Raw genomic sequence first — 56,959 nt, forward strand, 5'->3', positions numbered from 1 at the left:
TGCGGGGCACGCCGTCGACCAGGGACAGCATGTTGGCGCCGAAGGTGGTCTGCAGCTGGGTGTGCTTGTAGAGGTTGTTCAGCACGACCTTCGGGATCGCGTCCCGCTTGAGCGTGACCACGATCCGCATGCCGCGCCGGCTGTTGGACTCGTCGGCGATGTCGGAGATGCCGGTGAGCTTGCCCTCCCGGTGCATCGAGGCGATGTTCTCGATGAGGTTGTCCGGGTTGACCTGGTAGGGCAGCTCGGTGACGACCAGCGTGGTGCGCCCCTTGTTGTCCTCTTCGACGTCGACGACGGCCCGCATCTTGATGGAGCCGCGACCGGTGCGGTACGCGTCGGCGATCGCGTTGGTGCCGAGGATGAGCGCGCGGGTCGGGAAGTCCGGGCCCTTGATCCGCTCGATCAGCGCTTCGAGCAGCTGCTCGTCTTCGGCTTCCGGGTTCTCCAGCGCCCAGACGACGCCGTCGGCGACCTCGCGCAGGTTGTGCGGCGGGATGTTGGTGGCCATGCCGACCGCGATCCCGCCACCGCCGTTGACCAGGAGGTTCGGGAATCGCGACGGCAGCACGGTGGGCTCTTGGGTGCGGCCGTCGTAGTTGTCGGCGAAGTCGACGGTGTCCTCTTCGATGTCGGCGAGCATGTGCATCGCCAACGGGGCCAGCCGCGACTCGGTGTACCGCATCGCCGCGGCCGGGTCGTTGCCGGGCGAACCGAAGTTGCCCTGGCCGTCGATCAGGGGGTGGCGCATCGACCACGGCTGGGCCAGGCGGACCAGGGTGTCGTAGATCGCCGAGTCGCCGTGCGGGTGGTAGTTGCCCATCACGTCGCCGACGACGCGGGAGCACTTCACGTAACCGCGGTCCGGGCGGAAGCCCGAGTCGTACATCGCGTACAGCACGCGCCGGTGCACCGGCTTGAGGCCGTCGCGCACGTCTGGCAGCGCACGGGCCACGATGACGCTCATCGCGTAGTCGATGTATGAGCGCTGCATCTCCTGCTGGATGTCGACCGGCTCGATCCGGCCGTGTTCCGGCGGCAGGATTTCCGTCATGCTCGTCCTTCGCTTTCCGGGAAGTTCGGGGGCTTAGCGGCGCGTGGCGTCACACGTCGAGGAAGCGGACGTCCTTGGCGTTGCGGGTGATGAACGAGCGCCGGGCCTCGACGTCCTCACCCATCAGCACGCTGAACAGCTCGTCCGCGGTCGCCGCGTCGTCCAGCGAGACCTGCAGCAGCAGCCGGGTCTCCGGGTTCATGGTGGTTTCCCACAGCTCGTCGGCGTTCATCTCGCCGAGACCCTTGTAGCGCTGGATGCCGTCGTCCTTGGGCAGCTTGCGGCCCGCGGCGGCGCCCTGCTCCAGCAGCGCGTTGCGCTCCTTGTCGCTGTAGGCGTACTCCGGCTCCGAGCGCGGCCACTTGATCTTGTACAGCGGCGGCTGCGCGAGGAACACGTGGCCGTTCTCGATCAGCGGGCGCATGAAGCGGAAGAGCAGCGTCAGCAGCAGGGTGCGGATGTGCTGGCCGTCGACGTCGGCGTCGGCCATCAGCACGATCTTGTGGTACCGCAGCTTGGACAGGTCGAACTCGTCGTGGATGCCGGTGCCCAGCGCGGTGATGATCGCCTGGACCTCGTTGTTCTTGAGGACCTTGTCGATCCGCGACTTCTCCACGTTGATGATCTTGCCGCGCAGCGGCAGGATCGCCTGGAACCGCGACTCGCGGCCCTCCTTCGCGGAGCCGCCCGCGGAGTCGCCCTCCACGATGTAGAGCTCGCACTCCTCCGGGTTGTTGGACTGGCAGTCCTTCAGCTTGCCCGGCAGGCCGCCGATGTCCATCGCGCTCTTGCGGCGCACCAGCTCCTTGGCCTTGCGCGCGGCCATCCGCGCCTGCGCCGAGGACACCGCCTTGTTGACGATCACCTTGGCCTCGGCGGGGTTGCGCTCGAACCAGTCGGTGAGCCACTCGAAGGCGGTGGTCTGCACGAAGGACTTGACCTCGGTGTTGCCCAGCTTTGTCTTGGTCTGGCCCTCGAACTGCGGCTCGCGGACCTTCACCGAGACGATCGCGGCGAGACCCTCGCGGACGTCGTCGCCGGTGAGGCTGCCGTCCTTCTCCTTGAGGAGCTTCTTCTCCTTGGCATAGCTGTTGACCACGCGGGTCAGCGCCGACCGGAAGCCCTCCTCGTGGGTGCCGCCCTCGTGGGTGTTGATGGTGTTCGCGAAGGTGTAGACCGACTGGTTGTAGCCGGAGTTCCACTGCATCGCGATCTCCAGCTCGGAGCCGCTGCCGGACGCGTTGAAGGACACCACCTTCTTGTGGATCGGCTCCTTGGTGGCGTTGATGTGCCGGACGAAGTCCTCCAGGCCGCCCGGGTAGTGGAAGGTGCGCTCGGTGGCGCGCGCGGCGGTGCCGGTCGCGTCCTCACCGGACTCGTCTTCCTCGGCGGCGCGCTCGTCGCGGAGGACGATGGTCAGGCCCTTGTTCAGGAAGGCCATCTCCTGCAGGCGGCGGGCCACCGTCTCGGCGTTGTACCTGGTGGTCTCGAAGATCGTCGGGTCGGCCCAGAAGGTGATGGTGGTGCCGGTCCGGTCGGTGGCCTCACCGCGCTCGACGTCGGAGACCGGCTTGGAGTCCTTGTAGCGCTGGCGCCACACGTGGCCGTCGAGGTGGATCTCCGCCTCCAGGCCGGTGGACAGCGCGTTGACGACCGACACGCCGACGCCGTGCAGACCACCGGAGACCGCGTAGGAGTCGCCGCCGAACTTGCCGCCCGCGTGCAGCACGGTGAGCACGACCTCGAGGGTCGGCTTCTTCTCCACCGGGTGGATGCCGACGGGGATGCCACGGCCGTCGTCGACGACGCGCACGCCGCCGTCGGCGAGGAGGGTGACTTCGACCCTGGTCGCGTACCCGGCCATCGCCTCGTCGACCGAGTTGTCCACGACCTCCTGGATCAGGTGGTGCAGACCGCGTTCGCCGGTGGAACCGATGTACATGCCGGGACGCTTGCGGACGGCCTCAAGGCCCTCAAGAACGGTGATGGATGAAGCGTTGTAATCGCTCTTCTTCGGTGCCACGGGCCTCGATTTCTCCTTGAGCCGACTGTGCTGGCAGGGTGATCGGTCGGTGCCGGTTCGTTCACGCCCCGCACCGCACCGCGGACCACTTCGGGGCGACTCGTCCGTCGGGGCCGCACCCTGATGCGTGCCGGCGCCTGCGCGCCTCGACGACCACGGCGATCGAAGGCATCGGCCACACCCTTTTCCGATTCTACTGGTCCCCCGTGACAGAAGTAGGGCAAGGACACCCCTGACTTCCTCACAGAGCGGAGAACTCGAATCAATCCACCATCCGAGAGCCGCGAGCGACCGCCGAGGGATCTCTGCCGCGATCGGCCGGTCGCCCGCGCGTCCGGAGGACAGCGCGCACCGCGAGGCTACTAGCCGTAGGTGTCCCGCGGGCCCCGTCCGGGAACGTGCCGGGGGCCGTGTCGCCAGCTGGGGGCGGCCGGGCCCTGCACCTTGATCCGGCGCACCACGTCGCGGCCGACGCCGTCGCTGATCCGCTTCAGGATCTGGCGCTGGAGCAGGCGCAGCTGGGTGGCCCACGCGGTGGACTGGGCCTGGACCGTGAGCTCGCCGTCCTTCAGCGCCACCGGCTTGGTGTGCTCGGCGACGTCGCCGCCGACCAGGGTGGCCCACTTGGCGAAGACCTGGCCGCCGGAGAGGTGCTCGGTCCAGCCGCGCTCGCTGGCGATCCGCGCGGCCAGCCGCCCCAGCGGCTGCGGGTCGCGGTCGTCCGGGCGAGGCCCCGACCAGCCACGACGGCGGCGTGTCCGGACGCCACCGCCCTTCTTCTTGGCGTCGCGGCGGCGGGCGGCGGACTGCTCGCGGGCGGCCTGCAGCGCGGCCCGGGCGAGGTCCGGCCCGGACAGCGCGGCGCCATCGGACCCGACCGGGACCTGTGCTGACGCCGCCGAGTTATCCACACCATCCACAGAGTTATCCCCAGATGTGGGCAAATCGGCGACCTTTCCCACCTCTGCGGTCACTCTGGGTGTACTTGACGACCGCGAACGGTTACTCGACACGTCGCACCTCGCCTTCGCGGACGTCGAATCGGGCGCCGGCGAGCTCCGGCGGCACGTCCTCCGCCACCGCCGCGGTCACCAGCACCTGCTCGGCGCCGGCGACCAGGTCGGCCAGCCGAGCCCGACGGCGGCGGTCGAGCTCGGCGAAGACGTCGTCCAGGATCAACACCGGCTCCGCGCCATCTTCGGTGAGCAGGTGGTAGGAAGCCAGCCGCAACGCCAGTACGAAGGACCAAGATTCTCCGTGGCTGGCGTATCCCTTCGCGGGCAGGTCGCCGAGCAGCAGTTCCAGGTCGTCGCGATGCGGCCCGACCAACGACACGCCGCGCTCGAGCTCCTGCGGCCGGACCCGCTCCAGCTCGGTGAGCAGGGCCGATTCCAGTTCGGCCGAGTCGGCGGCCTTGCCCAGCGGTACGCCGTAACCGGCGGGAAGCGACTCGCCGAGGCTGCTGCGGTAGCGGACGTCGGCCACCCGGACGGACGGCAAGGTGGCCTCGTCGGTGGCAGCGACGTTGGCATATGCACTGGTCACGTGCGGTGCGATGGCGGCGACCAGGTCGAGCCGGCCGGCCAGCAGCTCGGCGCCGCAGCGGGCCAGGTGGCCGTCCCAGACCTCCAGCGTCCGCACGTCCGCCGCCCCGCCGCCCCGCCGCGCCGCGCCCGCGGACTTCAGCAGGGCACTGCGCTGCTTGAGCACCCGGTCGTAGTCGGCGCGGACGCCCGCGTACCGGGGCGATCGCGAGACCAGCAGGTCGTCCATGAACCGGCGGCGCTCGCCCGGATCGCCGCGGACGATCGAGAGGTCCTCCGGCGCGAACAGCACGGTGCGCAGGATGCCGAGCACGTCGCGCGGCTTCGCGACGGCGCCGCGGTTGATCCGTGCGCGGTTGGCCTTGCCCGGCGTGATCTCCAGCTCGACCAGCAGCTCACGCCCGCTGTTGACCACGGCGGCCCGCACCACCGCGCGCGCCGCGCCGTCGCGGACCAGCGGCGCATCGGTGGCGACGCGGTGCGAGCCGAGGGTCGCGACGTACCCGATCGCCTCGACCAGGTTCGTCTTGCCCTGTCCGTTGGACCCGACCAGCACGGTGATGCCCGGCTCCAGGGCCAGGTCGGCGTGCGGCCAGGACCGGAAGTCGGTCACTTGCAGATGACGGACGTACACGACGATCCAACTTAGAGGTCGGCCCGCGCCGACCGGAGCCCTGCTGCCCCAGTCGGTCGGTGAGGTGGAGCGAACGGCCTGTTCGCCACGTTCTACGAGGTCAACGGTCCGTTCACACCAGGTCGGCAGGTGGTCCTGCGCGGCCGAACGGAACGTTCGCACCGGAATAACGGCGCCGAGCGGCCGTCGACCTGCATCTGGCGATTTGTCGACAAGGCGATCTGGCGATGTGTGCCCCTTCGCGGACCGGGGAGATTTGTCGACAAATCGACCCGACCCGCGAAGGCCGCGATCAGTCCTCGGTCTTCTGCACGGCGTGGCCGCCGAACTGGTTGCGCAGCGCCGCGACCGCCTTCATCGCCGGCGAGTCCTCCTGCCGCGAGGCGAACCGCGCGAACAGCGAGGCGGTGATCACCGGGGTGGGCACGGCGTTGTTGATCGACTCCTCGACCGTCCACCGGCCCTCGCCGGAGTCGCTGACGTAGCCGCGCAGCTCGGCCAGCTCCGGGTCCTCCTCCAGCGCGCGGACCAGCAGGTCCAGCAGCCAGGAGCGGACCACGGTGCCGCGGCTCCACGCCTTGATCGTCTCCGGCACGTTGGTGACCACGTCCGACGCGGACAGCAGTTCGAAGCCCTCGGCGTAGGCCTGCATCAGGCCGTACTCGATGCCGTTGTGCACCATCTTCGCGTAGTGCCCGGCACCCACCGGGCCGGCGTGCGCGAAGCCCTCCTCGCGCGGCCCCTCCGGGCGCAGCGCGTCGAAGATCGGCATGGCGCGCTCGACGTCCTCGGCGTCGCCACCGGCCATCAGGCCGTAGCCGTTCTTGGCGCCCCACACCCCGCCGGAGACCCCGACGTCGAGGTACTTGATGCCGTGCTCGGCGAGCAGCGCCGCGTTGGCCTGGTCGTCGGTGAACTTCGAGTTGCCGCCCTCGATCACCAGGTCACCGGCGGACAGCAGCCCGGCCAGCTCCTCGACCGTCTGACGGGTCGGGTCGCCGTGCGGCACCATGATCCAGACGATCCGCGGGCCGGCCAGCTTCTGCACCAGCTCCGCGATCGACGCGACATCGCTGACGTCCGGGTTGCGGTCGTAACCGACGACGTCGTGACCGGCGGCGCGCAGCCGCTCACGCATGTTGAAACCCATTCGGCCGAGACCGACAAGTCCGAGTTGCACCGGATCTCCCTCTGCGAGCTGTGTATCGACTGGTTGGTCGGCGCGGGTGGCCGGCCGCGGGGTGAGGACCTTCACCAGCTGAATCGATCCGACCGGAGCCTAGCCATCGGTGGCCGCGGCTCCGGCCGGGCAGTGCGCCGGATGTGACCCAGATCAGCCCGGGAGGCGGACCGGCATCAGGAGGTAGAGGTAGCCCTCCGCCACTTCGCCATCCTCGCCGACCGGCTTGACCAGCGCGGGGCGGTTGGCGGTCGTGAACTGCAGCTGGGCGCGTTCGGTCTTCATCGCGCCCAGGCCGTCGAGCAGGTAGCCCGGGTTGAACGCGATGGTCAGCGGCTCGCCGGAAAGCTCGATCGCGAGCTCTTCCTCGGCGCTGCCCTCGTCGTCGCCGCCGGCGGTCAGCCGCAGCACCCGGTCGGAGAACTCCAGCCGCACCTGGGTGCCGCGCTCGGCGACCAGCGACACGCGCTTGATCGCCTCGACCAGCGGGGCGACGTCGACGTTGGCGGTCACCGCGCTCTCGGCGGGCAGCAGCTGGCGGTACTTCGGGAACTCGGCGTCGAGCAGCCGGGTGGTGTTGCGGCGCGTGGTCCCGGACAGCCCGAGCAGGCCGTCGCCGGAAGCCAGCGAGATCTCCACCTTGCTGCCGCCGGCGCCCAGCGTCTTCGCCGAGTCGGCGAGCGTCTTGGCCGGGACGAGCACCGCGGTGTCGTCCATCGAGGTGCCCGGCTCCCAGGTGATCTCGCGCATCGCCAAGCGGAACCGGTCGGTGGCGACCATGGTCAGCTTGTCGTTGTTGATCTCCATCCGGATGCCGGTGAGCATCGGCAGCGTGTCGTCCTTGCCGGCCGCCACCGCGACCTGGCCGACGGCCTCGCTGAACAGATCGCCCGGGACCGAACCGGCGTGCTCGGGCATCGCGGGCAGTTCCGGGTAGTCCTCGACCGGCATGGTCGGCAGGCTGAACCGGGAGCTGCCGCAGGTGATGGTGACGCGGGAGCCGTCGACGGTGAGCTCCACCGGACGGGCCGGGAGCGCCTTGGTGATGTCGGCCAGCAGCCGCCCGGAAACGAGGGTGCGCCCGCTGTTGTCGATCGCGGCGTCGATGGTGACCTGGGCCGAGACCTCGTAGTCGAACCCGGAGATGGTCAGCGCCTCTCCGGAACTCGCGTCGAGCAGCACCCCGCCCAGCACCGGAACCGGTGGCCGTGACGGCAGGCTGCGCGCGACCCAGGCGACGGCGTCGGCGAGACCGTCACGTTCCACGCGGATCTTCATGGGTGTCCTTTCGGTTCCAGCCGTGGCTCGGCTGCCGAGAACTGTGTGTCGAGCTGGAGCGAAGCAGCTCATCGGGTCGTTGTGCCTCGTGTCCCCGCAATGAGGGCGAAGCGATCCCCCACGAGCGCCGTGCACGCGAAGTTCGGCCCGAGCTCGACCCGGAGTTCACGCCGGCGGCCTCCGCGGGAGTTCCACCGTAGAGCGTGCGACGCGATCTCCGCATCCGGGTCCGAGCAGTTCGTCAGGCCGTGCTGGCGGTCCGGGCGGAGTTGTCCACTTATCCACCGAGCCTTCTTCTCTTTTTCTTTTTTCTTCAAAGAGAAGAAATGAGAGCAGTAGTAGTAAGGGCTGTGAGTTGTGGGGACAAGTGGCGTTTGGGCTGGTCGGGTGGCGTGGTCGGGTGTGGATGAGCACGGGATGTAACCGGGGACTACGGCAACCGGGTGGTGGACAACTTCTGCCCCACCTCCATCAGTCCACAACCATCCCCAGTTGTCCACAGTTCCATCCACAGTTGTCGACCCAGTTGTACCCATCCCCTGCGGGTTTTGGGCCCCTCCACCGATCGGGCTGTGGGCAAAGCTGTGAGAGCGTTGTGGTCAACCCGGCTCCGCTCTGTGGGCAGACGGCTTCAACTTGTGCACAGCTTGTGGATGGATTGGGGAAAACTCCAGGTCAGGCCTGGGGATGGAAAATCTGTGGACAGCCAGCGCTCCGGTGGACTTTTTTGCCGGAGGGGTGAGGCGAAGACCACCCCGGTCCCCAGAAAAGTTCGGCGCGCCAACCTCTTCCACAACTGCGGAGCGCGCTTGATCGACCTCGGAACGTGGTGATTTGCTGTCCTGGCGCGGCCGGCGACGGCTCGATGCGCGCGCTTCGCGGCCTCCGGAGCCCGGCGCGGAACCCGAAGTTTTCTGCCAGAGCGGTCTGATCCGGGCCGGGCGGCCCAACAGAAACATCTCGCTGCCCCCGGCGGACCCCGAAGATCCCCTTCGAGCCCCGAGGCGACTCGAGGGGCGCGCTGCCATGCACGCCCGGATGCCGCCCCGCTGCGGGCTCGCCGGCGGCTCGCCGGACCGACGCCCTACAACGCTCGGCCGGAGAGCTTTCTGTTGACGGGGGTGGCTCGCGGCGGGGTGGGGTGGCAGAAAGATTCGCCGCGCGAGCCGAAGGGAATCACACCGGGAACCCCGAGATAGCCCGGCACAGGCCATCTGAGCGGGTCGACCCCTCTGACCTGGGCAGAAGCCGAGGATCCAGGCGAAGGTGGCTCGTTACCTCTTTTTCGCAAGAGCAACCGCCGCCGCGAAGCTCAACTCGACACGTCGTACGTAAGTCGGGGATCCCGGGGTCGAGAAGGCCTCTGAAGTTCCGCTACTTGCACCGCTACGCAGAAGAACCCCAGATTCCTTTAAAGAATCAGCGGGACTGCTGCTTGATGCGGGCGGTGAGCTCCTGGACGTGCTCGTACACGCGGCGCCGCTCCGCCATCTCCTTGCGGATCTTCTTGTCCGCGTACATCACCGTGGTGTGGTCGCGGCCGCCGAAGTACTGGCCGATCTTCGGCAGCGACGAGTCGGTCAGCTCCCGGCACAGGTACATCGCGATCTGCCTGGCCTGCGCCAGCGCCTTGGTCTTGCCCGGGCCGCACAGGTCGTCGATGGTCACGCTGAAGTAGTCCGCGGTCACGGCCATGATCGTCGGCGCCGTGATCTCCGGGGTCTGCGAGTCCGGGATCAGGTCGCGCAGCACGATCTCGGCCAGCTGCAGGTCGACCGGCTGCCGGTTCAGCGACGCGAACGCCGTGACCCGGATCAGCGCGCCCTCCAGCTCGCGGATGTTGCGCTCGATCCGGGACGCGATGAACTCCAGCACGTCGGCCGGCGCGTTCATCCGGTCCTGGGCGGCCTTCTTGCGCAGGATCGCGATCCGCGTCTCCAGCTCGGGCGGCTGGATATCGGTGATCAGGCCCCACTCGAACCGGGTGCGCAGGCGGTCCTCCAGGGTCCGCAGCCCCTTCGGCGGCCGGTCAGAGGACACCACGATCTGCTTGTTCGAGTTGTGCAGGGTGTTGAAGGTGTGGAAGAACTCCTCCTGGGTGCCTTCCTTGCCCTCCAGGAACTGGATGTCGTCCACCAGCAGCACGTCGACGTCGCGGTACCGGCGCTGGAACGCCACCTGCCGGTCGTCGCGCAGCGAGTTGATGAAGTCGTTGGTGAATTCCTCGGTGGACACGTAGCGGACGCGCATCCCGGGGAACAGCCGCTGGGTGTAGTGCCCGACCGCGTGCAGCAGGTGCGTCTTGCCGAGCCCGGACTCGCCCCAGATGAACAGCGGGTTGTACGCGCGGGCCGGCGCTTCCGCCGCGGCGACGGCGGCGGCGTGCGCGAACCGGTTCGAGGAGCCGATGACGAACGTGTCGAAGGTGTACTTCGCGTTCAGCCTGGTCTGCGAGGTCGGCGGCGCGTGCTTCGGCGCGGTGAACGGCTGGCCCTGCGGCGGCTCGCCCCGGCCGAAGGTCGGCCAGATCTCGTTGCCGTTCTCCTCGGCTTCCGGCTCGGGCGCGCTCTCCGGCTCGGCATCCGCCTCGTCGGCCTCCAGCGGCTGCGGGACGTCGCCACCCGGCCACTTGAACTCGGCGGTCGGGAAGTCGATCTCGGGTTTCGGGTCCGGCGCGGCGTGCCGCCCTTCGACGACGGGCGGGATCGAGCCGGTGTGCGCGGTGTGGCCGAACGCGTCGGTGCCCCGGCCGAAGCTCGTCGCGGGGACGTAACCGGGCGTGGGCTGATCGGCGCCGGGCGGGGCGGCGCGGCCGGACCAGGAGTCGGCCGGCGCGGGCGCCGCGACCGGGCGGGTGGGCGCGGGAACCGCGGTGTCCACCTTCACCGCGAGCGATACGGCGCGGCCGAGGCGGCGCGACAGCGCGTCGGTGATCGGATCGCGCAGGGCGCGCTCGATGGCTTCCTTGGCGAAATCACTGGGCGCGGCGAGCAGCGCGGTCCCGTCCAGCAGCCCGATCGGCCGGGTCACCCGCATCCAGGCGCGCTGCTGTGGTGAGAGGGTGCCGGAGGACAGCTCCTGCACCACCTCTTCCCAAACTCGACCGAGATCGGATTGGTGGTCGGACACCGCCTTGCTCCCCTCCCCTCGCTCGCGCAGCCCCCGGTGCGGTCCCGGGGCCTGGCTCCCACGATGCTCGGGCGCGTTCGGTGTCACGGGACAGTGGGGCCAGACTCCTGTGGACACCTGTTCGAGCAGGTGTCCACAGAGTTGTCCACAACTTGTGTATGAAGGTACGGCAGGCCGGTCCGGTGATCCCCCCTGGGGCCGTCGTACCGCTGCGATCCAGGTCAGGGCCTCCCCACAGAGTCCGGTGCTCCCACCCACCGGTCCGCGAATCGCAGGGGGGCACGCTAACAAGGTCACGCCACGCTTACAAGCGAGTCCCGGAGATGCCAGGAAGATCGCGATGTGGCAGCCTGTTGGCCGTCGGCGCGGGCTGTCGCTTCCACATGACGACCCCGGTTAAGCGCCCCTCGTCGCCAGTGCGTACCCTCGTACAGTCCCCCGCTTCCTGAGCGGGCATGTCGCTGCGCCGAGATTCCGGCGCCGTGCACCGCTCGGTGTTGCCGATCGCCGCACGTCCGGCGACTGCGGCTCGCGAGGCAGGGACACCTTGACCGAACCGTGGTTCACCGTGGCCATCGGTGCCTGTAGTAACCGGGAGATCCGACCGTGAGCAAGGGCAAGCGCACTTTCCAGCCGAACAACCGCCGCCGTGCCAGGAAGCACGGGTTCCGGCTGCGCATGCGCACTCGGGCCGGCCGGGCCATCGTGGCCTCGCGCCGTCGCCGGGGTCGCGCGCAGCTGACTGCCTGATCGCGTCCGGCCGTGCTTCCCGCGGCAGCCCGGCTGACCAAGAACCAGGAGTTCCGCCTGGTGGTCCGTCGTGGTCGTCGGGCCGGTCGGTCCCGCTTGGTGGTCCACGTTCTACGTGCGGACCAGGCACGGGACCTCGGTTCGCACCGCACCGGCGAGGCCTTACCGGAAGCCGAGGCGAATACGGCACCCACCCGGAAATCGGATATCACGACCCGGGTGGGTTTTGTCGTGAGCAAGGCCGTGGGCACGGCGGTGATCCGGCACCGGGTCACCCGCCGCCTCCGGCACCTGATGCGCGACCTCCTGCCCGCGTTGCCCGCTGGCACACTGGTGGTGGTCCGCGCCCTGCCACCGGCAGCAGGTGCGTCCAGCCGTGAACTCGGTGCGGACCTCGACGCGGCGCTGCGCAAGCTCCGCGTCATCGCCCCCGATGTTCCGGCGACGGGTTCCAGGTGATGGCTCCGGACGAGCAGCAGGACGACAGGCTCCGCGCCCCCGCTCGGCGCCCGAGCCCGCTCGCCTGGGTGCTGCTCGGTCCGGTGCACGTCTACCGCAAGGTGATCTCGCCACTTCTGCCGCCTTCGTGCCGGTTCTACCCGAGCTGCAGCACCTATGCGGTCGAGGCGCTCACCGTGCACGGCCTGTTCCGCGGCGGCTGGTTGACGTTGCGCAGATTGCTGCGCTGCGGCCCCTGGCACCCTGGAGGCCTGGACCCGGTCCCACCGCCCCGTGAGCGGTCCGCGGCGGGTGGCCGCGTACCCGAGAAACCTGCCGAGGAGTAGCCCGCGTGCTGGACTTCATCTACTACCCGGTGTCGGCCATCCTGTGGTTCTGGCACAAGGTGTTCGGCTTCGTGCTGGATCCGGCCAGCGGCTACGCCTGGGCACTGGCGGTCATCTTCCTGGTCTTCACGCTGCGCGCGCTGCTGTTCAAGCCGTTCGTGCACCAGGTGCGGTCGATGAAGAAGATGCAGGAGTTCGCGCCGCAGATCCGCGAGCTGCAGGCCAAGCACGGCGACGACCGGCAGAAGCTGGCCGCCGAGATGCAGAAGCTGCAAGCCGAGCAGGGCTTCAACCCGCTCAGCGGCTGCCTGCCGATCCTGGTCCAGGTCCCGGTGTTCATCGGGCTCTTCCAGGTGCTCAACGGGTTCAAGCCGGGCGCGCCCTCGAACTACATCTTCAACGCCGACGACGTCGCCTCGTTCGTGGCGGCCGACCTGTTCGGCGCCAAGCTGTCGAACACCATCAGCCAGGCCCCCGAGGTGCTCGCGACGTTCGGCACGGCCCGCTGGGACATGATGCTGGTCGGCGTGCCGCTGATGATCGCCGCCGCGATCGCCACGCACTTCACCGCGCGCCACTCGGTGCAGCGGCAGACCGCGGACGCCGCGGCGAACCCGCAGACGGCGATCATGAACCGGATGACGTTGTGGATCTTCCCGATGTTCGCGATCATCGGTGGTCCGTTCCTGCCGCTGGCCATTCTGATCTACTGGCTGGCCAACAACTTCTGGACGCTGGGTCAGCAGCGGGTGGTGTACAGCCGGATCGACCGCGAGGAGGCTGCGCTGGCCGGCGCGCCCGCGGTCGTCGAATCCACCGCGGTGGAGACCGACACCACGCGCAGCGCGGACCCGGTGGCCAAGGACGAACCCGGTGAGATCCCCGGGGTGATCGAAGACCGCTCTCGCGACGCGGACAAGCCGGGCGAGTCCCGCTGAATTCGTCGCGAACCCTGGAGAGGAGACACCCAGTGTCCGAAACCGTGCAGGAGTCGAGCCCGTCCGCGGCCGAACCCCAGAACGAAGAGACCGCCGAGAAGTCCGAGGTGTCGAACACCGAGGCGCTCCTGGTGCAGGAGGGCGACATCGCGGGTGACTACCTCGAGCGGCTGCTCGACCTGCTGGACTACGACGGGGACATCGACCTCGACGTGGAGGCAGGCCGTGCGGTGGTGAGCATCGACGGCGGCGAAGACCTGGAGAAGCTGGTCGGCAGCCGCGGTCAGGTGCTGGAGTCGCTGCAGGAGCTGACTCGGCTCGCGGTGCAGCAGGAGACCGGCGTCCGCAGCCGACTGATGCTGGACGTCGCCGGCTGGCGGGCGGGCCGTCGGCAGGAGCTGACGGAGCTCGGGCGGTCGACCGCCGAGGGCGTGCTGGAGAGCGGCAAGGAGGCGCGACTGCGCCCGATGACCCCGTTCGAGCGGAAGATCATCCACGACGCGGTCGCGGCCGTCGACGGTGTCCACAGCGAGAGTGAAGGCGAAGAGCCCAACCGCAAGGTCGTCGTCTTCAAGAGCTAAGAGAATGGACGGCTCGTTCTGCGTGGCGGTGCGGGTGCCGGCTGCGAGGGCGGGCCAAGCGGCTGCGCCGCTTGCGAATGGCTCGGGTGGCATCTGGTTGAGCTTCGCAGTTGCGGTTGGTTGAACTGAATATCCTGATCCGGTGCTCCTGTCCGATACGGCAGGAGCACCGGTGTGTTTGGGTCGTGTTCCACGTGAAACATCGTCGAACGCGGCACCCCTCCCCGCCGGCCTGCGAGCCCGAAGCGGTGGGTTTCACGTGAAACGTGGGTTGATGCTTGGCTGCGGAGCGCAATCCGGCAGGCTTAGGTCAGACACCTGGTTCCACGTGAAACATCGGGGTGAATGCTTTGTCCGAAGGTGTGCCGGCGGCGGCGCAGGTCGTGTTCGGTGAGCGAGTGGCGTTGGCCGAACGGTTCTACGACCTGCTCCAGGAGCACGGAATCCGCCGCGGATTGATCGGTCCGCGCGAGTTGGACCGGCTCTGGGAAAGACATTTGTTGAACTCTGCGGTCATTGCGGAGTTGCTGCCACCGAATTGCCGGGTGTTGGACGTAGGCTCTGGGGCGGGGCTGCCGGGCATCCCGTTGGCGATCGCCCGCCCGGATCTCAGCCTGACCCTGTTGGAGCCGATGGCTCGACGGGTGACGTGGTTGCAGGAAGTCATCACCGAGTTGGCGCTCACCGTCGAGGTGGTGCGCGGACGTGCCGAGGAGGGCCCGGTGCGCGAACGGCTGGCCGATCAGGACGCCGTGACCGCGCGCGCCGTGGCACCGATGGAACGGCTCGCGAAGTGGTGCGTCCCGCTGCTGCGGACGGGCGGCCGGCTGCTCGCAATGAAAGGCGAGAGTGCGGCGGAAGAACTCGAACGGGACGCCGCGGCGATCGCCGCGGTCGGTGGCGGCCCCGGCGAGGTGGTTTCGTGCGGCGTCGGCGTGCTCGAAGTGCCGACGACCGTCGTCGTGGTGGAGCGGGTCTCGGCGGCCCGAAATGCGTCCGGTCGGCGTCGTGACGGTGCACGTCGAACGAGAAAGGATCGTGGACGGTGAATCCGGAGTCAAACGGATCGGGTCGTGTTTCACGTGAAACGAAGGGACGTGCAATGGGCGGGCTGCGGTTTCCCTCCGGGCCGGGTAGCGACCCGTCGATGAGCAGCTTCGGCAGGGACGACATCGGCTGGACTCCGATCATGGAGGAGGCCCAGCGGGCGACCCGGGTGCTGCACCCGGAGGCCCTGGAACTCCCCCGCCCCAGCCGCCGGCGGATCATCACCGTGGCGAACCAGAAGGGCGGCGTCGGCAAGACGACGAGCACGGTGAACCTCGCCGCCGGGCTCGCGCTGCACGGGCTCAAGGTGTTGGTCATCGACCTCGACCCGCAGGGCAACGCGAGTACCGCGCTGGGCGTCGAGCACCGCTCCGGCGTGCCGTCGGTGTACGAGGTGCTGCTCGGCGAAATCAACATCGCCGACGCGGCGGCGCAGAGCACCCAGTCGAAGAACCTGTGGTGCGTGCCGGCGACGATCGACCTGGCGGGCTCGGAGATCGAGCTCGTGACCATGGTGGCGCGCGAGGGCCGGCTGAAGGAGGCGCTGAACTCCGAGGCGGTGGAGCAGCTCGCGCCCGACTACGTCTTCATCGACTGCCCGCCGTCGCTGGGCCTGCTCACGGTGAACGCGATGGTCGCCGCGCACGAGGTGCTGATCCCGATCCAGTGCGAGTACTACGCGCTGGAGGGCCTGGGGCAGCTGCTCCGCAACATCGAGCTGGTGCAGGCGCACCTGAACCCGGCGCTCTGGGTGTCGACGATCCTGCTGACGATGTACGACGGGCGAACCAAGCTGGCGGACCAGGTGACCGCCGAGGTGCGCGGGCACTTCGGCGACCTGGCGCTGCGGACGGTCATCCCGCGCAGCGTGAAGATCTCTGAGGCGCCGGGCTTCGGCCAGACGGTGCTGACGTACGACCCGGGCTCGCGCGGGTCGATGAGCTACCTGGACGCCGCTCGGGAGATCGCCGAGCGGGGGGCCGAGAGGAAGACAGCATGACCGAGCGTCGAGGTGGTCTCGGCCGCGGCATCGCCGCGCTGATCCCCAGCGGTCCCCCGGCCGGCGCTCCCCCGGCCGGCGCTCCCCCGGCTGGCGCCGACGGCGCCGCGCTGCGCAGTCCGGTGCTCCGCGGCGCGCCGAGCGCCGAGCCGGTGGAGGAGTCGGTTTCACGTGAAACCGGCGGCACCGTGGCCGGCGCGGTCTACCGCGAGATCGCCATCTCCGCGATCACGCCGAACCCCAAGCAGCCGCGCCAGGTCTTCGACGAGGAGGCGCTGCAGGAGCTGCAGCACTCCATCCGCGAGTTCGGCCTGATGCAGCCCATCGTGGTCCGCGAGCTCGGGACCGATCAGTTCGAGCTGATCATGGGCGAGCGCCGGTGGCGCGCCTCGCAGTTGGCCGGGCTGGAGTTCATCCCGGCCATCGTCCGCAAGACGCAGGACGACGAGCTGCTCCGGGACGCATTGCTGGAGAACATCCACCGGGTTCAGCTCAACCCGCTCGAAGAGGCGTCGGCCTACCAGCAGCTGCTGGAGGAGTTCGGCGTGACGCACGACGAGCTGGCCGACCGGATCGGCCGCAGCCGCCCGGTCATCTCCAACACCATCCGCCTGCTGCGGCTGCCGATGGCGGTGCAGCGCCGGGTGGCGGCCGGGGTCCTCTCGGCCGGGCACGCCCGCGCTCTGCTCAGCCTGGAGGACGCCGGAGCCCAGGAGGACCTCGCGAAGCGGATCGTCGCGGAGTGCATGTCGGTCCGCGCGACGGAGGAAGCGGTGACGCTCCAGAAGTCGGCGGCGCCCGCGAAGGAGAAGCCGGCGGCGAAGAAGCCGATCCAGGCCCCGGGCTTCGAGCGGCTGGCCGATCGGCTGTCGAACCACTTCGACACGAGGGTCAAGGTGGAGCGCGGCAAGCGGAAGGGGCGGATCGTCGTCGAGTTCGGGTCCGTAGACGATCTTGAACGGGTCACAGAGTTGATCTTGGGTGAACATGCCCGTGGACTCGACGATCAATGACACCGGGGTCTTTCGTCACGGTGACGATGACTTTGAGTGATTGAAAACCACGATTAGTGTTCAAAACAAGAGGGCCGGTCTCATTGGAGACCGGCCCTCTTGTTTCACGTGAAACGGCGGATCACCGCGATCGCGCGATCGCCCGCTCGACGAGAGTCGCGAAGACCTCCCCCAGCGACCGGCCGGCGGCCTCGACCGCCATCGGCAGCAGGGAGGTCTCGGTCAGCCCGGGCGACACGTTGACTTCGAGGAAGTGCGGCGTCCCGTTGCGGTCGATGATCGCGTCGGTCCGGGAGACGTCGCGGAGCCCGAGCAGCCGGTGTGCGGCGATCGCCAACTCGCCCGCAGCGGCGGCGGCCTCCGGCGAGACCTCGGCGGGTGCGCGGTAGCTCGTGAGCCCGGCGGTGTATCGGGCGGTGTAGTCGTAAACCCCGTCCGCCGGTTCGATCTGCACCGCGGGCAGCGCCTCCGGGCCGTCCGGCCCGTCGATGACGGTGATCGCCACCTCGGTGCCCTCCACGAACTGCTCGACGAGCACCGCGTCCCCGTAGGACAGCGCGCCCACCATCGCCGACGGGAGCTCCGCGGCGTCGCGCACCACGTGCGCGCCCAGCGCCGACCCGCCCTGGTCCGGCTTGAGCATCAACGGCAGGCCGAGCTTGGCCACGAGCGCGTCCAGCACCGCCTGCGCGCCGAGCTCGCGGAAGGTGGCGTGCGGCAGCGCGACCCAGTCCGGGGTGGCCAGTCCTGCGCGCGCCAGCTCGGCCTTGGCGGTGGGCTTGTCCCACGCCCTGCGGCACGCGTGCGGGCCGGTGCCGACGTACGGGACGCCGATCATGTCCAGCACGGCCTGAACGGCGCCGTTCTCCCCTTCCCCGCCGTGGAGGGCGACCACGACCGCATCGGGGCGCTCCTGCTCGATGCGGGACAGCAGTCGGGCGTCCGCATCCCACTCCGCGACGGTCACGCCGACCGACCGCAGCGCGGCGGACAATCGACGCCCGGAGCGCAACGACACCTCGCGCTCGTGCGACAGCCCTCCGGCGAGCACGGCAACCCAGCGATCAGACACTCAGCACACCCCTGGAAAGTAGTAGTCCACTGTGCTCAGGAAGACTCCTGGTGCACAGTGGACTGTTTTCTCGTTTCGGATCACACGGATTGGCAGGCGAGATCCGTCCCACCGCACTGTGACGTCAGGCAAGCGGCGAAGCCGCTTTCCGCCACGCACGCAACCGGCACCGCCGCGGGTTCTCAGATGTCGTCTCGCGAGGACAGCCCCGATGCCGCGTATTTGGTCATACACAAGTCGGGGATCCCGCAGTCGAGACGGCGTCTGAGGTTCCGCTGAGGGACCACCTACGCAAACCAGCCAGCGAACCCTTTTCCTGCCAGGATTCGGCGAAAACTTTACGCCGTGTCGGGCGACGGAGCCTGCGGGCCTTGGACGCTGCGCTGGGGCACCGTGCCGAAGGTGCGGACCAGTTCCATCTCCTCGGTCAGCGTGTTCGCCAATCGCCGCACGCCCTCGCGGATCCGCTCCGGCGTCGGGTAGCAGAACGACAGCCGCATCTGCCGGCTGCCGAACCCGTCGTGGTAGAAGCCGGTGCCCGACACGTACGCGACGCGCTGGGTCACCGCGCGGGGCAGCATCGCCTTCGTGTCCACGCCTTCCGGGACGGTCAGCCAGACGAAGAATCCGCCGTCCGGGCGCGTCCACGTGCAACCCGGGGGCATGTACTGCTCCAGCGCGCTGAGCATCGCGTCGCGGCGCTCGCGGTACTGCTCCTGGAAGATCTTGATCTGCCCCTGCCAGTCGTGCGTGCTCAGGTAGCGGGACACGATCATCTGGTTCAGCGTGGGCGGGCACAGCGTGGCCGACTCCGCGGTCAGCACCAGCTTCTCCCGGATCGCGTGCGGCGCCAGCACCCAGCCGACCCGCAGGCCCGAGGCGAAGGTCTTGGAGAACGAACCGAGGTACACGACGTTGTCCGCGTCCATGCTGCGCAGCGCCGGGAGCGCCTGACCGTCGAAGCCGAGCAGGCCGTACGGGTTGTCCTCCACCACCAGGATGCCGTGCTGGGCGCAGATCTCCAGGATCTCGGCACGCCGCGGCAGGGCCAGCGTGATGCCGCCCGGGTTGTGGAAGTTCGGGATCGTGTAGAGGAACTTGATCCGCTTGCCCTGGGCGTTCACGTTGGCGATGGCCTGGCGCAGCGCGTCGGGCTGCAGGCCGTCGTCGTCCATCGCGACGTGCACGACCTCGGCCTGGTAGGCGGCGAACGCGCCGAGCGCACCGACGTAGGACGGGCCCTCGGCGAGGATGACGTCGCCCGGGTCGCAGAAGATCCGGGTGACCATGTCCAGGGCCATCTGGGAGCCCGCGGTGACCATCACGTCGTCCGGGTGGGCGGAGATCCCCTCCAGCGCCATGACGTCGCAGATCTGCTCGCGCAGCTCCGGAACGCCGTGCGCGGAGCCGTACTGCAGCGCCACCTGGCCGTCGACGGAGATCAACCGGGCGACCTCGGCGGCCAGCGAGTCCAGCGGCAGCGCGGCGAGGTTCGGCATGCCGCCGGCCAGGGATACCACCTCGGGGCGGCTGGCGACGGCGAAGAGAGCTCGGATCTCGGAGGCGGTCATCCCAGCGGTCCGCTCGGCGTAGTGCGCCCGGTACGCGTCCAGGTTGCGTGCGGGCTTCTCGGGCGAGCTGGGCTGTTCCGGCTTGGCCGGCTGGCTTCCGTGATCCGACATATCGCGCTCCGGTTTCGGTTGTGCGCTCCGGTCATCCCATGGGGACGATCGGGCGATTCTATAGGTCCTATCGCCACAACCCCCTCGACATGTAACCAGCACCTCGCTGGAAGAGGGTTTTCCAGGCTCGTTCTGCGTGGCGGTGCGGGTAGCGGCCCCCTGCGGGAGTTGCAGACGCCGTCTGGACTCCGGGATCCCCGACATGCGTATGACCCGCCATCGAGGGTGTCCTCGCCAGGCGACGTCTGAGAACCCGCGGCGGTGCAAGTTGCGAGGGTGGGCTAAGCGGCTGCGCCGCTTGCGGCAGCTCTCGCACATGCCGCGCAGGGCGTCGCGGCGGCGGTTGTTCAGATGGCTCTGGTGGTTGGGTTGATGGTGGCGCCGATGGTCGTGCCGGTTCCCGCCACCAAACCGACTGGGCGGTAACCCATCTCACCCCATCGAGTCGCTGACGGTGAGCGCTGGCGCTTCCGGTCGCGGCCTGCGGCGGCTTATCCTGGCGACATTCCCGCCGGATGTGCGCGGGTTCGTGCGGGTTTCCAGGAGGTCAGGTGTCGCGACGCGTCGTCGGCGTCACGCTGGACAACCTCGACCACCTGCCCCAGCGGTGTCGCCGATGCGTTTTCTGGGAGTTGGCGCCGCACGTCCGGGAGCAGGCCGAGGAGTTCGGCGAGACCGAACTGGAGAAGGAAGCTTGGGTCTCCAGCGTGCTGCTGGAGTGGGGTTCCTGCGGCCGCATCATCTACGTGGACGGGCTGCCGGCGGGCTATGCCATGTACGCCCCGCCCGCGGCCGTGCCACGTGCCGGAGCCTTCCCCACCGCCCCGGTGAGCGCCGATGCGGTGCTGCTCACTGCGCTGCGCGTGCAGCCCGAGTACGAGCACGGCGGGCTGGGGCGCGTACTGGTGCAGAACGTGGCGAAGGACCTGACCCGGCGCGGCGTGAAGGCCGTGGAGGCGTTCGGAGACCTGACGGGCTCGGTCTCGGGCTGCGTGATCCCGGCCGGATTCCTGCAGCAGGTGGGCTTCAAGACGGTCCGCCAGCACCCCAAGTGGCCGCGGATGCGGCTGGAACTGCGCACCGCGATCTCCTGGAAGGAAGACGTGGAAGCGGCGCTGGAGCGGCTGCTGAGCTCGGTGACGATCAAAACGGCGGAACCGATGGTCGGCGGCGCCTGACCCGCACCCGCGACCACCTGCGACCCACGCCCCAGGTGCTCTGGCGTCCGGAGTGGTCAAGTCACCAAGTCGCCAAGTCACCAAGTCGACAAATCCCCACCGGAACTTCCGCATCGCAGAACCCGGGTTTCGTTCGCCGCAATTTCAATGGAAATCGGACCTTCGATTTCCATTGAAATTTCGGTCGACCGGGGAGACCAGGCGTGGTCAGGCGCCTTCGGCGCGGGCGAGCTCGTGGCGCAGCAGGTCGTCGAAGGTGAAGGTGCCCGTGGGCTGGTCGTCCTTGCCCAGCAGGTACAGCCGCTTCACCGCGACCAGCAGGCCCTCCGCCACGACGTCCCGGAACGCCGGGTCCAGCAGCCGGCTGCGGTCCCGGGCGTTGGTCAGGTAGCCGATCTCCATCCGCACCGCGGGCATCCGGGTCAGCCGCAACACGTCCCAGGTCTTCGGGTGCGTGTGGCAGTCCCGCAGCCCCGTGCGGGCGACGATCTCGCGCTGCAGGAAGCCGGCCAGTGCCTCCCCCACGGTGGACGTGGTGCCGTTGCCGGTGCCGAAGTGGAAGCTGGCCACGCCCTCCGCCAGCGGCGACCGGTTGGCGTCGATGTGCAGCGACAGGAACATGTCGGCGCCGGCCTCGTTGGCGAAGCCGGCCCGGTCGGCGTCCGGCGGGCTCGCGTTGAGGCCGCGGGTGATCAGCGCTTCCATCCCGGTGGCGACCATCCGGCCTTCCAGCCGGCGGGCCAGGTCCCAGGTCAGGTCGGCCTCGTGCACGTTGCCCAGGCAGACCCCGCGGTCCGCGCCGCCGTGCCCTGGATCGATCACGATGCGCTTGCCACGCAGCCGCGGTCCAGCGCGCCGGACCTTCTCCTGCTCCCGCAGGAACACCGGTCGCCCGCCACGGACCTTCGGCGCGAGCTGCTTGAGCGCCCGCAGCGTGCCCGGCCCGCAGATGCCGTCCGGGTTCAGCCCGTAGTCACGCTGGAAGCTGCGCAGTGCCTGCTCGGTCTCCCGGCCGAAGATGCCGTCCGGGCGGCCCGCGTCGAAGCCGAGCTCCAGCAGCCGCTCCTGCAGCGCGAAGACGTCGTCGCCGCTGATCGGCTTGGACACCAGGAAGGCCAGCGAGCGGTCGCCGAGCCGCCAGCGCGCGTCCGTCAGCGCCCGGTACGTCGCCGGGCCGACGACGCCGTCCGTGATCAACCCGCGTTGTTGCTGGAAGACCCGGACCGCTTGTTCCACCGCTTCGTCGTAGATCACCGGTCCCGTCCGACCGTTGGACGGAAGTAGACCCAACGCCGCAAGAGTGTTCTTGATCTCGGCAACGGCCGGACCGACGTCACCGCGGTGGAGCAGCTGCATGCACTCCTCGCTCGATTCAGGCGCCGGTTTTGGCACCGACGCGAAGGATGGCCGGGGATACCCGGGGTCCTGTTCTGCGTGCCGGGTCCGGAAGGCGGACCCGTCGGGTCATTGTGCCTTGTGTACCGGGACCCGGCGCTGCGGCCCACGGCCACCGGGGCGGACGTGCGACAACGGTCCGTGGGTGGATGATCTCGTTGAGTGCGCGAAAACACGATCCCGCCGTCACTGTCCTATCGGAGAGACGGCGGGACCGCGTTATTCGGTTGCGTCAGATGGAGTCCGATTTCACAGGTAATCGGACAGGTCGGACTCGAGCGCGGCCTTCGGCTTGGCGCCGACGATCTGCTTGACCGGCTGGCCCTTGTCGAACAGCAGCAGGGTCGGGATCGACATCACCTGGTAGTCGCGCTGCAGGCTGGGGTTGGCGTCGATGTCCAGCTTGGCGACGACGATCTTGTCCTTGTGCTCACCGGCGATCTGCTCGAGCACCGGGGCGACCATCTTGCACGGGCCGCACCAGGTGGCCCAGAAGTCGACCAGGACCGGCTTGTCGCTTTCCAGGACCTTTTCCTTGAACGTGCTCTCGTCGACGACCACCGTGTTGGTGTCGGCCATGTTCCTTCTCCCTATCGGTTTGGTGCTGCCTGGAGTCAGTTCGCCGAGGGCCCGTAGCCGCCACCGACGAGCTCGGCGGCCATCTCGGCCTGGGGCACGTCGTGCTCGGCGAGCCAGCGCTCGGCGTCCATGGCCGCGGAGCAGCCGGAACCCGCGGCGGTGATCGCCTGCCGGTAGGTGTGGTCCACCAGGTCGCCCGCGGCGAACACGCCGGGGAGGCCGGTGTGCGTGGTGGGCTGCTGGACCTGCACGTAGCCCTCGTCGTCCACGCTGACCTGGTCGCGCACCAGCTCGCTGCGCGGGTCGTGGCCGATGGCGACGAACATGCCGCTCACGTCCAGATCGGAGGCCTCGCCGGTGATGGTGTCGCGCAGCTTGAGGCTGCTGACGGTGGTGTCGCCGACGACCTCGGTGACCGCCTTGTTGGTCAGCCACTTGATCTTCTCGTTGGCCCGGGCCCGCTCCAGCATGATCTTGGAGGCGCGGAACTCCTCGCGGCGGTGGATGATCGTCACCGACCGCGCGAAGCGGGTCAGGAAGGTGGCCTCCTCCATCGCCGAGTCACCGCCGCCGATGACGGCGATGTCCTGGTCGCGGAAGAAGAACCCGTCGCAGGTGGCGCAGGCGGAGACGCCGCGGCCGAGCAGCCGCTCCTCGCCGGGCACGCCGAGGTAGCGGGCGGCCGCGCCCATCGCCAGGATGACGGCCTTCGCGCGGTACTCCACGCCGTTGGCCAGCACGGTTTTCACCTCGCCGGTCAGGTCGAGGCGTTCGACGTCCTCGGCCCGCAGCTCGGCGCCGAAGCGCTCGGCCTGGGACCGCATCTCCTGCATCAGGTCGGGGCCCATGATCCCTTCCCGGAAGCCCGGGAAGTTCTCCACTTCGGTGGTGGTCATCAACGCGCCACCGAACTGGGTGCCCTCGAAGACGAGTGGTTCGAGTTCCGCCCGTGCGGCGTACACCGCAGCGGTGTACCCGGCAGGGCCAGAGCCCACGATGATCACGTTGCGGACGTCGTCAGTCACCGCGCCCCTTCCGTCGTAGCGTCTCCGCCGCGCTCGGCGCGCGACCGTACCCGGCTCAACGCGATCCTATTCGGGTCTGTTCCCGATCACGGAGAGGCGGTGCGGCAGGGCACAGCGAAGCCGACTCCCGTCCCATGGACCGGGAGCCGGCGTGGCTCTGCGGCCGGGCGCGGGTCGAGCACCCGGCCGCCAGCACGTGGCTTCGACCTTCGTCTTTGAAACGCCGAAGGCGTTTAGCCCACCTACGCAACTCGCACCGCCGCGGGTTCTCAGACGTCGCCTGGCGAGGACAGCCCCGATGCCGCGTATTTGGTCATACGTAAGTCGGGGATCCCACAGCCAGGCGGCGTCTGTAACTCCCGCAGGGGGGCCGCCACCAGCACCGCCACGCAAAACGAGCCCGAAACAGTTCTCAGCCGCCGAAGGTGGAGTCCGAGATCTTGGCCGGGTTGCCCGGGCCGCAGTCGGGTCCGACCGCTAAGAGGCGGAACTTGCCGAGGCCGCCTCCGGGCAGGATCAGCAGCTGGGCAGGGTTCCCGTTGAGCGTGATCTCCCGCGCCCCGAGCGGCTTGCCGCCCGTGACGCCGTTGGCCTGCAGGCAGCCGATGAGCCGCTGCGGATCGGCCAGCGCGCTGCTGTACTGCTCCGAGTTCATGATCTCGCCGAACTGCTCGCCGTTCAGCGTGACCTGATCACCCTGCAGCGCCAGCGGCGCGGGTCTGCCGGTCGTCGCGCCGGGCTGCGCCTGGTTGCTGTCGGAGCTCGTGCTGTTCGGCAGGACCGAGAACACCACGGCGGCGGCCGCCGCGGCCACGCCGACCAGTCCGGCGCCCAGCGTGAACTTCCGCCGGCGGCGCTGCTTGGCCGCCGCGAAGTCGATCACCTGGCCGCCCTCCTCGGCGGCTGGTGCGGGCTGCGGGGCAGCGGGCTCGGCAGGTGCCGCAGCACCGCTCTGCTCCTGGGCCCAAGCCCGGACCTCGTCCTCCAGCGCGGCGTCGATGCGTGCCGCGACGTCGTCCGGAATCGTCAGTGGCGGCAGTGCCGCCAGATCGGAACTGGTGGCGTCCAATGCCGCCAGGATCTCCCGTGCCTCCGGGTCGTCCTGGACCTGGACGCGCAGTTGATCGGCGGTCTGCTGGTCCAGCACCCCCGCGTGCAGATCGGCCAGCAGGTCCAGGGACCACGGTGGTCCCTGCGGCGCCCCCGTGCGCCGTTGTTCACCACTCATCGTCCCTCCCGTCGACGGATGGCCATCGCGTCATCTGGGACGTTCGCATCTGCACTTGGGTTCCGCAGGTGCCCCAGAAGTTTGGCGAGTTTGGCCCGACCACGTGCGCACCGGCTCTTGACGGTGCCCTCCGCAACGCCCAACATCACCGCGGTCTCCGCCACGGAGTATCCCTCCACGTCCACCAGGACGATCGCAGAGCGTTGATCTTCGGGGAGTTCGGCGAGCGCCTCCTGGACGGCCATCCTGGTGTCCTGTTCGGCGATCGCATCGCGCGGCACCGCCGGTTCGGTGGGGCCGGTTTCCGGAAGGGGGACGGTGGGACGGGCCTGGCGGCGGCGGATCCGGTCGAGGCAGGCGTTCACCACGATCCGGTGCAGCCAGGTGGTCACCTGGGATTCGGCGCGGAACGATGACGCATTGCGGAAGGCCGAGATCATCGCGTCCTGAAGCGCATCCGCGGCGTCTTCGTGATCGCGCATGGTCCGCAGCGCAACCGCCCACAGCCGATCCCGATGTCGGCGGAAGAGCTCGGAGAACGCATGTGGATCTCCGTTGGTATGCGCCGCTATGAGTTCGGCGTCCGAGCTGACGGGGACAGACACGGAACAGAACTTTACTGTTCGTGTGAATCGGCACACCCGCCCCACTGACGAGTGACGGATCTCCCGTGCTCAGGCGTCGTTGCCAACGGGGTCGGGTCGGCTTCGGATCGAGCGATTCGGCGTCGCTCTGCAGAGGCTGTTCGGAAGCGGCGCGGGGACGGTCTGGATGACCTTAGGTACACGCGATCGGCGGTTGGCTATGGTGCCTCGGCCTCGCCAAAATCTCTCTGCTGCGCAGCGTACTGGGGCTCGCTGGGAGTGACTTTTCTGCGGAGAGACTGGGGTTTGCTGCGTCCAGCCAACGTGAACAGGCCATTGCAGCTCGTCAAGAGGTGAATTGAATTTGCTGAAGAAGTTTGGTGCGGTGATCGCCGCATGTACTTTCACCGCCCTGATCTCGGTTCCCGCCGATGCTTCGGTTGGATCGGCCGAGCAGGCCGATGTGTCTCCCAAGGCACTTCTGGTCTGCTCGCACCCGACCTTCGGCACATTGAACGTTCGAGAGGCCCCGTCGACCGGCAGCAGGGTCGTCCGCCGCATCGACGGCTGCGGGGCCCGGACCGAGTACCCAGCGCTGGAGGGCGAGTCGTACTGGTGTGATGAGCACCGCGGCGGCCGCACTTGGATGAAGGCGTTCGACTTGAACACGAACGCGTACATCGGCTGGTTCGCCGAGTACTGCGCGAGCATTCAGTAGTTCGATCGTTGCTTCGTCCCCGCACAGCCGTCGTGCGGGGACGAAGTGCGTTCAGCCTGCGGTGCCGTTGACCGTGATCTCGTTGATCTGGGCGGCGTACCCGCCGTCCTTGGAGATCAGCTGCTTGATCACGACCAGGATCTGCTGCACCGGAGCGCTCGCGTTCAGCTTGATCGGGGTGTCGCCGTTGCCCAGCGTCGCCGATCCCAGCAGCGTGCCGCCGTCCGCGCTCGGCGTCCCCTCGACTGTCCGGACTTCGACGACGGTGCCGGCGCTCGCCGAATTGATCAGGATCTCCTGCGGCACCGCGGCGTGGTCGAAGGTCAGCACGGCACCCGTTCCAGGGCTGATCCCGCCGGGGCCGAGCTGCTGGTTGTAGCGGGAGGTTCCCCAATCGGTGGCCGGGTTGCCGTCGATGATGTTGCGGAGCCTGCCCGGGTTGTCCGGCGAACCGTTGCCGCTGAACTGCGTCGCGTTGTTGACCGGGATCTTGATCAGATTCGCCGAGGGCTGATCGGGCGGTTGCTGGCCGCCGGGGTGGTTGCCGGATTCGCCGATGATCTGGCCCGTGCCGCGGTTGGTGTTGTTCTCGGTGAACATGCCGATCAGGGACGCCGCGATCCAGCCGACCACCAGCAGCGTGGCCACCGCGAGGACGCCGACGCTGATCATCAGCTTCTTGCGCTTCACCTGGTCCGGCTTGGGGTCCTCGCGCCGCCAGACCTCGTTGCTCTCGGTGGACTGCCCGCTCTGCCCCACCGTGCTGGTGTTTTCGAAGGTCGCGTGCTGCTCCAGCACGCGGAGCACGGCGGCACCGGTGCGGACGCCGCCGGTGGTGCCCGTCGAGTCGGGGTTGCCCAGCGCGCGCACCGCGACCGTGGACAGCTCCAGCGGCACGGTCGGGCGCAGCGTGCGCGGCGCGACCAGGTTGCCGTCGGGGCCGGTCGGGGCGGCTGGCAGGCCCTCGGGCGCGGGGCCGAGCGCCCAGCGACCGGTGAGCAGCAGGTACAGCGCGGAGCCGAGGCCGCGCACGTCGTCGCTGGAGGTGGCCTGCGCCATCGGGCCGGGGAAGGCCATCCGGATCTCGCCGTCCGGCGTGACGCGGATCCGCTGCGGGTGGTCGGCGCCCAGCACCAGCCCGGCGTGGTGCGCCGCCTCGACCGCGGCGGCCAGCGGCTGCAGCAGCCGGGCCGCGGTGCCGGGCGGCAGCGGGCCCTCGGCGACCAGGTCGAGCAGGTCGGTGCCGTGGGTCCACTCGGCGATCACGATGCCGAGCACGCCGGTCGGATCGCTGGAGGACTGCGTGACGACGTCGAGCACCCGCGCGACGCCGATGTGGTTGAAGGTGCTGGCGTGCATCGCGCGTTCCAGGGTCCGGCGCGCGTTCGACGCCGCCTCGGCGTCCGAGCGGTCGCCGACCAGGACCGTGAGCGCGACATCCCGTCCGAGCACACCGTCCTTGGCCCGCCACAGCTGCACGTTGCAGCGATCGTCGACGCCGACCTGGGAAAGGAGCCGATACCGGCCATGATCCAGTACGCGGCCAGGGTGCAGCGCCTGCTCGGTCGAACCCTCGTCGCCGGACTCGTCGCGTTCCGCCGCGATCTGCTCGGTGGGTTTGCTGGTCACCTTCCCTCTCCCGCTCCTCCCGGTCCGCAAGGGGTTGCGTGCCACCCCTATTCCCCACGGAAGGAGACTTCGCCAACGAGGGTACGTGACGCGGAAGTCAGCGACGACGCAGCAAACCGGTGAGCCGCCCGATCGCCGGCTGGAGTTCCGTCACCCGCAGCAAGGACATCAGGCCGAAGATCGCCGCGAAACCGACCAGCACGCCGACGATCAGCTGCAACCACCCCGTTCCCGCGCCGGCGGTTCCGGGGATCAGCGCGTCCACGCCGAGCGTGCTCGCCCAGGCGACTAGCCCACCCAGCACCGAGGCCGTCAACGTTTTTGCCAGTGTGACAAGGAAACGCCGGCTGCCCAGCGGGCCGAGCCGGTGCCGCAGCCAGGCTTCGCCGACCAGCCAACCGACCACGAACGTGAACGAGTTGACGAAGCACAGGCCGAACACCACGTGCTCGGGCGCGAGCACCGAGGGCAGCGCGAAGGCCATCAGCACCTTCACGACGGTCATCACGACCATGATCAGGGTGGGGGTGCGCGCGTCGTTGAACGCGTTGAACGTGCGCATCTGCATCATCGTCAGCGCGTAGGGCAGCACGCCGAACGCGGAGACGGCCAGGCCGAGCCCGAGGGTGTTGGCCTGTTCGAGCAGGTCTGGCTTGGCCGTCGTGAAAAGGGCCACCGCCAGCGGTACGCCGAGCGCGGTCATGACCGCGCTGATCGGCAACAAGGTCACAGTGGACAGTCGGTTGCCCAGCGACAGGTCGCCGATCACCTTGGCGTTGTCGCCGTCCGCGGCGGCGGCGCTCATCCGCGGCAGGATCGCGGTCATGATCGAGAAGCCGATCACGCCGTAGGGCAGCTGCAGCAGCATCCACGCGTAGGTGTAGGTCGACAGCGCGCCGCCGGCGGCACCGGTGGCCACCCGGGTGAGCGCCCAGAGCCCCACCTGGCTGACCGCCACGTAACCGAGCATCCACAGCGCGAGCCCGCCGAACTCCGACAACCGCGGATCCCAGCCCCACCGCCAGCGGAACCGGAATCCGGTCTTGCGCAGCGCCGGCACCTGCACCGCGGCCTGGCAGACCACGCCGAGGGTGACGCCGACGCCCAGCACGAGCAGGTGCGCGTCGGTCATCGACACCGGGTCGATCGTGAGCCGCCCCGGCAGCAGCACGTAGGCGCCGATGGTGGCGATCACGACCAGGTTGTTCACCACCGGTGCCCAGGCCGGCGGGCTGAAGATCTGCTTCGCCTGCAGGATCGCGCCGACCAGCGCGCTGATGCCATAGAAGAAGATCTGCGGGAGCAGCAGGTACGCGAAGGCGCTGACCAGATCCCGGTTGGAGGCGTCGGATTCGGTGACCAGCGCCCAGGTCAGGATCGGCGTGCAGAGCATCGCCACCAGCGTGCCGAGCGCCAGGACCACCGTGGCCAGCGTCATCAGCGTCTGGACGAACCGCTCACCGCCGTCGGCGTCGGACTTCTTCGCCCGCACCAGCACGGGCACCACGACGCTGGTCAGCACACCGCCGATGAGCAGCTCGAAGACCATGTTCGGCATCGTGTTGGCCACGTTGAACGAGTCGTTCTCGACCGCGAAGCCGATCGCCCCGGCCAGCATCAGCTTCCACAGGAAGCCGGTGATCCGGCTGGTCAGGGTGGCGATGGCCATCGATCCGCTGGCCTTGAGCAGCGACGGCTTGCCGGGCGAGACCGGGCGGATGACCTGCGTTTGCTCGGTGGCCTGCTCCGCGGCCTGGTTGATGCCGGGCTCCGGCGGCACCGCCGGGATCGGCTGGGTCTCCGCGACGTGCCAGCCGCGCGGTGCTCCCGGCGCCTGGGGCATCGCGCTGGGGCGGCGGATCGGCGCGGTCGGTCGGGCGTCGGGGAGTGGTGCCGGGCGCGGCGCGGGCCTGGGCGGTCCGGGGTTACCACCGAACCGTCCGGCATCCCTGTCTCGGTTCACTGCCTCAAATCCTTCGCCCCTCGGCACACCGAGTGCACGCACCGGTCCTGTCGTTCGATCGAGGTCCACACCTACGAGTGATGGGCGTGGCCCCGCTCAGGATCTCAGTTCCGGTTCCGATCACCGTCGGTGGTGGCGATGTGGGGGGCTTCCGGCGTGCTGTCCTGCGGCGCGCCGTTCGTCGCTGCGTCGGTGGGTTCCACCGGCTCAGCGGCGTCGGCCGAGGCGGCCGTCTCGGCCCGGCGGCGCCTGGCCAGGGCCCGTTTGATGATCCGCATCGCCGACATCAGCACCAGCACCGCGGCGGCGATCCCGGTGAGCATCGGGATCAGCGAGCCGTAGTTGGTGGATTCGATCTGCAGCCGCTTGGTGGTGTCGAACTGGGTCCCGCCCTGGGGAGTGGTGACGGTCACGTCGATGGTGAACTTGCCGGCCCGCTGCGCGTTGGTCGGCAGCCAGACCGGCCGGCGCCCGTTGGCCGGGACGGTGACCGGGCCGCCGAAGTCGTGCTGGACCTGGACGCCGGGCACCTGCGGGATGCGGAACACGACACTGACCGTGATCGGCAGGTCGTTGACCACGGTCAGCGGGATTGGGCTGTCGGCCGAATCGATCCGCGTGACCTGGCCTTCGAAGTACTCGACGCGGACCTGCCTGAGCACGTCGTTGATCGCGCCGGTCGCCCGGTCCACCCACTGGCGCGCGGCGTCGGGCTTGCCGCGCCAGGCGCTGGCGGTGCCGCGGAGCAGGCCGTTGCGCAGCGGCGTGGTGACCTGGCCGCGCTGGACGGGGCTGGACCGCTCCTCCTGGGAGGACACGTAGAGGTCGCCGACCTTGAAGTTCTGCGCGGCGAGCTGGTCGAGCACCGGCTGCGGGATCTCCGCCGAACCGGCGTCCACCGGGTAGTCGAGGTCGGCCTCCGGCAGCGTGGCCGGGTCCGGCTCGGGCACCGGGGTGAGCCGGATCAGCCCGGCCTCGTGCAGCTGCTGCATGCCATCGAGCAGGGCGCGCAGGTCGTCGCCGCGGAGGTTCCAGCGACGCGGCGGCGCCAGCACCGAGGTGGCGCCCGGCACCTGGCCCTGCGTCGCGCGGAACGCCAGCGCGCCGAGTGCGTTCTGAGCGGACAGCTGCCCGTTCTGCGGCGGCGACAGCGTGGTGACCTTCAGCTCCGTGTCGTGCAGCGGGTCGAGCGCGCTGGTCAGCAGCGGGTCGATCGGGACGGCGGCCATGTTCTGGCCGCGCACCCGGACCGGCGACAACGATCCGGCGGGGAGGTTCAGCGCCCGCGGCTCCAGCAGTGCGGTGCGGGGCAGATCCGCGATCGCCGGATCGGCCAGCGAGCCCTCCACCGGCCAGAGCAGGCCGCGCGGTTCGACGCCCAGGATGTTGGGGTCGCGCAACAGGCTGGCGCCGTCCAGCGCGCCCTTGACCAGGTCGGGGAGCCCGGCGCGGCCGAGCGCCACGATGTCGGCGTCGGCGTAGGGCAGCGCCATCACGCAGCGCCCATTGGTGGCCTCGCGCAGCTTGCTCAGCCACAGGCCGGCGGCGCCGGCGCCGATGCCCTCGACCAGCGAGTTGTCGGGCTGGCGCACCAGGTAGCCGTCCTTCATGGCGCGGGCGGTGATCAGCAGGTCCGGGTCGACCGCGAAGCACAGGGCGTTGCCCACCGGCGAGCCGGGGCCCGCGCGGTCGGTCACCGCCTGCACTAGGTCGTAGAGCCGGCCGCCGGGCGCGAGCGAGGCGGAGAGCTGGTCGTCCACCAGCACCGCGGGCATGCCGCCGATGGCCTCCCGCTCCAGCCGCGGGAAGTCGACGATCGGCACCAGCATGCTGGTCTCGGTCGGCTGCCCCGGGCGTGCCTGCTCGCCGCCCGGGGTGGCGAGCACCGGCAGCAGGAACTGGGCCTGGGCGATGCGCGCGCGGCCGCCGCCGCTGGGCGCGCCGTTGACGTTGACCAGCAGCGGGTACACGCCGGGCTGGCTGAGCTGCAGGGAGTTGGGGCCGGTCAGCGGGATGCGGAGCTCGACGGGGATCTGCTGGCCGGGCGCGAGCCGGTCGGCGACCGAGGTGAACGCGGGCTCGGTGACGGTGGCCGGGTCGTCGCGCAACGCGCGCTGGACCGCGGGCTCGGTGGTGGTCGCGTTGCCGCGCTGGACGCGGGCCTCGACGTTGTTGATCTGGTGATCGCTGGTGTTGGTCAGCCGGCCGGTGATGACGACCTCGCCGGGCGAACCGGCACCCACCACGGATGGCGTGATCTTGGTCACGTCGAGCACGGTCGGAGACTCGCCCTGCGCGGCCGCCTGCGGCGCCGGGACCAGCGGAACCATCGCGCACAGCAACACCGCGACCAGCGCGGCAAGCAGAAACCTCACCCCGGCTCCGTTCCGCTACCTCGTGCCGGCCGGGCCCCGAGCCGCTCGCCCGCCTCGCTTGCTTCGCCGTCGCGCAGGCTCAGCGCGCGGCGCACCAGCCGACGTTCGTCGGCGTAGGCCAGTACCTCGTCCAGTTCACCAAGCGGCACCCACGCCACCTCGGTGACCTCCACGTCCTCGTCGGAAAGCTCTCCGCCCACCGCATCCAGCAGGAAGTGGTGCACGGTCTTGTGTATGCGCCGGTTGCCCGCGACGAACCAGTAGTCGATCGTGCCTATCGGGGCCACCACCCGGCCGATGATGCCGGTCTCCTCGGCGACCTCGCGCACCGCGGTCTGTTCCGCGGTCTCGCCCGCCTCGATGTGGCCCTTCGGCAGCGACCAGAGCAGTCGTCCCTTGCGGTCCAGCCTCCCGATGATCGCAGCGCGGCCTTCGACGCCGTTCACCACCAGCCCACCGGCCGAGGTCTCGTCGACGGTCCGCAGCCTGCGCCGCCGGCGCCGGTTCCGACGCCCCGGCTGGGTACCGCCGGAGCGGCCGGGCGACGGGGGCATGCCGCCGATGGTAGTGCGATCAGCGCCTCCGAGTGGAGCTGGTCGCTCGGCGAACGGCCGTCGCCGGCGGCCCCGGCGACCTCCCGCGATCCCGTTCGCGCGGCCGGGTCAACCGGCTGCTCCGCTCGTCCGGCGCCGGAGTGGCCGAGTGCGCATGCGCGCATGCCGCAGGTAGCCGGTGGGGGCCTCCTGAGCAGCCGATACCCTGGTACATCGTGTCCCCTTCCTCACCGCACCACGACTCCGCCACGCCCGCCGAGCTGCAGGCTCGGGAGCGCCAAGCGCAGCGCAACGCCGTCGTGGAGCTGGTGAAGGTCGCACCGATCGCCGAGGAGCTCGCGCAGCGCTTCGCCGCCGCGGGCCACCGGCTGTACCTGGTCGGCGGCAGCGTGCGGGACGCGCTGCTGGGCCGGCTGGGCACCGACCTGGACTTCACCACCGACGCCCACCCGGAGCAGGTCCGCGAGCTGCTGACCGGCTGGGCGGAGACGATCTGGGACACCGGGATCCAGTTCGGCACGCTCGGCGCATACCGGCACGGCACGACCGTGGAGATCACGACGTTCCGCGCCGACACCTACGACCGGGTCAGCCGCAATCCCGACGTCGCCTTCGGCGACACCATCGAGGGCGACCTCGTGCGCCGCGACTTCACCGTGAACGCGATGGCCATCGAGCTGCCGGCCCGCACGTTCGTCGACCTGCACGGCGGGATGGCCGACCTGGCGGAGCGGCGGCTGGACACCCCGGCCGCGCCGGAGGACTCCTTCGCCGACGACCCGCTGCGGATGCTGCGCGCCGCCCGCTTCGTCTCGCAGCTCGGCTTCACCGCTGCCGACCGGGTGGTTACGGCGATGACCGACATGGCCACCCAGATCACCCGGATCACCCCGGAGCGGGTGCAGGTCGAGCTGTCCAAGCTGCTGTGCGGCGAGCACCCGCGGCGCGGCATCGAGCTGCTGGTGGAGACCGGGCTGGCCGACCACGTGCTGCCCGAGGTGCCGGCCATGAAGCTGGAGATCGACGAGCACCACCAGCACAAGGACGTCTACCGGCACTCGCTGACCGTGCTGGACCAGGCGATCGACCTGGAGAAGGCGGAAGATCCGGACGGCGCGCCGGACCTGGTGCTGCGGCTGGCGGCGTTACTGCACGACATCGGCAAGCCGGCGACCCGCCGGTTCGAGTCGGGCGGCGGCGTGAGCTTCCACCACCACGAGGTCGTCGGCGCGAAGATGGTCCGCAAGCGGCTGCGCGCGCTGCGCTACCCGAAGGACGTCATCAAGGACGTCGCCGACCTGGTGTTCCTGCACCTGCGCTTCCACGGCTACAGCGACGGCCAGTGGACCGACTCGGCGGTGCGCCGCTACGTCAACGACGCCGGCCCGCTGCTGCCCCGGCTGCACAAGCTGGTGCGCGCGGACTGCACGACCCGGAACAAGCGCAAGGCGTCGGCACTGCAGCGGGCGTACGACGACCTGGAGGAGCGGATCGCGCGGATCGCCGCGGCAGAGGACCTGGCGAAGGTCCGCCCGGACCTGGACGGCAACGAGATCATCCGGCTGCTCGGCGTCGAGCCCGGGCCGGTCGTGGGCCAGGCCTGGAAGCACCTGAAAGAGCTACGCCTGGACCGCGGCCCGATGTCCCACGACGAGGCCGTCGAGGAGCTGTTCAACTGGGCTCGCGAACAGGGCATCGAGGTTCCCTGAGCCATCGGTCCTCGGCACCGCCCACCTGTCCGGTGGAGACGTATCCGCAGGTCGGAAGGTTTTAATATTAATGAAGAGTAAGTTTCCCTGTGATCGCTGATTGCTGAGCAGTCGTTGTTGCCGGGATCCGGGCTCCCCTGGCGGTGCCGGCGGACCTGGTTTCGGTCAGGGTGGTTCGTGCACGGGCAACCAGTGAGATCATGCGATGGTGGGATCAGACGCGGACGTGGAACCGGGGACGCTGCTCGTCGCTGCCCCACAGCTGCTGGACCGGAACTTCCGGCGGACGGTGGTCTACGTGATCCACCACCGCGCCGAGGGCACCCTGGGCGTCGTGCTGAACCGGCCGAGCGAGGTGGCGGTGCACGACGTGCTGCCGAAGTGGGGCGAGCACGCGAGCGAGCCGCAGTCGCTGTTCGTCGGCGGGCCGGTGGAACAGCGCACGGCGATCTGCCTGGCCGCGCTCCGCGCGGGCCAGGACGTCGGGGCGATCACGGGCATGGTCGGCGTCCGCGGGCCGGTCGGCCTGGTCGACCTCGACGGCGATCCCGCCGAACTGGTCCCCCGGGCCCGCGGCCTCCGGTTCTTCGCCGGTTACGCCGGCTGGGAGCCCGGCCAGCTCGCCGGGGAGATCGACCGCGGCGACTGGATCGTCGTGCCGGCCCTGCCGGACGACGTCATCGCCGACCCGGGCACCGAGCTCTGGGGCCGGGTCCTCCGCCGCCAGGGCCCGCCGCTGGCCTTCCTCGCCACCCACCCCGGCGACGTCAAGCTCAACTAGTCCCCGGACCTGTGGATTGATGGGTGAGTTATCCCCAGATCTGAGAGTTATCCACAGAGTTGTGGACAGCTTCCTGTGGACACGTGGAGATCTTGCGCATGTCCTCGTTCTGCCACAGCCCGGCCCGGGCGAACTGGGCGGCGAGCACCGAGTTGAGCAGCTCGTCGCAGGAGACGATCTGGCGTTCGGCCCGGATCACGTGGTCGGTCCAGCAGCCGCGCCGCCTCGTGCAGCAGGTCGAACCGTTCCGGCGGCACCTCGAGCCAGACGAAGGCGTCCGGCGGCACGCCGCGCAGCGCGTCGAGAAAGTCAGCTCTGCTTGGGCACGCCGCAGCAGCCGCCCGCGCAGCCACCGCAGCCGGCGGCGGGCACCGGCGCGGGCATCGCCTCGGCGGCGCGGTTGCCGACCACACCGCCGACGGTCATCAGCGCGAAGGCGCCGACCAGCCCGAACACCGCGACCATCACGACGCTGGAGGTGGCGGCCAGCATCGGCATCGAGACACCGGCGAGCACCGCGATCGCGCCGCCCGCCAGCATCGCGGGCCCAGCGGCCCGGTTGGCGAGCTCGAAAGCGTCCTCGCTGCGCATGGCGGCGGGGGTGCGGACACCGATGTAGCGGTTGCGGACCAGTTGGCCGCGCAGCCCGCGGAAACCGAGGAACAGCAGCGCTGCCCCGCCGAGGACCAGGAGCGCGCAGAGGATCACCTGAACAGCGAACACCCCGACAGCGTAAGCCGCCACCTCATCGCTACCTGCCGGACACCCTGGTCAGGTGTGCTGACCCACATGGCGAAGAAGATTGTCCCGGCCGGTCTGCTGGCCGTCTCACTGCTGGTCGCCGCGGCGGCACCGGCGGCGGCGAAGACCGACGAGGTCGCTCTGGTGGGCGAGCTGACCCTGCCGCACGCGATGGAGTTCGACGGCACCACGGTCGGCGGCCTCTCCGGCATCGACTACAACCCGCGCACCGGCGAATGGGTGCTGATCAGCGACGACCGCTCGGATCGGCAGCCCGCGCGGTTCTACACCGCGCGCTTCGACGACGGCGGCTTCCGGCTGACCGCCACCTTGCCGTTGCTGCGGCCGGACGGCACGACCTACCCGAAGGGCACCGTGGACCCGGAGGACGTCCGCTGGGATCCGTGGTCCGGCACGATCTGGTGGACCAGCGAGGGTGAGCGGGCCGGGCAGCTGATCGATCCGTCGATCTCCAGCGTCGGCGCGGGCGGCCACTCCGCCCACGAACTGCCGCTGCCGGCGAATCTGCGGATGGAGCCGACCGCCGGGCCGAAGCAGAACGAGGTGCTGGAGGGCCTGACGTTCGCCGCCGGCGGCAGCCGGGTGGTCACCGCGATGGAGGGGCCGCTGCTGCAGGACGGCGAGTCGCCGACCGTCGAGCACGGCGCGCTGTCCCGGATCACCGTGCAGTCCCGGTCCGGCTGGGTGCAGGGCCAGTACGCCTACCCGCTGGACCCGGTGTTCGCCGAGTCCCCCACCGGCGGTTTCGCCAACAACGGCGTCAGCGCGCTGCTGGCCGACCGCGACGGGTACCTGGTGGCGGAGCGCTCGTTCGTGACCGGCGTCGGCAACTCGATCCGGATCTACCGGATCACCACCCGCGGCGCGACGGACGTGCAGCACGTCTCGTCGCTGCCGGACGCGGAGGTGCGCCCGGTCCGCAAGGAGCTGGTGGCCGACCTCGCCGACCTGGGGCTGAGCACGATCGACAACGTCGAGGGCATGACCTGGGGCCCGCGGCTACCGGACGGCCGCCGCAGCCTGGTGCTGGTCAGCGACGACAACTTCGCCCCGAACCAGACCACGCAGGTAATCACGTTGTCCGTGAGGTAGCCCCAGATTCAGTCATTCAGCGGGAAGTCGCCGGCACCTATGAGCTGCCCGAGGCGGTACTTGAGCCGTTCCGCGGTGTCGGCGATTTCGTCCTGCAGAGCAAGCTGCTCATCGAGGCTGGACATGATCTCGGTGATCGCCTCCTGCTGATCCAGCGGAGGCAGCCAGATTGGCAACTGCCGCATGGTCTTGGCGCTCAGGCTCGGGATCGTCGTTCGGGAACAGTGTTCGTCCATCCAGTCCTGCGCCCACTCTGCGGCGAGGTAGTGGAGCAGGTAGTGGTTGCTCAGTTCTGGCCCGTTGGGTCGCAGCCGGAGGAAACCCGGACCGAACAGCGAATCCCTGTGTTCGCCTGTGACAAGCGCGGTCCGGCCGATAGTGCCGGTTCGCGAGCACAGGATGTCACCGGTCTTGAGCAGGTAGCGGGCCAGCCTCTCTCGCGCGATCGGGTCGACGCGTTCCAAATCCTCCTGCACGAGCCGATTCCGGCGCAGGCTACGCGGAGTCAGAACCGGTATCCCGGCCGCGTCCGCAGGGATTTCGCGAAGCATGCCGCTCGGCCCGGCGAGCACGTCACAGACCTCGCTGAGCAGCACAGTCGGAGGCGCCGGGCGGCTGTTCCTCGTCGCGAGGCTTGCCAGGTCAACGCGGTCGAGCTGCCGCGAGACCAGGTTCTTCAGCACCGCCGAGCGGTGGGTCAACTCCGACAGTTGCTGATGCTGTCCGGTTACGTCGGTTGCGAACTCCGTCGAGTGGAACCGGGCCTGTGGGCTGGACAGGTATATCGCTGGCTGCAGCTGGTAGTCCTGCCGACTGATCTCCGAGAGGTGGACGGTGCGAGCGAATCCCGGTTCGAGCACCGCCTCCCCTAGGCGATGCTGCCGGTGGACTGCGGTGATCTCGTCAATTTCCGCATCCGTCAACTCGCGCAGGACTCGGCTGGTCGCGCGGCCGCGGTCCTTGGCACTGACGAAGAGCACCCGATCGTCGGATTGCGACGGTGCGCGCAACAGCCAGAGGTCAACCGGGATACCGGTGGATCGGAAAAGACCCCGGGGTAGTTCGATCACGGCCTCGACCGTCTGCGCGTCGATCAGTTGGCGACGGATGTCTGCTTCCACGCCACCGGCGAACGTCGCGGCAGGAGCCATCACAACAGCTGCCCGACCGGCTGGTGCCAGCTTGTCGATGACGTGCTGGATCCACGCGAAGTTGGCGCGGTTGCGCTGCGGTGTTCCGTACCGCCAGCGCGGATCGGTTAGCTGCTCCGCCCAGTCCCGCATGGCGAACGGCGGATTGGTCATGATTACGTCGAACTTCCGGTCACGATCCACGTCGTGCTGGAGCACGTTGCAGGGCCCGTCACCGAGGTCGGCATCGATATCGCGCATCGCCAAGCGCATGCGCGCTATCTGCCAGGAAAACGGGGCCAACGCTCGGCCGGTGATCTTCCCCCGTGCGCCGGGTCGGTCGGCTGCGGCGGCCAGGAAGCTGCCGTTGCCGCAGCACGGGTCGTAGATCGTTTCGCCACCGGTTGGCTGCAGCAACTCGGTGACGGTCCGGACGATCGAGCGCGGGGTGTGGAATTCGCTGGTCATTTGGAACTCAGCGAAGTCCTCCAGCAGATCGTCGAGAAGAGTGGTCGTGCTGTTCTCTGCGTCCTTGATCAGGTCGAGGCTCTCAACGATCTGCATGGCACGACTCGGATCGATCTCCTCGACGAAGCGCAGTCCGAGTTTCTCCAGCTGAGCGAGTGTTCGGCGCATCCGTTCGCTTCCCATTGGACGCTGCAGCTCGGCGCGGATGACTTTCCATTGCTCGCCTGCTCGAGCTTGCAGCAGACCTAGCATCAACTCCTGGTAGTTGGCCCGTGCGGCGGCTCCACGCAGTTCGTGAAGCCCGGAGATCGCGAATTTCCGTACCTCGGCGGCGGGGTCGGCCTTCGGTGGTGCGAGTCGAGATGGCAGCGTGCCCGCGAGGCCCAGCGCGCGACGGAAGCGATCGCCGTAGGTGGTGCCTTCCGGCTCGTCCGCTTGCCGCTTGTCTCGAGGTACGCGGCGTTTGTCGAGCCATGCCGCGACCTCCAGCGCGGAGAAGCTTCCGTCCGGCGCGGCTGGGAAGTCGGGGTTGCGTTCTCGCCAGTTGCTCACGGCGGCGCGTCCGACGCCCGCGGCGCGGGCGATTTCGCTGGCGGAGAGCCGATTGGTCATCGCGCACTACCAAGGTCGGGCCGCTCGGCGAGCACCTGTGGCACGCGGTCGAAGCGTCTGGTCTCCACCTTGAGCGTGGTCGACAGGTAGCCGAGCAAGCGGTAGATGCCGTTGTGGTATCCCAGCAGGCGCCGGTTGAAGATCGGTTCGTAGTGCATGATCCGGTTTCGGAAGTGCCGCACTGGGTCGAGTTCGTCGTGCAACTTCCTGCGCCGGTCGGAGAAGCTCGGGAACGCGCGGTGCAGCGCGGGCACCCAGAGCTTGCGGTCGTAGCCGCCGCCACGGCTGACCAGCGACACCCAGAAACCAAAGGTCAACGCGGCCACAATGTCATCTGCCGAAGTGGCACGGCCCTGCAGATCGAGCCGCTTCTTGAGTTTGGCTTCGGTTTCCTGGATCTTCGCCTGCCCATTGCGGTCGAGAGAGACCACTTCCCACCAGCGTTCGCTGCCGAAGTGGTCTCGCAGCGTTTCATGCATGGCGTTGCGAAGCGCGACCTCGAGCCAGTGCAGCGGGCTGTAGAAGGCAGCGCAGACCGACAGATTCCACTGGTACAGGCGGAACGCCGCGTCCACGTCACCGGCGGTCTCCGCCAGATACGGCGTCATGCGCGCGGGTGACAGCGTCTTGAGCACCCATTCGGCAGAGTCGCCGGACATCGTTTTCCCCCAGGTGTTCGGTCGGTTCGTGTTAAGCTCGGGCATGTAGGCCCCGGGTCCGCCTCTGCGCCAGTGCGCATGCCGCCCGGGGCATTTTCATTCCTGCGGTTCGCGACGCTCGGTTTCGTCGGCCACAGGGTTCGCTGCTGCATCAGTAGATCACTGTTCTCCCCAACAGTCAAAGCGCATCACGGTGCGCGAATCTGTGAACAACCCGTGGTGTGAACGGAACGGCGAAGGCCGGAATCACGCAGGTGATCACGTTGTCCGTGAGGTGAGGTGCGTTACCCTGGGCTCGTGAGCACGCGTCTGCTTCTTGCGAGGCCGCGTTGAACGTCCGGTAGCGACGCTTCGACGCGGCGACCCCTCATGCCCACCAGGGCCTGGGGGGTTTTCCATTTTCGGGAGGCGGCACACTAAGAGCGCATGACCCGCGCGTTCGGGCGAGAAGGCAGGGAAGGACGCAACACGATGAGTGGCCAGGCAGAGGGCTCGACGACCGGGGTTGCCGAAGAGGTCCCGCAGTTCCGCTACACAGCGGAAACGGCGACCGAGATCGAGCAGCGTTGGCAGCGACTCTGGGAGGAGCGCGGTACGTTCCACGCGCCGAACCCCGTCGGGTCACTCAAGGGCGACGTCCCCGAGGACAAGCTGTTCGTCCAGGACATGTTCCCCTATCCCTCCGGCGCCGGGCTGCACGTCGGCCACCCGCTGGGCTTCATCGGCACCGACGTCTACGCCCGCTACCACCGGATGCTGGGCCGCAACGTGCTGCACACGATGGGCTTCGACTCGTTCGGCCTGCCTGCCGAGCAGTACGCGGTGCAGACCGGCACGCACCCGCGGACCACGACCGAGCAGAACATCGAGCGCTACCTGGGGCAGATCCGCCGGCTGGGCCTGGGCCACGACGAGCGCCGCCGCGTCGCGACCACCGACATCGAGTTCTACCGCTGGACGCAGTGGATCTTCCTGCAGGTCTTCAACTCCTGGTACGACACCGAGGCCAACGGCGGCAAGGGCCGCGCCCGGCCGATCGGCGAGCTGGTCGAGCAGTTCGCCACCGGTGAGCGCGCCACCCCGGACGACCGCCCGTGGGGCGAGCTGACCGACGGCGAGCAGCGCCGGGTCGTCGACTCGTACCGGCTGGCCTACCTGTCCGAGGCGCCGGTGAACTGGGCGCCCGGCCTGGGCACCGTGGTCGCGAACGAGGAGGTCACCGCCGACGGGCTGACCGAGCGCGGCAACTTCCCGGTGTTCCGCCGCAACCTCAAGCAGTGGATGATGCGGATCACCGCCTACGCCGACCGCCTGGTCGACGACCTGGACCGGCTGGACTGGTCGGACAAGGTCAAGACCATGCAGCGGAACTGGATCGGCCGCTCGCAGGGCGCCAACGTCCGGTTCCCGCTGGACGGTTCGGCCGACCACATCGAGGTGTTCACCACCCGCCCGGACACCTTGTTCGGCGTGACCTACATGGTGCTGGCGCCGGAGCACCCGCTGGTCGACGAGCTGACCGCGACCGCGTGGCCGGCGGAGGTCGACGACCGCTGGACCGGCGGGGCGGCGACCCCGGCGGAAGCGGTCGCGCAGTACCGGCGCGCGGCATCGATGAAGTCCGACCTGGACCGCCAGGAGAACAAGGAGAAGACCGGCGTCTTCACCGGTGCCTGGGCGACGAACCCGGTCAACGGCAGCCAGATCCCGGTGTTCATCGCCGACTACGTGCTGATGGGCTACGGCACCGGCGCGATCATGGCGGTTCCCGGCCAGGACCAGCGCGACTGGGACTTCGCGTCCGTCTTCCGCCTGCCGATCATCCGCACGGTGCAGCCGTCGGACGGCTTCGACGGCGACGCGTTCACCGGCGACGGCCCGGCGATCAACTCGGCCTCGGAGACCACCGGGCTGAGCCTGGACGGCCTGGACATCGCCGACGCGAAGAAGACGGTCATCGCCTGGCTGGAGGATCACGGCCACGGCCGGGGCACCGTCCAGTACAAGCTGCGCGACTGGCTGTTCGCGCGGCAGCGCTACTGGGGCGAGCCGTTCCCGATCGTCTACGGCGAGGACGGCATCCCGCGCGGGCTGCCGGAGGACCAGCTGCCGGTCGAGCTGCCCGAGGTGGAGGACTACTCGCCGCGCACCTTCGAACCGGAGGACGCCGACAGCGAGCCGGCGCCGCCGCTGGCCAAGGCCACCGACTGGGCCGAGGTGGAGCTGGACCTGGGCGACGGGCTGAAGCACTACAAGCGGGACACCAACGTGATGCCGCAGTGGGCCGGTTCCTGCTGGTACCAGCTGCGCTACATCGACCCGGACAACTCGGAGCGGTTCGTCGACCCGGCCAACGAGCAGTACTGGATGGGCAAGCGCCCGGAGCTGCACGGCCCCAACGACCCGGGCGGCGTCGACCTGTACATCGGCGGCATGGAGCACGCGGTGCTGCACCTGCTGTACTCCCGCTTCTGGCACAAGGTGCTGCACGACCTGGGCTACCTGCAGTCGGAGGAGCCGTACCGGCGGCTGTACAACCAGGGCTACATCCAGGCCTACGCGTACACCGACTCGCGCGGTGTGTACGTCCCGGCCGAGGAGGTGGAGGAGCGTGACGGCAAGTTCTTCCACAACGGCCAGGAGGTCAACCGCGAGTTCGGGAAGATGGGCAAGAGCCTGAAGAACTCCGTCTCCCCGGACGAGATGGCCGACTCCTACGGCGCGGACACGCTGCGGCTGTACGAGATGGCGATGGGCCCGCTGGAGGCCTCGCGGCCGTGGGCGACCAAGGACGTCATCGGCTCGCACCGGTTCCTGCAGCGGCTGTGGCGCAACGTCGTCGACGAGAACACCGGCGAGCTGCGGCTGACCGACGAGCAGCCGGACACCGAGATGCTGCGCGCGCTGCACAAGACCATCGCCGGGGTCCGGGAGGACTACTCGGCGCTGCGGTTCAACACCGCGGTGGCGAAGCTGATCGAGTTCAACAACCGGATCACCAAGGCGTACTCGTCGGCGGCGGGCACGCCGCAGTCGGTGGTGGAGCCGCTGGTGCTGATGGTCGCGCCGCTGACGCCGCACCTGGCCGAGGAGCTGTGGGCCCGGCTGGGGCACGGCGACAGCCTGGCGCACGGCCCGTTCCCGGTGGCCGACGAGCAGTACCTGGTCGAGGACACGCTGGAGTACCCGATCCAGGTCAACGGCAAGGTTCGGTCCCGCGTCGTGGTGTCGGCGTCGGCCGACCAGGACGCCGTCAAGGCGGCCGCGCTGGCGGACGAGAAGATCGTCGCGGCGCTGGACGGCAAGGACCCGCGAAAGGTCATCGTCGTCCCAGGCCGCCTGGTCAACGTCGTCGCCTGAGCCCGCCCGGTCGAAGGGCGCCTTCTCGGTGAAGGCGCCCTTCGTCGGGAGCTCATCGGCTCTTCGCGGGCTGCAGGCGGTTCAGGGGGCCGTCGTTGAGCAGGGCCTTGACCTGCTCCGCGCCGGTGACCGGAAGTCCGTCGCGGTCGAGGAGCCCGACCTGGACCAGCAGCGATGCCTGGTCCCAGTAGACGTGCTCGTAGGCCACCTTGCCGTTCGCGCACCCGATCACCGCCACCGCGGCGATCTCCACCCGGCGGCCGGTCGGGGCGATGCCGGGCAGCAGCGCGTCGATGACCCGGTCGTGGGTGAAGGTGATGACCATTTCGTCGACCACGCGCTCGGCGTCGGCCGTCCGCGACAAGCGGGTGATGTTGATGTCGTCGGGCCACTGGCCGATGAAGTGGTCGCGGTAGAACCGGGAAACGGCGGCCCGGCCGACGCCGCCCGCCGTGGTGGGGACGTGGTTGACCACGGGTTTCCTGGTCATCGTCGCCATCGTCGCGGCGACGTCCTTCATGACGAACTCGTCGGCCAAGTGCTCGTCGAAGATCGCGCCGAGATCGGTGTTGCCGGGGTCCGAGCTCATGCAACTGCACCTCCTGAACCTCGTGAGAACAGCGGGTGTCGAACTGCAACGGGGTGATTGCGGGTGGCCGCCGGTGCCGGCGCCCTAGTGATCTTCTGCCGCGTCCGGCCGATCCGCACTCCCCCAAGGGGACGCTCACCGGGTCCGGTGGCGCGGCGAGCTAGCTCACATGGCAGGGTTACTGGCGAGTAACTACGCTCGGAGTAGCCGGTACCGACGAGTGGAGGCCGCGATGGGAAGCTCCGGATTCGACGCACGTGAGCTCGCGACGCTGCTGGACGGCCGCTGGGCGGACGTCCGCGAGCAGGTCCGCGACACCCTCGACGGCGTCCCGCTGCCGCCGGCCGACGGCCTCGACACCGAGAGCCACCGCGCGCAGACCCTCGAACAGCTGCACCTGCTGGCCAAGTCCGGCATCACCGACCTCGGCTTCCCGGTCGCCTACGGCGGCCGCGGCGACACCGGCGGTTCCGTGGTGTCGCTGGAGATGCTGCCCGGCAACCTGTCCCTGATGGTCAAGGCCGGTGTCCAATGGGGACTGTTCGGCGGCGCGGTCGTCGCGCTGGGCACCGAGCGCCACCACGAGCGCTACCTGCGCGACATCATGAGCCTGGACCTGCCGGGCTGCTTCGCGATGACGGAGACCGGCCACGGCTCCGACGTGCAGAACCTGCGCACCACCGCCACGTACGACCCGGCGACGCAGGAATTCGTGGTGCACACGCCGCACGAGGCGGCGCGCAAGGAGTACATCGGCAACGCCGCGCGGGACGGCCGACTGGCGGTCGTCTTCGCGCAGCTGATCACCGGCAGCGAGAGCCACGGTGTGCACGCGCTGCTGGTGCCGATCCGGGACGAGGCCGGGCAGCCCGCGCCGGGCGTGCGGATCGAGGACTGCGGCCGCAAGGCCGGGCTCAACGGCGTCGACAACGGCCGGCTGTACTTCGACCAGGTGCGGGTGCCGCGCGAGGCGCTGCTCAACCGCTACGGCGACGTCGAACCGGACGGCACCTACCGCAGCCCGATCAGCAGCAAGGGCAAGCGGTTCTTCACCATGCTCGGCACCCTGATCCGCGGCCGGATCTCGGTCGCCGGCACCGCGGGCGGCGCGACCAAGCTGGCGCTGGAGATCGCCCTGCGCTACGGCGACGCCCGCCGCCAGTTCGAGCGGCCCGGTACCGGCGAGGAGGCCGTGGTGCTGGACTACCTGGCGCACCAGCGGAAGCTCCTGCCCGCGCTGGCGAAGACGTTCGCCCTGCACTTCGCGCAGGAAGAGCTGGTGGCCACCCTGCACGACGCGCCCAGCGGCGAGCGCGAGCAGCGCGAGCTGGAATCCCGCGCCGCGGGGCTGAAGGCGGTCTCGACCTGGCACGCGACGCAGACCATCCAGACCTGCCGCGAGGCCTGCGGCGGCGCGGGCTACCTGGCGGAGAACCAGCTGGCGCAGCTCAAGGCCGACACCGACGTGTTCACCACGTTCGAGGGTGACAACACGGTGCTGCTGCAGCTGGTCGCCAAGGGCCTGCTGACGAACTACAAGGACCAGTTCGACGACCTGGGCACGCTCGGCATGGCCAAGTTCATCGCCGACCAGTTCGTGGGCGCGGTGATCGAGCGGACCGCGACGCGTTCCCTGGTGCAGCGGATCATCGACGGCTCCGGCAAGGACGACATCCTCGACCGCGGTTGGCAGCTGAAGATGTTCGACGACCGCGAGCGGCACGTGCTCGACGGCCTGGGCCGGCGCCTGCGGAAGGCCAACCGCGACAACGCGTTCGAGGTCTTCAACAACGCGCAGGACCACGTGCTGCGCGCCGCTCGCGCGCACGTGGACCGCATCGTGCTGGAGGCGTTCGTCGCCGCGATCGAGCGCTGCCGCGACCGGCGCACCGCCGCGCTGCTGAACAAGCTCTGCGACCTGTACGTGCTGTCCAACATCGAGGCGGACCGCGCCTGGTTCCTGGAGCACGAGCGGATCTCGCCGCGCCGGTCGAAGGCGATCACGGAGGCGGTCAACGTGCTGTGCGGCCAGATCCGCCCGCACGCGGTGGACCTGGTGGCGGGCTTCGGCATCCCGCGCCAGTGGCTCACGGCCCCGATCGCCACGGGCGCGGAAGCCGACCGCCAAGACGCCCAGCGCGCGCACGACGCCCGGTGACCACCCGGATCTGACCGGCTCCGTCAGGCGCTGGGAGGGCTCCCGATTTTGCCTAAAATTGGGAGCCCTCCACCCACTGCAGGACCGGGATCCTCGCACATCGACCGGCAAATGTCCGATGTGGACGTAGGGTTCGCGGCGGCGCTGGTCAGCTGCGGAACAGGGCGTTGAAGCCGCCGAAGTCCACGGCGTCCGCGATCGATCCGTAGGTGCCGTGCTCCAGCGCCTCCCGAATCCCCTTGCGCGCCAAGGCGTACGCCGCCTGTGCCACCGCCGCGCCGAGGCTGATGCGGGCCGCTCCCGCCTCCGCCAGTTCCGCGACGGCAGGTGCGCCCGGCCCGGCCAGGACGTTCAGCGGCCGTTCGATGTTCTTCGCCAGCTCGGCGACCACCGCCAGATCGGTGATGCCGGGGACGAAGATCCCGGACGCCCCGGCCTCCGCGTAGGCGGCCGCCCGGCCGATGGCGTCGCGCAACCGCTCGGCCGGGTCGTCGTGGACCGGGCGCAGGAACGGGTCGGTGCGCGCGTTGATGAACAGCGGGATCTGCGCTTCGTCGGCCGCCGCGCGGGCAGCGGCGATGCGCGCGACCTGCTCCTCGACCGGGCGCAGGGACGGGCCGACGCCGTCTTCGATGTTGACGCCGATCGCGCCCGCCGCCAGCACCAGGCGGATGGTTTCCCCGACGCCGCCGGGGTTTTCGGCGAAGCCGCCTTCTACGTCCGCGGTGACCGGCAGGTCCACCGCGGCGGCGACGCGCGCGATGAGCTCGACGGCGAGCCCCCGGTCGAGCGCGTTGCCGTCCGCCGCGCCGAGGCTCCACGCGACGCCGGCGCTGGTGGTCGCCACCGCCGCGGCCCCGGCCTCCTCGACCAGCCGCGCGCTGGCCACGTCCCAGGCGTTCGCCAGGACCAGCGGGGCCCGGTCGGTGTGCAGCGAGTGGAAGAGTTCTGCCTTGTCCTGCTGGGTGATCGTCATGTTCCCAGTCCATCACGCTCGGGCGACAGGCGTTCTCCGCCGCGACCAGCGGATGAACAAGAAGTGGATCTCAGGTGGAACCGTGGCGGCTCCCGTGCGTCACAGGGAGGTACGACGGATGCCGAAATGTTTGAGAGGCACGATGTCCAACCTCCTCCGCAAAGTCGCGATCACCGCGGTCAGCGGTGCGTTCCTGCTCAGCACCGCTGCGACGACCACGGCCGCGGCCGAGGAAGGCGATGCCGACCAGGGCATCAAGTGCGAGACGCAAGCCGGCGGTAACGGCCCGTTCTACAGCGGCCTGTCGGCGTCGGAGGCCTACGACAAGGCCTTCGGCAAGGGCCCGGCGGTCCCGGGCCTGGACAAGTACACCCCGCAGGGCCTCGCGTCCTGGCACGACTGGGACGGCAGCGGCAACGACCTGCTGCTGGTGACGGAGTACGGCGAGAAGGGCCAGGACGCCCGCATCGTCGGCATCGACCCGAAGAGCGGCAAGCACGTCGGCACCATCGCCATCGCCGAGTCGCACGTCGGCGGCATCGCGGTCGGCAAGGGCTGGGCCTTCGTGCAGGGCCGCGACTCCGGCAAGTGGGACACGATCCGCAAGTACAAGCTGTCCGACATCAGGGATGCCATGAAGAAGGGCGGCGTCCCGTACGTCAAGCAGGACGGCCAGGGGCGCCGGGTGTACGCGGCGTCGTTCATCTCCAGCTACGGGGACACCCTGTACGCGGGCAAGTTCAACGACGGCGGCCGCGGCAAGATGTTCTCGTACAAGATCAACGACAACGGCTCGCTGACCACGGAGCACGGCTACGAGGTGCCCACCAAGACGCAGGGCCTGATGGTCACGAAGGACAAGTTCATCTTCAGCACGTCCTACGGCCGCGACAAGCGCAGCAACATCTTCGTGGTGGACAAGGGCGCGACGGACATCGACAAGCCGTCCACGAAGTGCTTCCGCGCCCCGAGCATGGCCGAGGGCATCACGGAGTACAAGGGCGATGCCTACCTGCTCTTCGAGTCGGGCTCCTACAAGTACCGCGACGCCCGCAACGTGATCGAGAACCTCCACAAGGGCAACATCTCGGCGATCACCAACGCTTGATCCCCCCAGGCGAAGCAGCGGCCCGAGCACCCCACGGGCCGCTGCTTCTTCTTTGTGCGGTGACGCGATTCCTCAGAGCGGGGTCAGCCGGGTCTCCACCGCGAGTTCGGTGCCGACCTGGCTCGCGATGGCGGTCACCAGTGCATCGATCGTCGAGCCGTCGGCGGTGCCGTGCACGGAGATTTGCAAGCCGGGCATCTCCCAGGTGAACTCGATCTCGAGCGCTGCGACGGCGATCCGATAGTCGCCGTCCTACCTGGCCGAACGTTGCCGCCGCATGCTCGCCACCGAATCTCCGCCCTACGTCGGCTAGTACCGGCTCGCCATCGAGGACCTGGTCGACGAATTCCACCCCCAAGGTCGTCGTCACCCTGGCCCCAACTGCTTTCCACCAGCCCTGAAGCGTTCTCCTATGGGCTGCGCCACAGATGAATTGATCTCCAGTGCGGTCGAAGTTCTAGCGTTTCGGGCGAACTTCGAACGGAGGGCGCAGATGAACGAACCGGTCGAGTTGCGCGGCGTTGGATGGGATTCGCGGTTGGTCGCGAGTACAGGTAGCGATGCGATGCCGTTCGCGCCGGCGGTCGTCGCCAGCGGGCGGACCGTCTGGCTTTCCGGTGCGACTGCCTTCCCGCTGCTGCCCGGCGATCCCGACCACTCGCGCGGCGACATCGCCGAGCAGACCCGCGCGTGCCTGGAGAACCTGCGGAAGGTGTGGAAGCCGCAGGCGGCACGGTCACCGACATCGTCAAGGTGACCATCTTCAACACCGACATGGACCGGCAGGCCGCCGTCAACGAGGTCTACCGCGATTTCTTCGGCGCGCACCACCCCGCGCGCAGCCACATCGGCGTGCAGCGCCTCGCCGACGCCGGGCTCAAGATCGAGGTCGAGGCGGTCGCCGTCATCGACTGACGGCGCGGGACTGCCACCCCGGCATGGCGCGCCGGGGTGGCAGGTTCGACGAGAACGTTCCGGTCTCGCCGAAGGATGCGGGGATCAGAAGTCGGTCCGGCCTTCGTTGAACGTGCCGTCCGGGTACATGATCAGGAAGTGGGTGAGCTGCCGCGCGCCCTCGACGGTCTTCGCGTCGTCCACGATGATCCGTACATTGTGGATGGTCTCCGGCGGGGCTCCGCCGCCGGTGATGTACGCGTCGCCGCTGCCCTCAGCGCCGTTTTCGCCCCACTTGGTCCAGGTGACGTTCTTGAACTGCACGTCCGAGGCGCCGCCGCTGGCGGAGTCCGGCAGGATCAGCTCCTTCGGCGAGGTCACCAACTTCTTCGTCGTGCCGTCCGGCGTGTAGCTGCTGATCGGGATGTCCTGCTCGGAAACGGACGTCGAGCCCGTGCCGTTGCCGGATTCCTTGCTGTCGTCCGAGCCGTTCTCGGTGGTATTGCCGGTCTCCGTGTTCTCGGGCGTGGTGCCGCCGCCGGAGCTCTGCGTCGCCTCGCTGTCCGAGGCGATCGAGCCGCCGGACGCGTTGATGCTGGGGGGCTGCGGGGCCTGCGGGGCAGAGCCCGTCCCCGTGGCGCACCCGCCGACGAACAGGGCGGCACCAACCGCCAACGCCGACACCAGAACCCGCCCCGACTTGTGGAACATCGTGCACCCTTTCCCGAGCATTTAGTCGATGTCCGTGGGACGCCCGGCGTGAGCGCGGGTTGATCGGGTACCGCGAAAAGATCGGCAACACCCCGGAACTTGCTCCGATCGGTCTACCCGAATGGACCGCTGGGGCGTTGAAGTCCCGATTTCGGGAACACGGGAGGACGCGACGCGCGCCGGGCGGGAACGCTTAGGCCAGGCCGGATTCGTGGGCCAGCTCGTGGAGCATCGAGTCGAAGAGGCGGTCGGCGTGCGTGAGGTCGAACGGGAAGCGACCGAAGACCTCCAGGGCCACGTGCCCGTACAAGCGGACCCACCAGCGCAGCAGGACGTACACCGCGTCCGGGCTCAGGGCTTCCGGCGGGACCTCGATGCCCTCGGTGGACAACGCCGCCGCCAAGGCGTCCCGCTGCGCCGACATGTCCGGTAACTCGAACGGCAGCCCCGCCGCGGAATCGATCTTCACGGCGCCTTCGGCCAGGAACGGGCCGACGATGCCCAGGAAGACGCCGGCGAACTGGTCCTGCCTGCGGCTGCCCTCCTCGCCCCGCGGCGTGGCGAAGACCAGCGCGAACTCCTCGGGGTGCGCCATCGCCCAGCCCCGGAACCCCCGGCAGACCGCGAAGATCTTGTCCAGGAATCCCCCGGCCGCCGGTTCCAGCGCCGCGTGCAGCTCGGTCGCCAGGTCGGCGCAGATGTCGTCGCAGAGCTGGTGCAGCAGGTCTTCGCGGGATTCGCAGTACCGGTACAGGGCCGGCGCCGTGATGCCCAGCTCGCGGGCGATCGCGCGCAGCGTGACCGCGTCGCTCCCGTGCTCGACGAGCAGCGCCCGCGCGTGCTGGCGGATTTCGAGCTCGGTGGCCGCGCGAACCCGCCCGCGTCGAGACACCTCGGTCATGTGCCACTCCCGTGTCGCTGTGGACGACCGTGATTGTGGCCCATCCGGACCCTCGCCCGGGGGCACGCGGCCGAATCCGCCACCGCGGACGTGCTCGGGAGGCGGCCCCCGGGGTGAGCATCGTCTCGCTCCGGCCCCGAATGCGGCGGTGTCGCGAATGATTCGGGGGCCCGCGATGTTGCAGCTCGTGGGGCAACGCCGCGAGACCGGCCCGGAGCCGCGCGGCGGCCAGCACGCATGACTGGAGGAGAAGAGATGACCGCCGTCGTCGAGGAAGTCGTCGTCTACACCCGGCCCGGCTGCCCGTTCTGCACCGCGCTGCGCGCCGGGCTGCGGCGCCAGGGCTTGGCCTTCACCGAGCTGGACATCTGGGAGGACCCAAGCGCGGCGGCGGTGGTCCGCTCCATCGCCGATGGCAACGAGACGGTGCCGACCGTGGTCGTGGGCGAGTGGCAGGCGGTCAACCCCTCGGCGAGCGAGGTGGTCTCCGCGGTCGCCGAGCAGGCGCCGCACCTGCTGCCGGAGCAGCAGCCCGGCAAGGTGGACGGTGCGCTGAAGGCCCTCGGCCTGCGCAAGGCCCGGGACTGAGCGCGCCGACGGGCTTTTCACTGGGGGCCGACCGCACGGGGGGCGTTGCGGCCGGCCCTCAGCAGGTTGTGATCGTCGGTGGCGCGATACCGGCGAGCAACAACCCGTTCAGTCTGACGCCCGACTGCTCCGAAAAGATCCATGTACGGCTGGAATTTAGCTCGAACGGTGGATCCCCGAACGGGATCGAACTGTGGTCGGCCAGGCATGATGCGAACGACCCGTTCTCCTCTGCTTCCGAGGTGAACGGGCCGTTCGCGGGTCTGGCGGCGGTGTCTTGGTGGCATGAACGCGGAATCACTCCGAAGACGGGGCAGCCCCGGTCTGAACGACCGGGGACTGCGCTGGGTGGGCCTGGCTGGTGTCGACGGGCTCGCCCGGGATGGGAACCGGCTTGCCGGGCAGTTCGTTCGTCGGCGGCGGGAGTCTGTCGGAGGCCGTCTCCGACGCGTCGCTCCTGCCCGTGCCGGGTTCGGAGAGCTGGCTGGCGAAGAGGTTCACGATCGCGGCCAGGGGCTCGGCGAACCAGTCGAGGCGTGGTTTCGTTTCGGTGATCTGAGTGCTCAATGCCATGTCCACAGCCTCCTGTTCCGGGGGTTGCGGTCGGATCCGTACGGCTACTCAGTTGTTACTCATCGGTAGTGGATTCAATGCGACATTCGGGGGACGTAAGAACCACTGTCGCCACGGGGCGTGTTCACGCTGGCCACGGCGTTCGGGCCGAACGGTGTACTCGTGCCTACGATCGCCCCAAAGCCCGAACGAGAAGGGTATGGTCTAGACCATGTCGCGTTTGACTGGTGTCGGAGTCAGCTCCGGCCGCGCCTCGGGGCCGGTCGCCCGGGTCGCCGATCCCCTGCCCGAACCGTCCGCCACTCCCGCGCCCACCGATCCGGCCGCCGACGCGGCCCGCATCCGGCCCGCCGCCGAGGCTGTCGCCGAGCGGCTGTTCGAGCGCGCCACCCGGGTCGAGGGCGACGCCAAGGCCGTGCTGGAGACCACCGCGGCGATGGCGCTCGACCCGGCGCTGACCTCGCAAGCCGAACAACTCGTCACCGGCCGCTCGATGCCCGCGCCGCGCGCGGTGTTCGAGGCGGCCAACGGCTTCGCCGAGGCGCTGAGCGCGGCGGGCGGCTACATGGCCGAACGCGCCCGCGACGTGCAGGACGTCCGCGACCGGATCATCGCCGAGCTGCACGGCGTGACGCCGCCCGGCGTGCCCGAGCTGGCGCAGCCCAGCGTGCTGCTGGCCCGCGACCTCGCCCCCGCCGACACCGCCGACCTCGACCCGAGCCTGGTGCTCGCGCTGGTCACCGAGGAGGGCGGCCCGACCAGCCACACCGCGATCCTGGCGCGAGCGCTGGGGATCCCGGCGGTGGTGGCGGTCCGCGGCGTGCTCGGGGTGCCCGGCGTGGCCGGCGCGATCGTGGACGGCGACAGCGGCGAGGTCGAGACCTCCGAGGAAGCGGTGCCCGCGCAGGCCGCGGAGCGCGCCGCGGCCAAGGAGTGGAACGGCGTCGGCGAGACCGCGGACGGCAAGCCGGTCAAGGTCATCGCCAACGTCGGATCGGGCGCCGACGCGCGCGCCGCCGTCGCGGCCGGTGCGCAGGGAGTCGGCCTGTTCCGCACCGAGTTCTGCTACCTCGGCGCGAGCGAGGAACCGGCCGTCGAGACGCAGCGGTCCGCGTACCACGAGGTCATCGCGCCGTTCGCGGGCAAGCCGGTCATCGTCCGCACGCTCGACGCCGGCGCGGACAAGCCGCTGGCGTTCCTCGACATGGGCGTGGAGCCGAACCCGGCGCTCGGCGTGCGCGGGCTGCGGGTCGCCTTCGACCGGCCCGACGTGCTGGAACGGCAGCTGGAGGCGATCGCCGCGGCCGCGGCCGACTCCGGCGCCGAGGTGTCCGTGATGGCCCCGATGGTCGCGACCGTCGACGAGGCCGCCTGGTTCGCCGCCCGGGTGCGGGCCGCGGGCCTGGCGCGGGCCGGCGTGATGATCGAGATCCCGGCGGCGGCGTTGAGCGCGGCGGAGATCCTCGGCGCGGTCGACTTCGTCAGCATCGGCACCAACGACCTCGCGCAGTACGTCTTCGCCGCCGACCGGCAGGCGGGCGCGCTCGCCGAGCTCAACGATCCCTGGCAGCCGGCGCTGCTGCGACTGATCGCGATGATCGGCCGGGCCGGGCGGGAGCTCGACAAGCCCGTCGGCGTGTGCGGCGAGGCCGCCTCCGACCCGCTGCTGGCCGGGGTGTTCGCGGGCCTCGGCGTGACCAGCCTGTCGATGGCCGCGGCGGCGGTCCCGGCGGTCGGCGCGGCGCTGGCCGAGCACCCGCTCGCGGCCTTCGAGCAGGCGGCGGAAGCGGCCCTCGCGGCGGCGACCCCGGCCCGCGCCCGGGAAGCGGTCCGGACGGTCCTCGCCTGATCGGCCGGGCTGCCCCTGCGCCTGGTGTGGAGTGAACGGACCGTTCGCCTCGATAGGCGAGGTGAACAGGCCGTTCACTTCATCCCCCGGCGTCGGTGGGCACTGGTGGTGTGGAGTGAACGGACCGTTCGTCTCGATAGGTGAGGTGAACAGGCCGTTCACTTCATCCGGCCAGTGCTCGGCGGAGCATCGACCGCGGTGCCGGAGCCGACCTGGAACGAGCTTTCGGGGTCAGGCCTGGGATCGGGCGAGGACCGGGCGGACCAGGTCGCGCAGGTTCGGCGACGGCTCGATGCCCAGCTCCCGGTCCAGCAGGCGCTCGTAGCGCTGGTAGTGGCGCACCGCCTGCGCCGGATTCGCCTGCTGCAGCAGCACCTTGACCACCGCGCAGTGCGCCGTTTCCCGGAACGGCTCCACCTGCGTCGCCGCCTGCGCGATCTCCAGCGCCGCCCCCAGATGGTGCGACTGCACCAGCCGCTCCGCGGCCACCTCCAGCGCGTGCACCTGCAGCTGCTGCAGGCTCTCGCGCTCGGTCAGCACCCAGTCGTCGTACCAGCCCGGCAGCAGCGGCGCGTGCCTCGCCAGGTCGCGGCCGATCTCCGCGCAGTCCGCGGGCGACTCCGCCGAATCCTGTCGCACCAGGTAGCGCCCGGCCGCGACCAGCCCGTCGACGTCCAGCGTCACCAGCGGCGCGAGCTGGAGCTCGTGCGAGGTGCTGATCACCGCGCCCTTCGCCCGCTGGCGCACCCGCCACAGGGTCGTCCGGAGATTGGCCAGCGCGCTCTGCTCGTCGCTCTCCGGCCACAGGATGCCGGCGAGGTAGTCACGCTGGGTGCGCCCGCGCAGCGCGAGGAAGGCCAGCAGGCGCTGCCCGTTGCTGGACATCGCCACGCCCTCGCCGCCCGCCTGCAGGTCCCAGCCGCCGAGCAGCGACAGCCGGAACGGTTGGTCGGGCTGCGCAGGAGTGCGCGCCCGCACGCGTGTCATCGGACGCACTGTTCCACCGGTCATAGTTCCCCCCTCGACAGGCCTGAAACGGGCGCTCCGCGGGGAAGCCACTGCCCTCCCCCGGAAGTTCCCGAGCACCGGCGTGGACGCCGGAACCAGGGCCCACATTCGTGCCTATCGGGGCCACTCCACTCGGCTGTTACCGCACTACGGACCGTGACAAGGGGTCCTCATCACACACGTGTGGGGCTCCCACACCCCCCGGTGGGAGCCCCATGGAGGAGCACTTCAGGCGCGCACGCTGCGGTGGCGCCCGCCGGTGCTCCGTTGCTTGCGGCGGCGCGAGATGAGCCGGGAGATCCGCCGGTAGCTGCGCACCGCGAAGGCGCCCGCGCCGAGCCACGGCAGCAGCAGGATGATCATCGAGACGATCGCCAGGACCGGGGCCCAGAACTGCCCCTGCCCGACACCGGTCACGAGCATCGTCCAGTAGTCGTGACCCCGGCTGAACGCCCTGGACAGGTAGACCGGGAGCCGCCAGAGCAGCATGCCCAGCGCGAACACCAGCGTGGGCACCACGACCAGGACCCAGGCGGTGACCATGATCCGCACCCGCGGCCGCAGCCCGGAGTGCGTGCCGGGCACGTTGCCGCTCCGCCCGATGAGGCGCAGCAGGAACGGGCGGATCTGGGAGAACAGGTTCGGCACCCCGACCAGGTCGCCGAGGATGTAGTAGCCGTCCATGCGCAGCAGCGGCAGCAGCTGCTGCAGGATCTGGATGTGGCTCAGCGCGATGAAGACCAGTAGCGGCGCGAAGCCGGTCAGGCCGTAGATCCCGGCCATCGCCAGGATGAACACCGCGTTGAAGTAGATGCCGCCCAGGTCGGTGCGCAGCCGACCACGCCGGTCCAGGCGGTAGGCATCGGTGACGTTCGTGTAGAAGCACGGGATGATCAGCATGACGCCGACGCCGATCGCGCCCGGCTTGGCGCCGCCGTAGTGGCACCCGGCAGCGTGCCCCAGCTCGTGGAACAGCGTGCTGCTCACCATCAGGGCGAGCAGCAGGAGCACCTGCGACGGTTCACCGACGGACTGCTGGAACGCCAGGTCGACGTAGCCGGAGCCGATCAGCCACGCGTCGAACGCGATCAGCCCCAACAGCACGAGCACCACGATGACGGGCGTGTACAGCGGCGCCAGGACGGCGGCAGCCGCCCGCACCACCCGGGGAGGCGCGAGCACGCCGTGCATCGCCAGCGATAGCAGCGGATCCGCCTTCGGCGGCTCGGCCAGCGGCTCGGACAGGGTGGCGATGCCGAGCGGGTGCAGCTTCTCGTTGATGAGGAACTCCGCGTTGGCGGCGGACAGCTCCCGGCCGGTCGCCTGCGACGCCAGCGACGCCACTTCGGCCAGGCTCCGGGTGCCGTCGATCGCGGTCGCGACCTGGTACAGCAGCGGCGACACCAGCACCATCTGGCCGTCGCCGCGGGAGATCAGGTAACGCGGTTCGTCGAAGCCGCCACCCTCGTACTCCCCGCACAGCGACACTCCGTCGGCCAGCCGCGCGACCGACTGCTCGTCGGTCTCCGCCGCGCGGTCCGTCTGGGTGACTTCTGACATGGCTTCCTCCTGCGAACCCGTTCACGTGCGGTGGGCTGCACTGGTTTGGCGAGTGGTGGGCAGCGCGCGAGCCTGGCCGGGAGCGAACGCTTCGCTCCCGGCCAGACTGGGCCGTCAGACCTGGTTGATGACCTGGGCGGCCGTGGCCTGCGACCCGAAGAGGGCCACGGCGGTGTTGACCGCCACGACGGTGTTGACGTCAGGGAACAGGTTGCAGCCGCAGCCACCCAGGGCCTCGCGCTGCGGGAGCAGTTCCGCGGACTGGTCGTGAAGATCGAGAGTGTCCATATTCCATCTCCTCGTTTTGGTGGCCGGCCGCCCACCACGCGCAGCAGCGGTGGGCGGCCGGAGGTGTTAACGGCAGACCGGTCAGTGCTTGCCGCCGGCCTGGGTGATGACCTGGGCGGCCGTCGCCTGCGACCCGAAGAGAGCCACAGCGGTGTTGTCGGCCACGATGGTGTTGACGTCGCCGCCCCACCAGCCGCCGAGGGCCTCGCGCTCAGGCAGCATCTCAGCGAACTCGTACGAAAACT

At 69.5% G+C, this 56,959-nt stretch carries 52 protein-coding genes (2 of these 52 only partly in view); 20 read left to right on the plus strand and 32 right to left on the minus strand.

Features of this window, described 5'->3' with window-relative positions:
• The 7 genes from gyrA to dnaA all read right to left on the minus strand — a co-directional run.
• Positions 1-1,054 carry the start of a DNA gyrase subunit A gene (gene gyrA / locus E1288_RS01410; RefSeq protein ID WP_132479421.1) on the minus strand. The gene continues 1,442 nt to the left of window position 1, outside the view, so 1,054 of the gene's 2,496 nt are visible here — the first part of the coding sequence; it begins with the start codon at positions 1,052-1,054; its stop codon lies beyond the left edge, outside the window.
• A 49-nt stretch (positions 1,055-1,103) separates the two neighbouring features.
• Positions 1,104-3,077, minus strand: coding sequence for a DNA topoisomerase (ATP-hydrolyzing) subunit B (gyrB, locus tag E1288_RS01415; RefSeq protein WP_132479423.1), 1,974 nt, complete (start codon positions 3,075-3,077; stop codon positions 1,104-1,106).
• Between the two features lie 362 nt (positions 3,078-3,439).
• Positions 3,440-3,988, minus strand: a complete 549-nt coding sequence (locus tag E1288_RS01420) for a DUF721 domain-containing protein (RefSeq protein WP_235883270.1) — start codon at positions 3,986-3,988, stop codon at positions 3,440-3,442.
• A 91-nt stretch (positions 3,989-4,079) separates the two neighbouring features.
• Positions 4,080-5,255: a DNA replication/repair protein RecF gene (recF, locus tag E1288_RS01425; RefSeq protein ID WP_132479425.1), complete on the minus strand. Its 1,176-nt coding sequence runs from the start codon at positions 5,253-5,255 to the stop codon at positions 4,080-4,082.
• 292 nt (positions 5,256-5,547) lie between these two features.
• A complete protein-coding gene (gene gnd / locus E1288_RS01430; RefSeq protein ID WP_132479427.1) occupies positions 5,548-6,435 on the minus strand; it encodes a phosphogluconate dehydrogenase (NAD(+)-dependent, decarboxylating) in 888 nt (295 codons plus the stop codon).
• A 153-nt stretch (positions 6,436-6,588) separates the two neighbouring features.
• A complete protein-coding gene (gene dnaN / locus E1288_RS01435; protein ID WP_132479429.1) occupies positions 6,589-7,713 on the minus strand; it encodes a DNA polymerase III subunit beta in 1,125 nt (374 codons plus the stop codon).
• Positions 7,714-9,132: 1,419 nt separating this feature from the next.
• Positions 9,133-10,842, minus strand: coding sequence for a chromosomal replication initiator protein DnaA (dnaA, locus tag E1288_RS01440; protein WP_132479431.1), 1,710 nt, complete (start codon positions 10,840-10,842; stop codon positions 9,133-9,135).
• Between the two features lie 606 nt (positions 10,843-11,448).
• Here dnaA and rpmH point away from each other — a divergent pair.
• The 8 genes from rpmH (at position 11,449) to E1288_RS01480 (ending at position 16,956) form a co-directional block, all read left to right on the plus strand.
• Complete coding sequence (gene rpmH, locus E1288_RS01445; protein WP_083822226.1) at positions 11,449-11,592, plus strand: 50S ribosomal protein L34; 144 nt, start codon at positions 11,449-11,451, stop codon at positions 11,590-11,592.
• Between the two features lie 12 nt (positions 11,593-11,604).
• Positions 11,605-12,051, plus strand: a complete 447-nt coding sequence (rnpA, locus tag E1288_RS01450; RefSeq protein ID WP_132479433.1) for a ribonuclease P protein component — start codon at positions 11,605-11,607, stop codon at positions 12,049-12,051.
• Complete coding sequence (gene yidD / locus E1288_RS01455; RefSeq protein ID WP_093260838.1) at positions 12,051-12,377, plus strand: membrane protein insertion efficiency factor YidD; 327 nt, start codon at positions 12,051-12,053, stop codon at positions 12,375-12,377. The genes rnpA and yidD overlap by 1 nt, the downstream gene beginning before the upstream one ends.
• 5 nt (positions 12,378-12,382) lie before the next feature.
• The gene (gene yidC, locus E1288_RS01460; protein WP_132479435.1) at positions 12,383-13,315 is read left to right on the plus strand and encodes a membrane protein insertase YidC; all 933 of its coding nucleotides are present in this window, start codon (positions 12,383-12,385) and stop codon (positions 13,313-13,315) included.
• Between the two features lie 32 nt (positions 13,316-13,347).
• Entirely contained in the window at positions 13,348-13,896 is a 549-nt protein-coding gene (locus E1288_RS01465) for a Jag family protein (protein WP_132479437.1), read from the plus strand.
• A gap of 350 nt (positions 13,897-14,246) precedes the next feature.
• Positions 14,247-14,945, plus strand: a complete 699-nt coding sequence (gene rsmG, locus E1288_RS01470; RefSeq protein WP_132479439.1) for a 16S rRNA (guanine(527)-N(7))-methyltransferase RsmG — start codon at positions 14,247-14,249, stop codon at positions 14,943-14,945.
• Between the two features lie 98 nt (positions 14,946-15,043).
• A complete protein-coding gene (locus E1288_RS01475) occupies positions 15,044-15,943 on the plus strand; it encodes a ParA family protein (RefSeq protein ID WP_132479441.1) in 900 nt (299 codons plus the stop codon).
• Positions 15,940-16,956 carry a ParB/RepB/Spo0J family partition protein gene (locus E1288_RS01480; protein ID WP_132479443.1) on the plus strand — a complete coding sequence of 339 codons (1,017 nt, stop codon included), beginning with the start codon at positions 15,940-15,942 and terminating at the stop codon, positions 16,954-16,956. Before E1288_RS01475 ends, E1288_RS01480 begins: the two co-directional genes overlap by 4 nt.
• 121 nt (positions 16,957-17,077) lie before the next feature.
• On the opposite strand, the gene E1288_RS01485 is transcribed toward E1288_RS01480, so the two are convergent.
• Positions 17,078-18,028 (minus strand): D-alanine--D-alanine ligase family protein, encoded by a 951-nt coding sequence (locus tag E1288_RS01485; protein ID WP_132479445.1) that lies wholly within the window; start codon positions 18,026-18,028, stop codon positions 17,078-17,080.
• A gap of 338 nt (positions 18,029-18,366) precedes the next feature.
• Positions 18,367-19,710, minus strand: coding sequence for an aminotransferase-like domain-containing protein (locus E1288_RS01490; protein ID WP_132479447.1), 1,344 nt, complete (start codon positions 19,708-19,710; stop codon positions 18,367-18,369).
• A 551-nt stretch (positions 19,711-20,261) separates the two neighbouring features.
• Here E1288_RS01490 and E1288_RS01495 point away from each other — a divergent pair.
• Positions 20,262-20,888 (plus strand): GNAT family N-acetyltransferase, encoded by a 627-nt coding sequence (locus E1288_RS01495; protein WP_132479449.1) that lies wholly within the window; start codon positions 20,262-20,264, stop codon positions 20,886-20,888.
• Positions 20,889-21,095: 207 nt separating this feature from the next.
• On the opposite strand, the gene E1288_RS01500 is transcribed toward E1288_RS01495, so the two are convergent.
• The 5 genes from E1288_RS01500 to sigM all read right to left on the minus strand — a co-directional run bounded on the left by E1288_RS01500 (position 21,096) and on the right by sigM (position 25,720).
• Positions 21,096-22,244: an N-acetylmuramoyl-L-alanine amidase gene (locus E1288_RS01500; RefSeq protein WP_132479451.1), complete on the minus strand. Its 1,149-nt coding sequence runs from the start codon at positions 22,242-22,244 to the stop codon at positions 21,096-21,098.
• Between the two features lie 288 nt (positions 22,245-22,532).
• On the minus strand, positions 22,533-22,862 hold the full coding sequence (gene trxA, locus E1288_RS01505) for a thioredoxin (RefSeq protein WP_132479453.1): 330 nt from the start codon (positions 22,860-22,862) through the stop codon (positions 22,533-22,535).
• Between the two features lie 35 nt (positions 22,863-22,897).
• Positions 22,898-23,887 (minus strand): thioredoxin-disulfide reductase, encoded by a 990-nt coding sequence (trxB, locus tag E1288_RS01510; RefSeq protein WP_132479455.1) that lies wholly within the window; start codon positions 23,885-23,887, stop codon positions 22,898-22,900.
• Between the two features lie 412 nt (positions 23,888-24,299).
• On the minus strand, positions 24,300-25,115 hold the full coding sequence (locus E1288_RS01515) for an anti-sigma factor (RefSeq protein ID WP_207954106.1): 816 nt from the start codon (positions 25,113-25,115) through the stop codon (positions 24,300-24,302).
• A complete protein-coding gene (sigM, locus tag E1288_RS01520; protein ID WP_093260861.1) occupies positions 25,112-25,720 on the minus strand; it encodes an RNA polymerase sigma factor SigM in 609 nt (202 codons plus the stop codon). Before sigM ends, E1288_RS01515 begins: the two co-directional genes overlap by 4 nt.
• A gap of 337 nt (positions 25,721-26,057) precedes the next feature.
• Between sigM and E1288_RS01525 the strand changes: the two genes are divergently transcribed.
• Positions 26,058-26,417, plus strand: a complete 360-nt coding sequence (locus E1288_RS01525; RefSeq protein ID WP_132479457.1) for a hypothetical protein — start codon at positions 26,058-26,060, stop codon at positions 26,415-26,417.
• Positions 26,418-26,468: 51 nt separating this feature from the next.
• Here E1288_RS01525 and E1288_RS01530 read toward each other — a convergent pair whose 3' ends face one another.
• From E1288_RS01530 to E1288_RS01545, 4 genes are all read right to left on the minus strand, one after another.
• Positions 26,469-28,046: a protein kinase family protein gene (locus tag E1288_RS01530; protein ID WP_132479459.1), complete on the minus strand. Its 1,578-nt coding sequence runs from the start codon at positions 28,044-28,046 to the stop codon at positions 26,469-26,471.
• Positions 28,047-28,143: 97 nt separating this feature from the next.
• On the minus strand, positions 28,144-29,889 hold the full coding sequence (gene murJ / locus E1288_RS01535) for a murein biosynthesis integral membrane protein MurJ (protein WP_132479602.1): 1,746 nt from the start codon (positions 29,887-29,889) through the stop codon (positions 28,144-28,146).
• Between the two features lie 224 nt (positions 29,890-30,113).
• Positions 30,114-32,384, minus strand: a complete 2,271-nt coding sequence (locus E1288_RS01540) for a glycoprotein (protein WP_132479461.1) — start codon at positions 32,382-32,384, stop codon at positions 30,114-30,116.
• Positions 32,381-32,938: an NUDIX hydrolase gene (locus E1288_RS01545; protein ID WP_132479463.1), complete on the minus strand. Its 558-nt coding sequence runs from the start codon at positions 32,936-32,938 to the stop codon at positions 32,381-32,383. Before E1288_RS01545 ends, E1288_RS01540 begins: the two co-directional genes overlap by 4 nt.
• Positions 32,939-33,198: 260 nt before the next feature.
• Here E1288_RS01545 and E1288_RS01550 point away from each other — a divergent pair, with 260 nt between their 5' ends.
• Both E1288_RS01550 and E1288_RS01555 read left to right on the plus strand, forming a co-directional pair.
• A complete protein-coding gene (locus E1288_RS01550; protein WP_132479605.1) occupies positions 33,199-34,647 on the plus strand; it encodes a CCA tRNA nucleotidyltransferase in 1,449 nt (482 codons plus the stop codon).
• 205 nt (positions 34,648-34,852) lie between these two features.
• Entirely contained in the window at positions 34,853-35,428 is a 576-nt protein-coding gene (locus tag E1288_RS01555) for a YqgE/AlgH family protein (RefSeq protein ID WP_132479465.1), read from the plus strand.
• 28 nt (positions 35,429-35,456) lie between these two features.
• Here the strand turns inward: E1288_RS01555 and E1288_RS46680 are convergent, their stop codons facing one another.
• A complete protein-coding gene (locus tag E1288_RS46680) occupies positions 35,457-35,627 on the minus strand; it encodes a hypothetical protein (RefSeq protein ID WP_165967926.1) in 171 nt (56 codons plus the stop codon).
• A 110-nt stretch (positions 35,628-35,737) separates the two neighbouring features.
• Positions 35,738-36,151 carry an SdpI family protein gene (locus E1288_RS01560; protein WP_132479467.1) on the minus strand — a complete coding sequence of 138 codons (414 nt, stop codon included), beginning with the start codon at positions 36,149-36,151 and terminating at the stop codon, positions 35,738-35,740.
• A gap of 66 nt (positions 36,152-36,217) precedes the next feature.
• Between E1288_RS01560 and E1288_RS01565 the strand changes: the two genes are divergently transcribed.
• The gene (locus E1288_RS01565; RefSeq protein WP_132479469.1) at positions 36,218-37,282 is read left to right on the plus strand and encodes an esterase-like activity of phytase family protein; all 1,065 of its coding nucleotides are present in this window, start codon (positions 36,218-36,220) and stop codon (positions 37,280-37,282) included.
• An 8-nt stretch (positions 37,283-37,290) separates the two neighbouring features.
• Here E1288_RS01565 and E1288_RS01570 read toward each other — a convergent pair whose 3' ends face one another.
• Both E1288_RS01570 and E1288_RS01575 read right to left on the minus strand, forming a co-directional pair.
• A complete protein-coding gene (locus tag E1288_RS01570) occupies positions 37,291-39,492 on the minus strand; it encodes a type I restriction-modification system subunit M/S (RefSeq protein WP_132479471.1) in 2,202 nt (733 codons plus the stop codon).
• Entirely contained in the window at positions 39,489-40,151 is a 663-nt protein-coding gene (locus E1288_RS01575) for a hypothetical protein (protein WP_132479473.1), read from the minus strand. The genes E1288_RS01570 and E1288_RS01575 overlap by 4 nt, the downstream gene beginning before the upstream one ends.
• Positions 40,152-40,622: 471 nt before the next feature.
• On the opposite strand from E1288_RS01575, the gene leuS reads away from it, so the two are divergent.
• A complete protein-coding gene (gene leuS, locus E1288_RS01580; protein ID WP_132479475.1) occupies positions 40,623-43,511 on the plus strand; it encodes a leucine--tRNA ligase in 2,889 nt (962 codons plus the stop codon).
• A gap of 52 nt (positions 43,512-43,563) precedes the next feature.
• On the opposite strand, the gene E1288_RS01585 is transcribed toward leuS, so the two are convergent.
• Positions 43,564-44,100 (minus strand): nuclear transport factor 2 family protein, encoded by a 537-nt coding sequence (locus E1288_RS01585; protein ID WP_132479477.1) that lies wholly within the window; start codon positions 44,098-44,100, stop codon positions 43,564-43,566.
• A gap of 232 nt (positions 44,101-44,332) precedes the next feature.
• On the opposite strand from E1288_RS01585, the gene E1288_RS01590 reads away from it, so the two are divergent.
• The gene (locus E1288_RS01590; RefSeq protein ID WP_132479479.1) at positions 44,333-46,258 is read left to right on the plus strand and encodes an acyl-CoA dehydrogenase family protein; all 1,926 of its coding nucleotides are present in this window, start codon (positions 44,333-44,335) and stop codon (positions 46,256-46,258) included.
• Positions 46,259-46,406: 148 nt separating this feature from the next.
• Here the strand turns inward: E1288_RS01590 and E1288_RS01595 are convergent, their stop codons facing one another.
• The gene (locus tag E1288_RS01595; RefSeq protein ID WP_132479481.1) at positions 46,407-47,234 is read right to left on the minus strand and encodes an isocitrate lyase/PEP mutase family protein; all 828 of its coding nucleotides are present in this window, start codon (positions 47,232-47,234) and stop codon (positions 46,407-46,409) included.
• Positions 47,235-47,376: 142 nt separating this feature from the next.
• On the opposite strand from E1288_RS01595, the gene E1288_RS01600 reads away from it, so the two are divergent.
• Complete coding sequence (locus E1288_RS01600) at positions 47,377-48,342, plus strand: hypothetical protein (RefSeq protein WP_132479483.1); 966 nt, start codon at positions 47,377-47,379, stop codon at positions 48,340-48,342.
• Between the two features lie 72 nt (positions 48,343-48,414).
• Here the strand turns inward: E1288_RS01600 and E1288_RS49760 are convergent, their stop codons facing one another.
• Positions 48,415-48,540, minus strand: coding sequence for a hypothetical protein (locus tag E1288_RS49760; RefSeq protein ID WP_268951782.1), 126 nt, complete (start codon positions 48,538-48,540; stop codon positions 48,415-48,417).
• Positions 48,541-48,835: 295 nt separating this feature from the next.
• On the opposite strand from E1288_RS49760, the gene E1288_RS47820 reads away from it, so the two are divergent.
• Entirely contained in the window at positions 48,836-49,099 is a 264-nt protein-coding gene (locus E1288_RS47820; RefSeq protein WP_207954107.1) for a RidA family protein, read from the plus strand.
• Complete coding sequence (locus tag E1288_RS47825) at positions 49,096-49,257, plus strand: RidA family protein (protein ID WP_207954108.1); 162 nt, start codon at positions 49,096-49,098, stop codon at positions 49,255-49,257. The genes E1288_RS47820 and E1288_RS47825 overlap by 4 nt, the downstream gene beginning before the upstream one ends.
• An 84-nt stretch (positions 49,258-49,341) precedes the next feature.
• Here the strand turns inward: E1288_RS47825 and E1288_RS01610 are convergent, their stop codons facing one another.
• On the minus strand, positions 49,342-49,947 hold the full coding sequence (locus E1288_RS01610) for a hypothetical protein (protein WP_132479485.1): 606 nt from the start codon (positions 49,945-49,947) through the stop codon (positions 49,342-49,344).
• Between the two features lie 193 nt (positions 49,948-50,140).
• Positions 50,141-50,848: a TetR/AcrR family transcriptional regulator gene (locus E1288_RS01615; RefSeq protein WP_132479487.1), complete on the minus strand. Its 708-nt coding sequence runs from the start codon at positions 50,846-50,848 to the stop codon at positions 50,141-50,143.
• A 255-nt stretch (positions 50,849-51,103) separates the two neighbouring features.
• Between E1288_RS01615 and E1288_RS01620 the strand changes: the two genes are divergently transcribed.
• Positions 51,104-51,436 (plus strand): glutaredoxin family protein, encoded by a 333-nt coding sequence (locus E1288_RS01620; protein WP_132479489.1) that lies wholly within the window; start codon positions 51,104-51,106, stop codon positions 51,434-51,436.
• A 297-nt stretch (positions 51,437-51,733) separates the two neighbouring features.
• On the opposite strand, the gene E1288_RS01625 is transcribed toward E1288_RS01620, so the two are convergent.
• On the minus strand, positions 51,734-52,009 hold the full coding sequence (locus tag E1288_RS01625) for a hypothetical protein (protein WP_132479491.1): 276 nt from the start codon (positions 52,007-52,009) through the stop codon (positions 51,734-51,736).
• Between the two features lie 211 nt (positions 52,010-52,220).
• Here E1288_RS01625 and ptsP point away from each other — a divergent pair, with 211 nt between their 5' ends.
• The gene (gene ptsP, locus E1288_RS01630; RefSeq protein WP_132479493.1) at positions 52,221-53,858 is read left to right on the plus strand and encodes a phosphoenolpyruvate--protein phosphotransferase; all 1,638 of its coding nucleotides are present in this window, start codon (positions 52,221-52,223) and stop codon (positions 53,856-53,858) included.
• Between the two features lie 231 nt (positions 53,859-54,089).
• Here ptsP and E1288_RS01635 read toward each other — a convergent pair whose 3' ends face one another.
• The 4 genes from E1288_RS01635 to E1288_RS46690 form a co-directional block, all read right to left on the minus strand.
• Complete coding sequence (locus E1288_RS01635; RefSeq protein ID WP_165967927.1) at positions 54,090-54,845, minus strand: AfsR/SARP family transcriptional regulator; 756 nt, start codon at positions 54,843-54,845, stop codon at positions 54,090-54,092.
• 249 nt (positions 54,846-55,094) lie between these two features.
• A complete protein-coding gene (locus E1288_RS01640) occupies positions 55,095-56,426 on the minus strand; it encodes a hypothetical protein (RefSeq protein ID WP_132479497.1) in 1,332 nt (443 codons plus the stop codon).
• A gap of 114 nt (positions 56,427-56,540) precedes the next feature.
• Positions 56,541-56,714 carry a hypothetical protein gene (locus E1288_RS46685; RefSeq protein ID WP_165967928.1) on the minus strand — a complete coding sequence of 58 codons (174 nt, stop codon included), beginning with the start codon at positions 56,712-56,714 and terminating at the stop codon, positions 56,541-56,543.
• Positions 56,715-56,795: 81 nt separating this feature from the next.
• A protein-coding gene (locus E1288_RS46690) for a hypothetical protein (protein WP_165967929.1) crosses the window boundary here: on the minus strand, positions 56,796-56,959 show its 3' portion. Its footprint extends 4 nt past the window's final position; the window shows 164 of its 168 coding nt (coding positions 5-168); the start codon falls outside the window, past its right edge; the stop codon is at positions 56,796-56,798.

Source organism: Saccharopolyspora elongata, assembly GCF_004348985.1.
Taxonomy (GTDB): domain Bacteria; phylum Actinomycetota; class Actinomycetes; order Mycobacteriales; family Pseudonocardiaceae; genus Saccharopolyspora; species Saccharopolyspora elongata.

Coding starts and splice junctions, on each gene's coding strand:
- dnaN (WP_132479429.1), bottom strand. CDS start 7,713: ATGAAGATCCGCGTGGAACGTGACGGTCTCGCCGACGCCGTCGCCTGG.
- yidD (WP_093260838.1), top strand. CDS start 12,051: ATGGCTCCGGACGAGCAGCAGGACGACAGGCTCCGCGCCCCCGCTCGG.
- E1288_RS01475 (WP_132479441.1), top strand. CDS start 15,044: ATGAGCAGCTTCGGCAGGGACGACATCGGCTGGACTCCGATCATGGAG.
- E1288_RS01480 (WP_132479443.1), top strand. CDS start 15,940: ATGACCGAGCGTCGAGGTGGTCTCGGCCGCGGCATCGCCGCGCTGATC.
- E1288_RS01490 (WP_132479447.1), bottom strand. CDS start 19,710: ATGTCGGATCACGGAAGCCAGCCGGCCAAGCCGGAACAGCCCAGCTCG.
- E1288_RS01500 (WP_132479451.1), bottom strand. CDS start 22,244: ATGCAGCTGCTCCACCGCGGTGACGTCGGTCCGGCCGTTGCCGAGATC.
- trxA (WP_132479453.1), bottom strand. CDS start 22,862: ATGGCCGACACCAACACGGTGGTCGTCGACGAGAGCACGTTCAAGGAA.
- E1288_RS01515 (WP_207954106.1), bottom strand. CDS start 25,115: ATGAGTGGTGAACAACGGCGCACGGGGGCGCCGCAGGGACCACCGTGG.
- murJ (WP_132479602.1), bottom strand. CDS start 29,889: ATGCCCCAGGCGCCGGGAGCACCGCGCGGCTGGCACGTCGCGGAGACC.
- E1288_RS01545 (WP_132479463.1), bottom strand. CDS start 32,938: ATGCCCCCGTCGCCCGGCCGCTCCGGCGGTACCCAGCCGGGGCGTCGG.
- E1288_RS01555 (WP_132479465.1), top strand. CDS start 34,853: ATGGTGGGATCAGACGCGGACGTGGAACCGGGGACGCTGCTCGTCGCT.
- E1288_RS01565 (WP_132479469.1), top strand. CDS start 36,218: ATGGCGAAGAAGATTGTCCCGGCCGGTCTGCTGGCCGTCTCACTGCTG.
- E1288_RS01570 (WP_132479471.1), bottom strand. CDS start 39,492: ATGACCAATCGGCTCTCCGCCAGCGAAATCGCCCGCGCCGCGGGCGTC.
- E1288_RS01575 (WP_132479473.1), bottom strand. CDS start 40,151: ATGTCCGGCGACTCTGCCGAATGGGTGCTCAAGACGCTGTCACCCGCG.
- leuS (WP_132479475.1), top strand. CDS start 40,623: ATGAGTGGCCAGGCAGAGGGCTCGACGACCGGGGTTGCCGAAGAGGTC.
- E1288_RS01585 (WP_132479477.1), bottom strand. CDS start 44,100: ATGAGCTCGGACCCCGGCAACACCGATCTCGGCGCGATCTTCGACGAG.
- E1288_RS01590 (WP_132479479.1), top strand. CDS start 44,333: ATGGGAAGCTCCGGATTCGACGCACGTGAGCTCGCGACGCTGCTGGAC.
- E1288_RS01595 (WP_132479481.1), bottom strand. CDS start 47,234: ATGACGATCACCCAGCAGGACAAGGCAGAACTCTTCCACTCGCTGCAC.
- E1288_RS01600 (WP_132479483.1), top strand. CDS start 47,377: ATGTCCAACCTCCTCCGCAAAGTCGCGATCACCGCGGTCAGCGGTGCG.
- E1288_RS49760 (WP_268951782.1), bottom strand. CDS start 48,540: ATGCCCGGCTTGCAAATCTCCGTGCACGGCACCGCCGACGGCTCGACG.
- E1288_RS47820 (WP_207954107.1), top strand. CDS start 48,836: ATGAACGAACCGGTCGAGTTGCGCGGCGTTGGATGGGATTCGCGGTTG.
- E1288_RS01610 (WP_132479485.1), bottom strand. CDS start 49,947: ATGTTCCACAAGTCGGGGCGGGTTCTGGTGTCGGCGTTGGCGGTTGGT.
- E1288_RS01615 (WP_132479487.1), bottom strand. CDS start 50,848: ATGACCGAGGTGTCTCGACGCGGGCGGGTTCGCGCGGCCACCGAGCTC.
- E1288_RS01620 (WP_132479489.1), top strand. CDS start 51,104: ATGACCGCCGTCGTCGAGGAAGTCGTCGTCTACACCCGGCCCGGCTGC.
- E1288_RS01625 (WP_132479491.1), bottom strand. CDS start 52,009: ATGGCATTGAGCACTCAGATCACCGAAACGAAACCACGCCTCGACTGG.
- ptsP (WP_132479493.1), top strand. CDS start 52,221: ATGTCGCGTTTGACTGGTGTCGGAGTCAGCTCCGGCCGCGCCTCGGGG.
- E1288_RS01635 (WP_165967927.1), bottom strand. CDS start 54,845: ATGACACGCGTGCGGGCGCGCACTCCTGCGCAGCCCGACCAACCGTTC.
- E1288_RS01640 (WP_132479497.1), bottom strand. CDS start 56,426: ATGTCAGAAGTCACCCAGACGGACCGCGCGGCGGAGACCGACGAGCAG.
- E1288_RS46685 (WP_165967928.1), bottom strand. CDS start 56,714: ATGGACACTCTCGATCTTCACGACCAGTCCGCGGAACTGCTCCCGCAG.